The following is a 49,260-nucleotide window of genomic DNA, read 5'->3' on the forward strand; positions in this document are numbered from 1 at the left end:
GGCGGATTTGCCGCCGTGGTCAAGCGCGGTGCGACCGAGGCCGGGGCTGTGTTCATCCTGGCACGAGGCAGGCTGGGCGAAACCGCTCTCTACGGGCCGGCGCCGCAGACGAGCTACGATTCGGCCAAGCCGGAAGACCGGTTCTTCAGCCTTCTTGCCACCGAGGATAATGCAGCCGTGCTGGACGCCAGACTCGAGCGGGAGAAGAAATTCGATCCCGATATCTGGGTGGTCGAGATCGAGGCCGGGACCGTTCCGCTCGAAGAGCTTATTTCCGTGAAGACGCCCTGAGGCCAGGCGCCTCGGCTTCGTCGCTGTTGGAGGCCTTGCGGGCTTCGCTGTTTGCCGGCGACGCGTTGCGAACCACCCTGGACAGCGTTTCGGCCTTCCATCCCCTGACCTTGTCCAGGGCCACGTCGCGATGCAGGAGCCGGTAGCGGTCGAGATAGGTGCGGATGGCTTGCGGGTGCGGGAACAGGCCGGGATAGACGGCGACCGTGATCAGGAATGCCCGGTCCTCGCTGAAGTCGAGTGAACGCAGCGCCGCAAGCAGCGGCGCATAGTTCTGGTTGGCGGTCAGCGATTGCGCGATCGAGAATTCAATGTCGAGGGCGTCCGCCAGCGCGGTCTGGAAGAACGCGGCGTTTCCCGTCAGAGCCGTCTCGCGCAGTTTGACGTAGGTATCCGCACCCGGGAACGCATCGACCTTCGCCGCCGAGGCCTCGTCGCCGGTGCGCATCATGGAGCGCAGCCTGCGCCGCGCATTTTCCGCGGCGACGCCGGGCGTCTGCTGGCCGGGCGCCTGCGGGGTTTCCGCGCCGTCGGCCGTCGCGTGGGTTTGCGCGGCAAGGCTTCGTGCCGGGTAGGATTCCGTCTCCGGTTTCCGCACTCGCACCAGCGTTGGTCTTTCGAGCACCCTGATCAGATCGGCTATGGTCGGGTTCAGGTCCTTGCGCCGCGCTATGGCGCGCGCATGCGGCAGCCCATGCCGGCCGATCAGCGCGATCAGGTCGATATCGCCGACGGCGCGCGAGCGGATGAGCAGCGGCGCGGCGATGTCGACCGGTTCCTCGCAGAGGCGACGCACCAGGGCCGCGGGTGCATATTCGCATTCGGAAAGGGCGGCTGCCACGTAGCGTCGCGATTCAACGGACACATTGTCGAACAGCGGCAGCGTCAGGTCCTCGAGCTGGCCGATCTCGCGGCGCGACGGGCGGGTCAGCGAGCAGAACGCCGACACGGCGGCGCGGAACAACCTTTCGGCTTTTCCCGATTCCGTCCTTATCGCGATTTGCCTGAAATCCGAAGATGACACGAAGGATACGCCTGACACCAGATACACGAACTTGAACACGCTCCACCGGGACCGTGCCGGTTTTGCGATTGTCTCGGTCAGAACCTTCCGACCTCCAGACAAAGATCAAGTTAGCGGCGATCCGTTAGCGCTCCGTTAACCCTCTGCCTGCCTTAATGATATTTGGAGGCGTTGCGTTGTGCTCCGGGGAAACCGAGAGGAATGCGCGAACCATGGGCATGGTACTGTCTTTCGTGCCGCGTGCGGCACCGACCAATCGAGCCAAGCAAGCCACCGAAATACCGGCGGCCGTGATCATATTTCCCGGCATCCGCTATGAGCGGTCCAATACCGGCGAAGCGCGGCCTGCGGGCCCGGACAAGCCGGGATCGCCACGAACGCCGGTGCCGCATCACTAGATCGGCGATCTAGAAATCCTGCAGCTCGCAGGAACTCTGATCGAGGAAGCGCGACACGATCGGCTTCCAGCTCTCGTCCGGCACGAAGCTGCGGATGACGAAGATGCCCTCGCCGATGGGGGCCTCGACGAAGATCGCCCCCTGAAGGTCCTCGGGCAGGTCCTTGCGCACGTCGATCATCTGCGCCGGCGTCAGCACGACGGCATCAAGCTTGCCGCCCGTCGCCGTATGGTCGTTGAAGGAATAGATATTGTGGCCGCTGCGGTCATAGACCGAGACCGACCAGAACGGCACGTTTCCCGGCGCCTTGATGCGGACCATTCCTTCCTCGAGGTCGAAGCGGCAGGCCGTGGCGTAGAACAGCGGGTCGACCGATTTCACCACCGGCGCGCCGCCCGCTTCCGCATCGAGCCGGTTCATCCTGTAGAGATCCGAGGCCATGGACAAGCGCGACCAGGCGTCGCGTTCCGAAAACTCCGGCACCAGAAGCAGGACGACGATGTGGACGATGCCGGCGCCGACGAGGCCGAGCAGGACGGCATGCAGAAGCCTGCGCAGTGCGGCACGCAAACTACGCATCGCAGCCCGCCTTGACGATCCTGGGCAGCGAAACGTCCGACAGGCCGGTGCTGCTGGCGATGGGCGTGTCGTAGAAGGTCAGGACGAAATACATCCTTCCGGAGCCGTCGGTCAGGAGCCAGTTGCCCGGCATTGGCTGATGCCCGACGGAAATGGTCACGGAATTGTCGGACTGGCGCAGCACCTCGTAGGACTGAAGTGCTGCAAGCCGCGATTTGCCGGTCTCGACGACACCGAGCGATTGATCGGCGGCGTAGAGCGTCCAGAAGCGGGCCGTCGGAAATCCACCCTCGATCCTGTAGGTGCATTCCCGTTTGAGCTGGTCGCCGGCGGCATCATCTTCGGCGACGAATGACAGGCCTTCGGCGCGGCCGAGCGCCAGAACGCCCTCGCGTGCCACGCGCGCCTTGGAATAGGGGTCCGCGGCCGGTGTGCCGATGTCGGGAAAGGCGGTCCACTGACCGATCCGGATCGCGCCGACGCCGTCCTGAATTTTCAGCGCATACCAGACGCTGGCGCCGCCGCCGCCAACGGCTATGGCAAGCGAAAGCAGCATCAGGAAGGCGTTCTTAAGCATGAATGGCCGGTGCACGAAGGATTGCCATTCGGGGATATCGCGGCGCGGGGTCCCGTGGCAAGCCGGCGTGAAGGATTTGCCTGTCGGTCTTGTCTTTGCCGGGCGGTGTTACAGGGCCGAAAGCGTTTCGGGCGAAGCGGGCGCGTCGAGTTTGGGGGCTGTCTGGAACAGCTGGCTCATGTCCCGCAGCGTCTGCGTGGTTCGGCTGGATAACACCGGCGGCCGCTCTGCGGCGGCATCGGCCGCTGCCTGCTCATCGCTCTTCTTCTGCGCCTCGGCCGCCTTGGCCGCGATCTCCTCGTCGACAAACGGCTTGTCGATGCCGGGGATCGGCTTCAGGTCGATATTCTGGTGCGCGTAGACCATCAGCCGCTGCCACACCATCGCCGGCAGCGAGCCGCCGGTCATGTTCTTGGTCGGCGTGAAATCATCATTGCCCAGCCAAACGGCCGCCGTGTAGTTGCCGGTGAAGCCGACGAACCAGGCATCGCGGTAGGATTGCGTCGTGCCGGTCTTGCCGGCGACGACGATGTTGGGAATTTGCGCCCGCCGTGCCGTGCCCACCACCGGCACGGCCGTCAGCATGGTGTTCATGGATTTCAGCGCCTGCTCGGACAGCACGCGGTGCGGCGGCGGCGCATCCTTGGTCCAGTCATACACCACGTCGCCGGTGCGGGTGACGAGCTGGGTGATGCCATGCCGGGACCCGACGAAGCCGTTCTGCGCAAACACGCTGAAGCCGGTCGCCTGGTCCATCACGGTCATGCCAGAGGTGCCGAGCACCATCGTCTTGTGTCCCTCGAGCGGCGATTCCACCCCGAATGATTCCGCCATCGCCTTGATCGGGCCGATGCCGAGATGGTCCTTGGCCAACCGCACCGGCACGGTGTTGATCGATTTGGCCATCGCCATGAGCAGGGTGATGTTGCCCGCCGACTCGCCGCCGTAGTTATGCGGCGACCAGTTGCCCCAGCTGATCGGCCCGCCCGAGATGATCGAGTTCGGCGTGAAGCCGTGCTCCATCGCCGTGGCGTAGACATAGGGCTTGAACGACGAGCCGGTCTGGCGCAACGCCTTGGTGGCGCGGTTGAACTGGCTGGCGCCGTAGTCGCGGCCACCGACGATCGCCCTGACCGCGCCGTTGGTCTCGATGACCACCACCGCGCCCTCGGTGACGTTGTACTCCTTGCCGAACTGGCGCAGGTGGAACTCGACGGACTCCTCCGCCGCCTTTTGGATGTTGGCGTCGAAGGTGGTGTGGGCAACCAGCGAGTGCTGGCCGGGCTTGGCGATCTTCTTGACCTCGTCGAAGGCCCAGTCGAGGTAGTAGTCGGGGCTCTTCTGTTCGCCGCGGTCGACGACGTCGGCCGGATGAAGCCTGGCCTGCAGCACCTGGCCTTCGGTCATGAAGCCAGAATCCACGAGATTGGACAAAACCACATTGGCGCGTGCGCGCGCCGCCGGCAGGTTGATGTGCGGCGCGTATTTGGTCGGGGCTTTAAATAGGCCGGCCAGCATCGCCGCCTCGGCAAGGTTCAGGTCCTTGACGCTCTTGCCGAAATAGAAGTCCGCGGCCGCCTCGATGCCAAAGGTGCCGCCGCCCATATAGGCGCGGTCGAGATAGAGCTGCAGGATTTCCTTCTTTGAAAGATTGGCCTCCAGCCACAGCGACAGGAAGGCTTCCTTGATCTTGCGCTCGAAGGTGCGCTCATTGGTCAGGAACAGGTTCTTGGCCAGCTGCTGGGTGATGCTGGAGCCGCCCTGGACGACGGAGTTGGCGCGCACATTCTCGAAGATCGCCCTGGAAAGGCCGAGTACGTCGATGCCGTAATGCTCGAAGAAGCGACGGTCCTCGGTGGCGAGCACCGCCTTGATGACGTGGTCCGGCATCTCGTCGACCGGCACGGAATCGCGCTGGATGATGCCGCGCTGGCCGATCTCGTTGCCGTAGCGGTCGAGGAAGGTGACGGCGAAGTCGCCCTGGGCGCGCCAGTCGCCGGCCGTATCCTGGAAGGCCGGAATGGCCAGCGCCAGCATCACCACCATGCCGCCGGCGCCAAGCGTGAAACCTTCGCTCAAAAGTTCAATGAGGCCGCGGCGCCAACCCTTGAGGCGGAAGCGCCGCGAAAAGATCGTCGCGGCTTCCCAGAACTCGCGCGCCTTGAAACCGATCTCGTAGAGCGAGGAATCGAGCCACGCGTCCAGCGCCAGAAGGCGCGACGCGATCGGACCTCTTCTCTTGCGCGGTTCAGGGTTGACCATTCTAAAACCCGGCTCGGCTGTGGCGTGACCTGAAAACCGCAAGCCGGCAATTTCAGGGCAGCGCCCTGTTCCGACTATTCATCCATTTTGTGGACGCTCACAAGGGCGGCGAGGACACAGCCGCACGGTTTCTCGATGGAAGGGGAGAGCGAGCGGGGGCCGGTCTCCCCGTCCGCCGGATTGTCGATCCGCCGGACGAGGGTGGTTTTGCAGTCTCCCGGGCTATCAGGCCGCTTCGCGCTTCAGCGCCTGCGCCATGCAGTGGATGCCGCCGCCGGTCTTGGAGATTTCGCTCATGTCGACCGCCGCGACCTCGAAACCGCGCGCCTTGAGCTGGCCGATCAGCGCTTGGCTCGACGTCGGCGCGATCACCCGGTCCTTGCCGAGCGACATGAAGTTGCAGCCGAGCGCCATCGTATCCTGGAAGGGCACGTCGATGATCTCGTGGCCCTTGCCCTTCAGCCAGTCGACGATGCCGGGTTCGGTGCAGGCGAGGCAGACGGCGGTGAGCTTTTCGGCGATCGGCACCACCATCAGGTCGATATGGACGTAATATTCGTCGATGAAGGCAATGCGCGTCTCCCAGCCCTCCTTCTCGAACCAGGCCTGCACCTGGCGTGCGCCTTCCTCCTGCGTGCGGGCGCCGCCGCAGCCGATCAGCACCACGCCATCCTCGATGACGTTGAAGTCGCCGCCCTCGAAGGTGCCGGCCGTCACCATGTCGTAGATCGGGATGCCGAGCTTTTCATAGGTCCGGATGGCGGCGTAATTCTCGCCGCGCCGCCACCAGTTGGCCATGGCGGTGATGATGGCGCCATAAGGCGTCATGACGCTGGAATCACGGGAATAGACCTGCATCGGCAGCTCCGGCGTCGGCTCGTGCCAATGGATGTTGACGCCGAAATGCTCGTAGGCGGCGACCAGGTCCTTGTGCTGCGCCTGCGCGATCTGGACGTTGCAGGGCGCTTCGCGCAGATGTTTTCGCGACAGCGAGCTGGTCGAGAGGTGACGCAGGAAATTCGGCGATCCGAGCAGCACGTCGGTCAAGACGTCGGTCTCGTTGGCGAAGCCCCATGATGTCAGCGGCTTGGTGCCGCCGGCCGGGTTGCGGCGTTGCAGCGAAAACGGCTCGGCGATGATGCGGTCATGAACGGTCATGCGGTTCTCCTCGTGGCTTGTTCTCAAGAGTTGGTCGGTCGCGCATTGCTTGGTATCCACCAGTCGCGCCCGCGTGGCGTGGTGACATATTCCGGCCAGCGGAAGTTGATTGGCGGCTCGTAGTCGCAGAGCGGCGCGATCCAGTCAGAGCCGCCGACGCCGCCGCCGGTCCGGGTGGTGAACTCGCTCATCGCCTCGTCGCGGGCGGTCTTGTCCTCGAGCAGGCGCAGCGCCGCCAGCGCGACCGTCTTGGCCGCGCAGACAACCATCGGATCGATCGTCGCGGGAATGCCGCCCAGTGCATTCATCACCCATGCCGGAAAAGCGTGGGCGTTTGCCGAGCGCAGCGCTGGGCGGGCAACATAGAAGCGCGCGGTCGGCGCGTGCCAACTCATGTCGGTGTAGTCGTCGGAGGTGGAATTCACCTGCGAAGGCGGCAGGTCACGGCGCAGGATCGCCTCGGCCTCTTGCGGGGCAATCAGCCGCTCCAGTTCATCGATGAACGGGTTTTCGGTCGCGGTGCCTCCGGCATTGACCTGAATCTCGCGCGCGATCGTCCTGGCGGCCTCGTCCCAGCGTGGCGGCCCGACCGTCGACAGGGCTTCGTAGGTAATCCCGGCCATGGCGTGGTTGGCCAGCCCCGGCCGCGACTTCGACACCCAGTGCCGCTCATGGCGGCAGCCGCTGATCGCGGCGGCGGCCGCGGCGTTGCGGTCGAGCACCGCCGTCACCTGTTCGGCCATCCCAATGGTCGGCACGCGGATCATGTACTGGATCTCGGCGAGGCCGGCCGGCAGATTGTCGGCCGTGGCCTGGCCGGCCGTCAGGATCGCCTCGCTGATCGACCAGCCTCCCTGATGCGGCAGCATGGAATCGCGCAGTGCCTTGGAGGCCATGTACATGGTCATCAGCGCATCGTTGGCGCCCGGTGCCCTGACCGCCGAATGCGCCTGCGGGATCGGTGCGCCGTCGCCTGCGCGAACCCAGTTTTCAGGCTCGTCGCAGACGAAGCGATAGATCATCGCATAGGCCGCGCCGCAATGCGTGTCCCAGCGCGCCGTATTGCAGAGCGGCAGCATGTAGAACGGATGGAAGGAGATCATGCCGGCAAGGCCGTCATAATAGCCCTTGGCGGCGTGGATAGGTTTCGAGCCGCGCACCTTTTCGGCCGGCTCACCGGTGAAGCGCAGCGTGCCTTGAATGTCGTGGCGCTGCATGGCGGCCTTGGTCGCGAGCAGGCCACCGAGGCTTGCCATGCCAAGCCCCGAATGCGGATCGGTGTGGCCGCCGGCCTCTGCGCCAAGGCCAGGCCGAGGCTGCTTTACCGTCACCGCGTCCTGGCAATTGCCGGGCACGGCATCATATTCGGCATACATGCCGACGGTTGGTCCGGCGCCATTCGTCCAGTGGGCGCAGAAGGCGGTCGGCATGCCGCCCGAGCCTTCCTCGACGGAAAATCCCTCGCGCTTGAGCCGATCGACATACCAGGCGGCCGATTGGTATTCGCGCCACGCGGTCTCGCCGAAATCGAAGATGGTGCGTGTCCAGGCCGACAGCAGTGGCTGGATGCCGTCGAGGCAGGCGAGCGCCGTCTCTTGCGCCGATGTCGTCACCGGTTTGTCCATGCTCTAGAAGAAAGCAGTGAAGCGGCTCGCCAAAAAGTGATATGTTTTCCCGGTTCGTGCAAATTCGGTTCACCCCTTGAGAATTCCTTCGACACAGGCGCTGCGCGCTCTCGACAGTTTCGCCAGGCATGGCAGCGTCTGGCGCGCGGCCGACGAACTGCACCTGACCCGCAGCGCGGTGAGCCACCAATTGCGGCTGCTTGAGCGCGATCTCGGCTTCGATCTGCTGGAGCGCATCGGCAAGGGGGTGGCGCTCACCCCGCGTGGCCAGCGCTATGCCAGCGACGTGCGCAAGGCGCTGACCGTGCTGGGTGACGCGGTGACGCGTGATGCCGGCACCGGCGTCGGCGGCTCGTTCGCCGTCTCTTGTACACCGGGCTTCGCCTCGCTGTTCCTGTGCACCCATATAGGCGAGTTCCGGCAGATGTATCCCGATGTGGCGCTGCGCATCCTGACGCCCCGACGGCTCGACGATGTCAGCAATGCCGATGCCGACGCCTTCATCGCCTTCGGCGTCGGCAATTGGCCGAACCGCATGGCCGAGTTGTTGTGCGAAATCTCGTTCACCCCACTCTGCAGCCCGACACTGCTCAACAAGGTCGGCGGCTTTTCCCGGCCGGCGGACGTGTTGCGCGCCAATCTGCTCCATCTCGACGACACCGAGGATTGGGCGCGCTGGCTGGCGCTGTCCAAGGTCGAAAACCCGGACACCGAAGGTGGCATCTTCTTTTCCGACATGAACCTCGTCTTCTCGGCGGCGATTGCCGGGCAGGGAATCGCCATGGGTGATGAACTGACCAGCCGCCGTGCGCTGAGCGAAGGCCGTCTAGTCAGGCCGTTCGACATCGCGATCAAATCGCCGCGCTCCTATTTTCTGGTCTCCGAACACGCCAAGGTCTCGCACCCGGTCCTGGAAGCGTTCGCGGGATGGCTGAGGTCGACTCTCTCCGAGAACCGTATTCAGCCTTATTGAGAGGCAGGGTGGCGTCAGCCCTCCATAGATGAATCAAATTTGCCGATCAGGCGAAAACTATTCGGTTGCGGTGAGCTTCGGCCCTGCCTACGATTTGGCTGAACGGTAAGGATAGAGGCAGGATGCAGCAACCCGGCCGGGCCGCAGAGATCAAGGCAATCGGGATCGGCAAGAGCTTCGGCTCGTTCCGTGCGCTGGACAATCTGACGCTCGACATAGGTCGTGGCGAGTTCCTGACGCTGCTCGGCCCCTCCGGCTCGGGCAAGACCACCTTTCTGATGATCCTGGCCGGCTTCGTGCAGCCGACCGAGGGCAGGCTTTTCAGCGACGGCACCGATATCACCGACCGCCCGGCCGAACAGCGCGCCGCCGGCATGGTGTTCCAAGGCTATGCGCTGTTCCCGCATATGAGCGTCGAGGCCAACATCGCTTTCCCGCTCAAGGTCCGCAAGAAATCGGCCACCGAGATCAGGAAGCGCGTCGGCGAGATGATCGAGCGCGTCGGCCTGGTCGGCCACGAGAAGAAATTGCCCTCGCAGCTTTCCGGCGGCCAGCAGCAGCGCGTCGCACTTGCCCGCGCGCTGGTGTTCGAGCCGGGCGTGCTCCTGCTCGACGAGCCGTTTTCGGCGCTGGACAAGAGCCTGCGTGGCCAGATGCAGGCCGAGATGAAGCGCCTGCACCAGGAGACCGGCACCACCTTCGTCTTCGTGACCCACGACCAGAGCGAAGCGCTGGCGCTGTCGTCGCGCGTCGCCATCTTCAATCATGGCAAATTGCTGCAGGTCGGGGCACCGGACGACGTCTACGACCGGCCGGACAATCGCTTCGTCGCCGAGTTCCTCGGTGAAATCAACATGCTGCCGCTGAAGGGGGTCAAGCCCGCCGGTCACGGCTCGACCGGCCTGTGCGAGGACCGTGCGGTCAGCATGCACTGCAAGGCCGAGAAAGTCCGTGGTGACGCCATCCTGGCGATCCGGCCCGAACACATGTCGATCGCGCGCGAGGCCGCCTCCGGAGAGAACGGCATTGCCGCGACGGCAATCGCCTCGACCTATCTGGGGGCGGCGACCAAGCTCGACCTGACGACACGACAGGGTGCCAAAGTGACCGTCTCGGTGCCCAACGAGGTTGCGGCGGCCGCGCTGAGCAAAGGCAATTCCGTCTGGCTGACATGGCCGGCTGAAAAGGGTTTCCTCCTTCCGGAAGGAGGACAATGAGCACCGGTGCGGCCTGAGCCGCCGCACCGGCTTCCGGATTGAAATCAACGAAAACAAAGGGGAACTGACATGAACGACACCAAGAAACAGGCTATCGAAACGCTGTCCGAAAGGACGAGGCGCGGCGAGATCTCGCGCCGCCAGTTCACGCAACTCGCGGCACTCGTGCTTGCCGGCGCGCCGATGCTGCTGCGCTCGACCGGCGCCTTCGCGCAAGCCAAGGAACTGGTGCTGGTCAACTGGGGCGGCGATGCCATCACGGCTTACGACGCAGCCTATGGACAGGCTTTCACCAAGGACACCGGCATCACCGTCAAGATGGATGGCTCCGGTCCGACCGAAGGCGCCATCGCCGCGCAGTCCAAGAGCGGCGCTCCGACCTGGGACCTGGTCGACGTCGACCCGTTCTCGGCCATCACGCTCGGCGCGCAAGGCATGCTCGAGCCGATAGACTACACAATAGTCGACAAGAAGAAGATGCGGCCGGGCTTTGGCTGGGATTATGCCGCCTCGACCTATTTCTTCTCCTATGTCATCGCCTATGATTCCGAGAAATACGGCAAGGACGCGCCGACCGGCATGGCCGATTTCTTCGACGTGAAGAAGTTCCCTGGCAAGCGCTCGCTCTACAAATGGGGCGTGTCGAGCTGGGAAGCGGCCCTTCTGGCCGACGGCATCGCGCCGGCCTCGCTCTACCCGCTGGATCTTAAGCGCGCGCATGACAAGATCGCCGCCTTCAAGGAAAACGTCGTTGCCTATTGGGGCGGCGGTGCCGAGAGCCAGAGCGTGTTGCTCAACGGCGAAGCCTCGATGGCGATCGTCTGGTCGACGCGGGCCTCGCTGATCGAGCAGGATTCCGGCGGCAAGATCAAGTTTATCTGGGATCAGGGCCTGATCTCGCCCGGCGCGCTGGCCGTGCTCAAGAACAACCCGGGCGGCAAGGATGCGGCGATGAAGTTCATCGCCAGCGCCCAAGATCCGGAAAAGCAGCTCGTGATGTTCGACAAGCTCGGCCAGGGTCCGGCCAATCCGGCGGCCGATGCGCTGATCCCCGCCGACAAGAAGCGCATCAACCCCGTCGATCCCGAGAACATGAAGAAGCAGATCGCGCTCGACATGGACTGGTACGCCAAGAACTACGGGCCGGCGCTCGACGAATACACCAAGATCATCTCGGCCTGATCGGGTCGGGACAGTCGGACCGATATGAGAGGCACCCTCTCCGACAGGATGGGCGCGGCGCTGTTGATGGCGCCGCTGCTCCTGTTCCTCGTCCTGGCCTATGCCTGGCCGTTTCTCGGCGTGGTGAAGTGGAGCTTCACCTTGCCGACGCCCGGGCTTGGCCAATACCAGGCGCTGCTCACCGACGATCTGGTGCAGTCGGTGTTCATCCGTACCCTGCGCATAGCGGCCATCGTCACTGTCGTGTCGGTCGCCGCCGCCTATGCCATCACCGTCGTCTGGGTGCGCGGCAGCCCCGCACAGCGCCTCATCGCCGAATTCTGCATCCTGGTGCCGTTCTGGATCTCGGTGCTGACGCGCGCCTTCGGCTGGGTGGCGCTTTTGTCCAACCGCGGCCTGATCAACACCTGGCTGCAGTCCATCGGTTTCATTTCCGAACCGCTGGCGCTGGTGCGCAATGAATTCGGCGTCATCGTCGGCATGACGCATTTCCTCATTCCTTTCGCCGTCTTTCCGCTGGCGTCGGCCATGCGCAGCCTGGACGAGCGCGTGCTGCTCGCCGCGCGCGGCCTGGGCTCCAGCCGCATGCGCACCTTCTGGACGGTGTTCGTGCCGATGACGCGCTCCGGCATCATCGGTTCGGCGATGATCGTCTTCGTCTTCTCGCTCGGCTTCTTCGTCACGCCGGCGATTCTCGGCGGCGGCCGCAGCGTGATGATCGCCGAATTGATCTATCTCCGGATATTCCAGAGCCCGGACTGGGGGCTGGGGGCCGCGATCAGCGTCGTGCTGGTGGTCTTTGTCGGCGCCCTGATGGCGCTGCTCTTCCGTCACGTCAAACCGAAGCACCTGGTGTAGCGCGATGCCGACCTATCGCCCCGGTCCCGTCTCGCTGATCCTCGCCGTGCTGGTGGCGCTGTTCTTGCTGCTGCCGCTGCTGGCCGTCATTCCGGTCTCGCTGACGCCGAGCCGCATGCTGGCAATGCCGACGGGTGAATTGTCGCTGCGCCATTATCGTTCGCTGATCGAGGATCCGCGCTGGCTCCAGTCGATCCTGCTTTCGGTCCGGATCGGCGTCGTCAGCAGCGCCATTTCCACCGTGCTGGCGCTCTGCTTCAGCCTCGGCGTCTGGATGTTTCAGCCACGCTTCACCGCGACCCTTGTCGGCTTCGTGCTGTTGCCGATGGTGGTGCCTCCCGTGGTCTCGGCGGTGACGCTCTACTTCCTGCTCACCTCGATCTCGCGCGTCAGTTCCTTCTTTGGCTACGACACCTGGCTCGGCGTCGCCATGGCGCATTCGGTGATGACGGTGCCATTCGCGACCGTGCTGATCCTGGTCTCGCTCAGCCAGCTCGACCGGCGCATCGACCTTGCCGCGCGCGGGCTCGGCGCAAGCGTGTGGGAGCGGGCCACGCGCGTCATCATGCCCAACATCAAGTTCGGCATCGTCACCGCGGCACTGCTGTCCTTCGTGCTCTCCTGGGAAGAGATCGGCGTCACCCTGTTCATCACCTCGGTCAACGCCATCACATTGCCGCGCCTGATGTGGATGGGCCTGCGCGACAACATCGACCCGGCCATCGCGGCCCTGTCGGTTATCCTGATCATCATCACCGTGCTGGTTCTGGCGGTGAGGAGCTTCGTGGTCCGGCTACGCCGGGGGATTGAGCCGCTCTAAACAAACCGCACCGAGACGCGGCCAAACTTGCCCAAATCGCCGATCACTTCATCACCAGCCTCGACGCGTATCGGCGTCACGCAAGTACCTGTGATCACCACCTGTCCTGGCTGGGCGGCTATGCCAAGGCCCGACAGCTCATTGACGAGCCAAGTCAGCGCGATTCGAGGATCACCCAATACAGCCGCGCCGGTGCCCTCGTGTCGCGACTTGCCGGAAACGAAACCGGTTACCTTGTGTTCGGCGAGGTTCACGCCGCGCCAGTCTTCCGCCACGGGCTCGCCGATGACAAACAGATTGGCGCAGGCATTGTCGGCGATGAGCTGCGGGGCCCCGACAGCACAGAAATCATCATAGCGAGAGTCCGGTATTTCGATCGCCGGGTGCAAGGTCGCCACGGCGTCCATCACCTCGGCGATTTCATAAGGTGCCGGGCGAGGCGGGAGCTGGCTGCCGAACCGGAAAGCGAATTCGATCTCGGCGACACGCATCTTGCTCGTATCGAGTGAAACGGTCCCGCCGACCCCGACTGCCTTCTCGGCGAGCAGACGCCCGGCCATCGGGCCGTCGACATTGATATGTCTTTGTCCGGCCACGCTGGTTGCCGCGATCTTCCAGCCGAAGAGTGGCGCCGCCGAACGATCCATGACATGGGCCTGGATGGCATAGCCTTCGGTCCGTGTCTTCGGCCGCAACGCCTCGGGTATGGCGTCGAGATGGGTGCCATCATCCCAATGACCTACCAGCAGACGCGACGCGGCTTGAGCCTTTTCTGGATCGAGCATGATCAGCTCCGAAAATCGGCAACATGCCGCTGTCCGGCCAAGCCGGCAAGGAACATTCCATCGTATGGACCTGCCTATATGGGGCAGGATCACGTGACCAGGCAATCGGAGGCCGCGCCATGGTCCATTTGCCAGGCTCTACCGCGCCTGCCGACGAGATTGTCGGCAAGTCGTATTTTCGAGATCATCGGCATTCATCATTCCGATGACGAATCGCCATCGTCTTCGCGTGGCGAACCGCTATATCTGGGAAGGGATGCGGACATGGACAGGCTTTGGAAAGCACTGTCGGTGGCGCAACGACTTGAGGAAATGCACGATGACCGCGCCCGATGATTTGCAGCAGGCCCTGTTCCTCAGGTTGAAAAGCGATGCGTCGCTGTCGGCGCTGCTTGGTGGCGCGGGGCTGCTCGAGCGGGCAACTGGCAACGTCGCCTTTCCCTATGTGACTTCCGGCCAGACCTCCGCCTTCGACTGGGACACCGGCGCCGAGAACAATGACGACCAACTGATCACGCTGCATGTCTGGTCGAAGGCGCATGGCGAGGCCGAGACGCGGGCGATCATGGACGCCATCAAGGCGCGGCTTGCCGGAGCGGTCCTGGTCGTCGGCCCACGCGGCCAGACACGGCTGTCGCTGGAGTTCACCGAGGCGCGCTACGATGAGGAACTGCTTGTCCATCATGGTCTGCTACGATTCCGTGCGTTGACGCAGGAAAACGCCTGACGCGCTTTCAATATCGTCGAAACGGAGTCTAGACTGGGTTTCGCGGGTTTCACCGGTGGGGCGGTGAAATCCAGATTGTCTGTCTTGCGTTGCAGGGGTGTGGCGAGCATGGTTTCAGGGCCGTTCACTGTTCATTTCACGTTCAGCACCGATGCGTTACAACGCCGGACATGAAAACGCTTCGCTCTCATTTCCGAACCGCGACCCTGGCGCTTAGTGCCGCCGGGCTGTTTGCGTCGCAGGCAATGGCGATGCCGGTCATCGCGCCCGACCAGCCCAGCCCGATCATCCTGGCCGCATCCGACTGCTATGCGATCGGTCAGCAGGTGGCAGAGCAGAATGGCGGAACGCTCGCCAAGGCCTCGGCATCGACGCGCGGCGGCCAGCCGGTCTGCGTCATCGTCGTGCTGGTGCCCGGCAAGGACGGACAGCGTCCGCGCCGCTCCGAAATCGTCGTTCCGCAAAACTGACGCGGCCTTCCCCTCAGTTTCCCAGGCCGGCGGAATCGGCCTATATCTGAAACCTCGGTCAACAGGCATTGGTCCCCGCATGCGCGTACTCGTCGTCGAGGATGACAAGGATCTCAACCGGCAGATTTCGGATGCGCTGGTCGATGCCGGCTATGTCGTCGACCGTGCCTTCGATGGTGAGGAGGGGCATTTCCTCGGCGACACCGAGCCTTACGATGCCGTGGTGCTCGACATCGGCCTGCCGCAGATGGATGGGATCAGCGTGGTCGAGCGCTGGCGTCGCGGCGGCCGCAAGATGCCGGTGCTGATCCTGACGGCGCGCGACCGCTGGAGCGACAAGGTCTCCGGCATCGATGCCGGCGCCGACGACTACGTCACCAAGCCGTTCCACATCGAGGAGGTGCTGGCGCGGCTCAGGGCGCTGATCCGCCGCGCCGCCGGCCACGCTTCGTCGGAACTGACCTGCGGGCCGCTGCGCCTCGACACCAAGGCTTCGAAGGCCGATGTCGACGGCGTGCCGCTGAAATTGACCTCGCACGAATTCCGCCTGCTTGCCTATCTGATGCACCATATGGGCGAGGTCGTCTCCCGCACCGAGCTGGTCGAGCATCTCTACGATCAGGATTTCGACCGCGATTCCAATACCATCGAGGTGTTTGTCGGGCGGTTGCGCAAGAAGATGGGCATCGACATGATCGAAACCGTGCGCGGCATGGGCTACCGCATGCGTGAGCCGGAGGCGTAAGGCGGAACCGCTCCCTACCAACCCAACCTTGGGCGGACGGCTTTCGCTGCGCGCGTGGCCGCGCTCGCTGACGTTCCGCGTCATCGCCTTTTCCACGGTTTGGGCGATCCTGACGCTGGTCGTCATCTTCACCCTGATCACCACGCTGTACCGCCAGGCCAGCGAGCGGGGTTTCGACAGCCTGCTGTCGGCGCATCTGTTCAACCTGATCGGCTCGATCGGCGTTTCCGACGGCGGTGCGCTGACCGGCTCGCCCGACCTTGGCGACCTGCGTTTCTCCGAGCCGAATTCGGGCTGGTACTGGTCCGTCGAGCCCGCCTCGGAAGGCGTGCATGGCGATCTTCACTCGTCGTCCATGACCCGGACCATCCCGTCGCCCGATGTGGCGGACGTTCCCTTCAACGCCAATTTCCAGCGCAGCTATGCCGCGCAAGGCATCAATGGCGAAGAGCTGGTCGTGTTCGAGAGCGAATTCGTTCTCGATGCCAAGAACCGCGCCGCGCGCTTCCGCGTCATGGGCAACAAGACAGAGCTGGAGCAGGAAATAGGAACGTTCCAGCGCCGCTTGCTGACCTATCTCAGCCTGTTCGGTATCGGCATGATCGCCATCAACGCCATCGCTATCCTGCTCGGGCTGCAGCCGTTGCGCAGGGTCCGGAACGCCCTCGCCATGGTGCGCGAGGGCACCGCGCAGAGGCTCGACGGCCGCTTCCCGGCCGAGATCGAACCGTTGGCCAATGAAACCAACGCGCTGATTGAAAACAACAAACGCATTGTCGAACGCTCGCGGACCCAGGTCGGCAACCTCGCCCATTCGCTGAAGACGCCGCTCGCCGTTCTGCTCAACGAGGGCCGGGCGCTTGGCGGCGCCAAGGGGCAGTTGATCGCCGAGCAGGCCGCATCCATGCAAAAGCAGATCGAGCACTATTTGCAGCGCGCCCGCGTCGCGGCGCAGCGCGACAGCGTCGTCTATCGCACGCCGGTGGCACCGCTGGTGCAGCGCATGGTGCGGGTCTTGCAGAAGCTCAACCCTCGGACCAGCCTGTCGCTGTCGCTGCCGGCCACCGAGATCGTCTTTGCCGGCGAACGCGAGGACCTCGAGGAACTGCTTGGCAATCTTCTCGAGAATGCGATGAAATGGGCAAAGAGTGCGGTCGCGGTCTCGGTCGTGCCCTTGGCCAGCAAGGATGAGAGCCTGTTCGAGATCAGCATCGAGGACGATGGCCCGGGGATTCCCGAGGACAAGGCGCGCGAAGCCATGAAGCGCGGACGGCGCCTGGACGAGACAAAACCGGGAACGGGGCTGGGCCTTGCCATTGTCGCCGACCTCGTCAACGAGTATGGAGGCGGCCTGGTGCTGGAACGGTCCGGCATGGGCGGATTGAGGGCAGTGGTGCGATTGCGGAGCCTTCAGTGACGTGTTCCCAGGCCAATCGACAGCGATGGCCGCGCATGCTATGGCGGCATATCGATTGACCACGCACTGGCCGGCGGCGGCCAAATTTCCGACAAATATCAATACTATGGCCACGCTGAGATGACGCGGCCCCCGGCGCATCCATGGCAGGCTCCAACTCAAGAATACCGGTTGTTGGCATGAAGATTCGCGTCGCGCTTTTTTCCGCATTGCTGGCCGTGTCGGGCTGCACCACCTTGAGCGGCAAGGGGCCGACCGTGGCGGCTACCCCGGCCTCGACGCCGCCGGCGGGCGGCAAGGTCGTCACCAAGTCGATCATTTCCGCCATGGGGGGCGGCCTCATCGGCGGGTCGATCGGCAACGGCCTGAGCGAGACCGAGAAGCGCAGCGCGCTCGAGGCCGAATACAAGGCGCTCGAATACAACACCAGCGGCCAGAAGGTGACGTGGAAGGGCGATCAAGCTTCGCGCTATGGCGAGGTCGTTCCAGCCCAGCCCTACCGCGTCGGTTCGCAGGACTGCCGCCAGTATACGCAGACGGTGTTCAGCGGCGGCGCCAGTTCCACGGCACACGGAACAGCCTGCCGCAATGCCGACGGCAGTTGGACGCCATTGACCTGAGGCTGGTCCGGTGGCCGGTGCCAGTCGGCGACATTCGGCCTCCTGCCGTCAAAGCGTCGCAGGATGGATATGTTGGCAGGGCAGGGCTCTGCCTTTATTGGAAGAACCATGCTGTTCTGGGTCATAGCCGCAATTCTCACGCTGGGCGCCAGCCTGGCGGTGCTTTTGCCGCTGGCCGGGGGCTCCAAGGGTGCGTCATCGAGCAGCGATCACGATCTGGAAGTCTATCGCGACCAACTGGCCGAACTCGACCGCGATGCCGCGCGCGGCATGATCCGGCCCGCTGAGGCGGCCGAGGCGCGCGCCGAGATCGCCCGCCGCATCCTTCGCCTTGGCAATGCGGATATGGCCGGCAAGACGTCCGGCAGGGCGGCGCCGGTCACGGCAAGGCTTGTGGCGACCGTGGCCGTGCTGGCGGTCCCGTTGGTCAGTTGGGGGCTCTACAGCCAGATCGGCTCGCCTGACTTGCCGTCGCAGCCGCTCGGCGAGCGACTGGCCAAGAACCCCGCCGACAGTTCGGTCGACGAATTGGTGGCGCGCGCCGAAGCCCATCTCGCCGCCAATCCTTCTGATGGAAGGGGCTGGGACGTGCTGGCACCGGTCTATCTGCGCATGCAGCGCTTCGCCGACGCCGTCGCGGCCTACCGCAACGCCATTCGCCTCGACGGCGACAGTGCTGCCCGCCGGGCCGGTCTCGGCGAGGCGATCGCCGGTGCCGCGGGCGGTATTGTTTCGGCCGATGCCCAGGATGCCTTCGAGGCGGCCTTGAAGCTTGACCCCGCCAATGCGAAAGCCAGCTTCTATCTGGCCATGGCCTTGGCGCAGGAGGGCCGTGGCCAGGAAGCGACCGCGGCCTGGCAGGCGACGCTTGCTAAGCTGCCGCCGGATTCGCCGTGGCGCGGCGCCATCGAACAGGCATTGGCCAAATCCGGCGGCCCCGAAGTCGCTTCCGACGCGGCCACGAAGGGCCCCGATGCCGCCGATGTCGACGCGGCTTCCTCCATGTCGCCGCAGGACAGGGAAGCCATGATCAACACCATGGTCGCCGGGCTCGACGACAAACTTCGCCAGAATCCACGCGACGCGGAAGGATGGATGCGGCTCGTTCGTTCCTATGTCGTGCTGGGCAAGGCTGACCAGGCGCGCGATGCGCTGGGTCGCGCCATTGCGGTCTTTGGCCCCGGCAGCGAAGAAGCCAAGAAATTCACCGCCTTTGCCGCCTCGATCGGCCTGACGGCGACGGAGTAGGCCTGATATGACGCGCAAGCAGAAACGATTGTCGGTGATTGTGGGCGGCCTGGCTTTCCTCGCCGCCGCCACCGGCCTGACCTTCTACGCGCTCGGTCAGAAAGCGTCCTATTTCTACATGCCGGCCGATCTGACCACCGCCAGTGTGCAGCCCGGCCAGCGCATCAGGCTCGGCGGTTTGGTCGAGAAAGGCACCATCCAGCGCGGCCAGGGTGCGACAGTCGCCTTTTCGGTTACCGATACGCATAAATCGGTCAAGGTCACCTATACCGGCATCCTGCCCGATCTCTTCCGCGAAGAGCAGGGCGTCATCACCGAGGGCACTTTCGGCCCCGACGGCGTTTTTGTCGCCGACAGCGTGCTGGCCAAGCACGACGAGCGTTACATGCCCAAGGAAGTTGCCGCCGGTCTGAAGGCCAAGGGCGTCTGGCAGGAGAGCAAGAGTGAATAGCCATGGTTGAAACCGGACATTTCGCCCTGGTCCTGGCGTTCGCGCTCTCGCTGGTCCAGACCATCGTGCCGCTGTTTGGCGCGCGGCTGAGCAACCAGCGCCTGATGGCGGTCGGCGGCCCCGTCGCGGTGACCGGTTTTGCCTTGACGGCCCTGTCCTTCGCGGCACTTGCCAGCGCCTATGCGAGCTCCGATTTTTCGCTGGCCAATGTCTGGGAGAACTCGCATTCGCTGCAGCCGCTGATCTACAAGATCACCGGAACCTGGGGCAACCATGAAGGTTCGATGCTGCTCTGGGTGCTGATCCTGACTTTCTTCGGCGCGCTTGTCGCCGCTTTCGGCTCCAACCTGCCGGCGACGCTGCGCGCCAACGTGCTCGCCGTGCAAGGCGCCATCGGTGCTGCCTTCTTCCTGTTCATCCTGGCGACGTCCAATCCCTTCATCCGGCTCAATCCGGCACCCATCGAAGGCCGCGATCTCAACCCGATCCTGCAGGATCTCGGCCTAGCCATTCATCCGCCGCTGCTCTATCTCGGCTATGTCGGCTTCTCGATCTGCTTTTCGTTCTCGGTCGCCGCCCTCATCGAGGGGCGCATCGATGCCTCCTGGGCACGCTGGGTGCGGCCATGGACGCTGGTCGCCTGGATGTTCCTGACCGGCGGCATCGCGATGGGATCGTACTGGGCCTATTACGAGCTCGGCTGGGGCGGTTTCTGGTTCTGGGATCCGGTTGAAAACGCGTCCTTCATGCCGTGGCTGGCGGGCACCGCGCTTTTGCATTCGGCCATCGTCATGGAAAAACGCTCGGCCTTGAAGATCTGGACGCTGCTGCTCGCCATTTTAACCTTCTCGTTGTCGCTGCTCGGTACCTTCCTGGTGCGTTCGGGCGTGCTGACATCCGTCCACGCCTTTGCCACCGATCCGACGCGCGGCGTCTTCATCCTGTGCATCCTGACGCTGTTCATCGGCGGCTCGCTGGCATTGTTTGCCCTGCGCGCCTCGAGGCTGACGGCAGGCGGCCTGTTCCATCCGGTTTCGCGCGAAGGCGCGCTCGTCCTCAACAATCTGTTCCTCACCACGGCGACCGCCACCGTGCTGGTCGGCACGCTCTATCCGCTGGCGGTCGAGGCTTTTTCGGCCGACAAGATCTCGGTCGGAGCGCCGTTCTTCAACCTCACCTTCGCCCCGCTGATGGCGCCGCTGCTGGTGGTGGTTCCTTTCGGACCGCTGCTGGCCTGGAAGCGCGGCGATGTCCTTGGCGTCGCGCAGCGCCTGATGGTGGCGTTCGGGGCCGCTCTTCTGGCGACGCTGGTCACGGCCTTGTTCATCGATGGCGCTTCGGTGCTTGCCGCGCTTGGCGTCGGCCTTGCCGTCTGGCTGATCCTTGGCGCGCTGACCGACCTCGCCGTCAAGGCCGGTGTAGGCAATGTCGCCGTGCCGGTCATGGTCAGGCGCCTGGTTGGTCTGCCTCGCTCGGTCTTCGGGACCGCCTTCGCCCATCTTGGCCTCGGCCTGACGGTGCTCGGCATTGTCGGCACGCTCTGCTTCGGCACGGAGAAGATCCTCTCCATGCATGCCGGTGAAACTGTCGAAATCTCTGGCCACACGGTGCGTTTCGTCGGGCTCTATCCCGCGCAGGGACCGAACTACAGCGAGGATCGCGGCCGTTTCGAGCTGATCGGCGTCAGCGGCAGCCCTGTCGGCGAAATCAGTTCGGCCAAACGCTTCTATCCGGTGCGGCAGATGACGACGACGGAGTCCGGCATCAGGACCATCTTCCTCTCCCAGCTCTACATTTCCCTCGGCGACGAGGGCAAGGACGGCTCGGTGGTGGTGCGACTTTGGTGGAAGCCGCTGGTGACGCTGATCTGGGGCGGCGGTCTGGTGATGATGGCGGGCGCGGCCATGTCGTTGATGGACCGGCGGCTGCGGGTCGGTGCACCTTCGCGCCGCCGCAAGCAGACCGTGGCAGACGCGAGCCAGCCATGAAGGCAAGGCTGTCCGCCTCGTTGCTCGCCCTGATGCTGATGCTCGGTGTGGCCGGCACGGCGCTGGCCGTCAAGCCTGACGAGATGCTGGCGGATCCGGCGCTGGAGGCGCGGGCGCGGGCGCTGTCGGAGGGCTTGCGCTGCATGGTCTGCCAGAACCAGTCGATCGACGAATCCGACGCCGACCTCGCCCGCGACCTGCGCATCCTGGTGCGCCAGCGCCTCGTTGCCGGCGATACCGACAAGCAGGTGATGGACTATGTGGTCTCCCGCTACGGCGAGTTCGTGCTGCTGAAGCCGCGTTTCGATCTGCGCAACGCTTTGCTGTGGGGCACGCCGGTTCTCCTGCTTTTGGCCGGTGGCGTGTTCATAGTGCTCAGCACCCGATCGCGCCGGCTTCCGGCAACGGCAGCGCTTTCGGCCGAAGAGCAGGCCGCTCTGGACAAGATGCTCGGCGATCAATCCGGCCATTCGTCCGGTGGCCAGTCCCGCGACGTGTGAGTGACATGCAAGACAACGACGCTCTCACGGCCTGAGATCGACTTCAATTCATAGACAATGATTTAGGGCAGGCGGCTGATCGGCTTTTCATAGGTGCCGGTTACCCTACCGGAACGGCCAGTCGCCATGTCACCAAGACCCCGACCCGTGGCGCGAATGCGATCCGCCAGGCGTCGTGCCGCGGCCGGGTTGTCCTGCGCGATAAACGCGACCTGCCTTTTGATATCGTCGAGTGCGTCCCGCGACCAGGTGACGATCCGCTTCACGCGCTGGCCGCGCGTCTGGCTTCCACTACGTCGATGATGGCGTCGATTTCCGCCATGGCTTTTTCATGGGCGACGAGATGGCCAGCCTCCGCGTCAGCCATGCCACGCTTGACACCTTCGATGATCTCAAGCTCGCGATCGACATAGGCCGACACTGCCTCGGCCGCGAGGAAGGACCTACTGCGACGGGTGTCGGCGGCGATCCGCTCCAGATTCACCTTGGTTTCTGGCGAAACGCGAATTGTCATCGTAGTGCTTGCCGTCATGATGAAAGCCTTGTGCTGATTTGTGTACAACATGATGCAATCGCCGGCTGCGACCAAGGATTCGTGCGACCTCGCTGCTACGACAAACATTACCAAAGTTTCATGCACCGGAAATGGCGGTGTAATGTGCGCCGCTCTAATTCTCGTTCCCTGAGGATGCCGATCAAGGCGCGTCCCTTCGAAAGAGGATACGAACCCATGAATATCGCCCCCAATTCATATTCCCGCACCCGCAAGCGTCTTCTGGCGGCCGTCGCGTCCGTCGCCGTCGCCGGCGCGATCGGCGTTGGCGCGCTGACCAGCGGAACCAGCCCCGTTCTGGCCGATGCCGTACGCGTCGAGGCGCCGCAGGTTCCGGGCTTCGCCGATGTCGTCGAGCGCGTTTCGCCCGCCGTGGTCAGCGTCAAGGTTAAGGCCAAGATCCAGCCGACCGCCGATGACGGCTCCGATGATCAGGACGGCCTCGACAATCTTCCCAACAATCCGCAGTTGCGCCGCTTCTTCAAGGAGTTCCGTGGCTTTGGCGACCAGGGTGGCCAGAATGATGAAGGTCACCGCCGCTTCGGTCACCGCGACCGCAACAACGACCAGCCGCGTCCGGTGGCGCAAGGCTCCGGCTTCTTCATTTCCGAGGACGGTTATCTCGTTACCAACAACCACGTCGTCGAAGAAGGCACCGCCTTCACCGTGGTGACCAATGACGGCAAGGAACTCGACGCCAAGCTGGTCGGCACCGATCCGCGCACCGACCTCGCCGTGCTCAAGGTCGACGGTGGCGGCAAGTTCACCTATGTCGACTTCGCCGACGATTCCAAGGTTCGTGTCGGCGACTGGGTCGTGGCTGTCGGCAATCCGTTCGGTCTCGGCGGCACCGTCACCGCCGGCATCGTCTCGGCGCGCGGCCGCGACATCGGCGCCGGCCCCTATGACGATTTCTTGCAGATCGACGCCTCGGTCAACCGCGGCAATTCGGGTGGCCCGACCTTCAACCTCAACGGCCAGGTGGTCGGCATCAACACCGCCATTTTCTCGCCTTCCGGTGGCAGTGTCGGCATCGCCTTCGACATTCCGGCATCCACGGCCAAGCAGGTCGTCGGGGACCTGATGAAGAGTGGTGCCGTGCAGCGCGGCTGGCTCGGTGTCGAAATCCAGCCGGTCACCTCGGACATCGCCGAATCGCTCGGTCTGAAGTCCAACAACGGAGCATTGGTGTCCAGCGCCCAGGATGAAGGCCCCGGCAAGAAGGCCGGCATAGCAGCCGGCGACGTGATCACCCAGGTCGACGGCAAGGACGTTGCCTCGCCGAAGGAACTCGCCCGCCTCATCGGGGCCTATTCGCCCGGCAAGTCGGTCGATGTCACCGTGTGGCGCGACGGCAAGAGCCAGACCATCAAGGTCGATCTCGGCAAGCTGCCCGCCAGCGACAAGCAGGCGTCGGGCGACCAGCAGCAGCAACCCGCCGCCCCGGCAAAGCCGGACACGCTGGCCGATCTCGGCCTCACCGTCACCAAGTCCGAAAACGGCAAGGGACTGGTGGTCACCGACGTCGACCCCGACAGCGCCGCCGCCGATCGCGGCATTCAGCCGGGCGATGTCATCACATCGGTCAACTCGGCCGAGGTCAACGGCACCGAAGACGTCACCAAGGCCATGGCCGATGCCGTCAAATCCGGGCGCAAGGCCGTGCTGATGCAGATTACCCGTGACGACAACAACCGTTTCGTCGCGCTGCCGGTCGCCAAGGGCTGAGACGACTTTTCCAATGCGGCGGTTTCAACACCCCCGAGTCGCCGCATGGGAAAGCAAGAAGGAGCGCGCGTTAGTCAGTCATCGCGCACTTCTTCAGCGGCAGCGGGCTTTCCATCGCCCGCTGCCGCGCACCGGATATGGCTGCCACATCACGCCCTCGGGCCCGAATGCCGGTAGGCACGGCGATTGCCGGGTAACGAGATGACGGTGACCTGGAATTTTCGGCGTAACGACGCCACGCAACAAAGATTTTATCACGCACGCCCTCGATCATCTTGATCGAGAAGCGCTTTGGCAAAGGCTAAAATGCAGATGCCGGCTACTCAACCTTCCAGCGAAATCGCGTATAACGGCCATATGAAGATTCTCGTCATGGAAGACGATCGCGAGGCCGCGGATTATCTGCAGAAAGCCTTCACCGAAGCCGGTCATACCGCGCATGTCGCGGGTGATGGCGAGACCGGCTTCGCGCTTGCCGACGCGGGTGACTATGACGTGATGGTTATCGACCGGATGATGCCGCGCCGCGACGGCCTGTCGGTCATTGTCGCCCTGCGCTCCAGGGGCAACACGACGCCGGTGCTCATTCTCTCGGCGCTGGGCGAGGTCGATGACAGGGTCACCGGTCTGCGCGCCGGCGGCGACGATTATCTGACCAAGCCCTATGCTTTTTCCGAGCTCCTGGCTCGCGTCGAAGTGCTGAACCGGCGCGCCAGTGCCAAGGAGGCAGAAACCGTCTACCGGGTCGGCGACCTCGAACTCGACAGGTTGTCGCATTCTGTCCGCCGTGCGGCGCGTGAGATCACGCTGCAGCCGCGCGAATTCCGCCTGCTGGAATATCTCATGCGCCATGCCGGCCAGGTGGTGACGCGCACCATGCTGCTCGAAAATGTCTGGGATTATCATTTCGATCCGCAGACAAATGTCATCGATGTCCACGTCTCGCGGCTCCGCGGCAAGATCGAAAAGGGCTTCGACAAGCCGATCCTGCATACGATTCGCGGCGCCGGCTACATGCTGAAGGGCGGCTAGGCGACAGCATGGCGCTTTCCGTGCCCGCCATCATGAGGACGACGGCCGCGCGGCTTTCGGCGCTTTATCTCCTGCTCTTCGCGCTTTGCGCGGTGCTGCTTGTCCTCTACATGACCTCGCTCTCGGCGCGTATGCTGACCGGGCAGACGCAGGAAACCATCAATGACGAGGTGCTCGGTCTTGCCCGTGCCTATCAACGCGGTGGCCTGCCGGTATTGGTCCGCGTGGTTGAGGCCCGCTCACGCCAGCCCGGCGCCAACCTCTATCTGATCGCCGATGCCAACGGCCAGATCCTGACCGGTAACGTGCAGAGCCTGGAGCCGGGCGTTCTCGACAACGAAGGCTGGACCACCAGCCCTTTTTCCTACCAGCGCTTTGGCGAGGGGGAACTCGATCGTCTGCGCAACTTGCCCGCCGACAAGGGGACCGCGCAATCCGACCAGAGCGAAACGCAGGCGCAGGGCGAGAAGGGTCACAACGCCATTGCCCTCGTGCTGCGCCTGCCAAACCAGATGATCATGCTGGTCGGCCGCGATCTCGGCGAACCGGAGCGGTTCCGCGCCGTCATCCGCCGTTCGCTGATGCTGGCGCTCGGCATGATGGGACTGGGCGGCCTTCTGATCTGGTTCTTTGTCGGCCGTGCGGCGCTGAAGCGTATCGACAGCGTGTCGGAGGCGAGCCGCCGTATCATGGGCGGCGATCTCTCCGGCCGGCTGCCGGTGACCGGCGCCGGCGACGAGTTCGACCGGCTCTCGGAAAACCTCAATGCCATGCTGGCCAGGATCGCGACGCTCAACGAGGGCCTGAAGCAGGTTTCCGACAATATCGCGCATGATTTGAAGACGCCGCTGACCCGGCTGCGCAATCGGGCCGAGGCGACCCTTTCGGGCAAGCAGAAGACATCGGACTATCGGCAGGCGCTGGAAGGCACCATCACGGAGTCCGACCAGCTTATAAAGACCTTCAACGCCATCCTGATGATCTCCCGGCTGGAGGCCGGGTATTCTTCCGAGCATACCAATCGCGTCGATCTGGCGGCCGCCGTGCGAGACGTCGTCGAACTCTACGAGCCGGTGGCCGAGGAGGCCGGCGTGTCGCTGGATGCCGAGGTGAACGGCGCTTTTGTCGTGAACGGCAACCGCGAGCTGATCGGCCAGGCGCTCTCCAACATCGTCGACAATGCGATCAAATACTCGACCGATTCCACGTCCAAGCCGGCGGTCCGCGTGGCGATCGAACGCACGCGTGGCGAGATCAGGCTTTCCGTCATGGACAATGGCCAGGGCATCCCCGACGATGCCGATCGCGCCCGGGCGACGGAACGGTTCGTGCGGCTGGAAAAGAGCCGTTCGCAACCCGGTTCCGGCCTTGGCCTAAGCCTCGCCAAGGCGGTCATGACATTCCATTATGGCCGGCTTGACCTGTTGCCCGGCAATCCCGGACTATCCGTGGTCATGAGTTTCCCCGCACGGGAGGACCACTGATGGCGGCCGTTGCCAGGGTGAGCAAGAAGGACTGGTTGCTGAGCCTGGAAACCCAGCTTGCTCCACTCGACCAGGCCCGGGCACGACAGGAACTGTCCGAAATCGCGGCTGTGACGCGCGAAGAGGGGCTGACGCGGGCGGCCAAATTCCTGGCCGGCAAGGGGGCGGCGCAGGATTTCCTGGCCGCCGTCTTTGACCTTTCGCCGTTCCTGCGCGATACGGCGCGCCGCCGGCCGCAACTCCTCGACGGGCTGTTCGACCTGCCGATCGAGGCCCGCCTGGAGGCGATCACCGCCGCGATCGACCAGGCGCCGCTGGCCGAAACGGTTTCGGAATCCAGCCTGATGATGGAGCTGCGCAACCATAAGGCCGAGGCGCATTTCCTGATGGCGCTCGCCGACCTCTCGGGCGAGGCCGAAACCTCGCTGACCGTCAGGCGGTTGAGCGACCTCGCCGACGCCTGCACCCGCGCGGCCGTCGATTTCCTGCTGCGCGACGCGCACGGCCAGGGCAAGCTCAAATTGCCGGACCTCGACCACCCGTCGCATCGATCGGGCTGGGTCCTGCTCGGCATGGGCAAGCTCGGCGCGCATGAGCTGAATTTCTCTTCCGACATCGACCTCGTCGTGTTCTTCGACCCGGAAGCGCCCGCCGTGGTCGATCCTCTCGATGCCACCGACCTGTTCTCACGCCTGACGCGCCGGCTGGTTCGCATCCTGCAGGATCGCACCGAGCACGGCTATGTCTTCCGCACCGATCTGAGGTTGCGTCCCGATCCCGGCTCGACGCCGCTGGCGATTCCGGTTGAAGCCGCGCTGCGCTACTACGAGGCGCGCGGCCAGAACTGGGAACGCGCCGCGATGATCAAGGCGCGCCCTGTGGCGGGCGATCTCGCCGCTGGCGACGCCTTTCTCAGGGAGCTCCAGCCCTATATCTGGCGCAAATACATGGACTACGCCGCGATTGCCGACGTCCATTCGATCAAGCGCCAGATCCACGCCCATAAGGGCCATGGCGAGATCGCGGTGAAGGGTCACAACGTCAAGCTTGGGCGCGGCGGCATCCGCGAGATCGAGTTCTTCGTCCAGACCCAGCAACTGATCGCCGGCGGCCGCTTCCCGGAGCTGCGCGGCCGCGAGACAGTGCCGATGCTCGGTCAACTCGCGGCCCGAGGCTGGATCACATCGGACGCGCGTGACGCGCTCGCCGACCAGTATTGGTTCCTGCGCCGGGTCGAGCACGCCATCCAGATGGTGGCCGACGAGCAGACGCACACGCTGCCGGAAGACGATGAAGGGCTGGAGCGCATCGCCCGCATGCTGGGCTTTGCCGACGCGCCCGCTTTTGCCAGCGCGTTCCGTGCTTCGCTGCAGCAGGTCGAGCGCCACTATGCCGCGCTGTTCGAAACCGCGCCGGAGCTTTCGGCCGGGATCGGCAATCTGGTCTTCACCGGCGACGTTGACGACCCGGACACGCTGCAGACCCTGCACGGTCTCGGCTTTCAGCGGCCAAGCGATATCTGCCGTGTCATCCGCGGCTGGCATTTCGGCCGCTATCGCGTCACCCAGTCTGCCGAGGCGCGCGAGCGTTTGACGGAACTGACCCCCGCTCTGCTCAAGGCCTTTGGCCAGACGCGTCGGGCCGACGAGGCGCTGGTCCGTTTCGACGAGTTCCTCGCCGGCTTGCCGGCCGGCATCCAGCTGTTTTCGCTGCTGCAGTCGAACCCCGCACTGCTTAAGCTTTTGGCGACGATCATGGGTGCGGCGCCCCGGCTGGCGGCGATCATCACCCGCCGGCCGCATGTCTTCGATGGCCTGCTCGACCCGGCATTGCTGACCGAGCTCCCCGATCGCGCCTATCTCGCGGCGCGGCTTTCCGCCTTCCTCGAAGGCGACAGGGCTTATGAGGACGTGCTCGACCGGCTGCGCATATTTGCATCCGAGCAGAAATTCCTGATCGGTGTGCGCCTTCTCGCGGGCTCGATCGATCCGGCTCGCGCCGGCCGCGCTTTCTCCGATCTGGCGGACCTGACCATCGCGGCGGCGCTGCAAGCGGTGACTGCTGAATTCGCCGTGCGCCACGGCACGATCGCCGGGGGGGTGGTTTCGCTGCTCGGCATGGGCAAGCTCGGCAGTCGCGAATTGACCGCCGGGTCGGATGTCGATCTCATCCTGCTCTACGACCACGATTCGGACGCCGAGGATTCCGATGGCGACAAACCGCTGGCGCCGTCGCACTATTACACCCGCATGACGCAGCGGCTGATATCGGCGGTATCGGCGCCGACGGCGGAAGGGGTGCTTTACGAACTCGACCTGCGTCTGCGGCCGTCCGGCAACAAGGGACCGGTCGCCACCCATATCGATGCCTTCAAGAAATACCAGCGCCAGGAGGCATGGACGTGGGAACACATGGCCCTGTCGCGGGCGCGGCCGATTGCCGGTGACGCCGGCCTGTGCGGCGAGGTCGAGGCGGAAGTTGCCGCGGTGCTCGGCCAGCCGCGCGATGCGGCGAAGGTAAGGGCCGAGGCCTCGGAAATGCGGGCCATGATCGAGCAGGAAAAGCCGCCCCGCGATCTGTGGGACATAAAGCTGATCCCGGGCGGTCTGATCGATCTCGAATTCATCGCCCAGGTGGCTGTCATCACCGGGCAGGTCGAAGCCGGATCGCGCGCCACCGGTACGGCCGAGATTCTGTCTCGCCTGACGCCACGTTTCGCCAATGCCGCGATCAGGCAGAACCTGGGCGATGCTTTCGCCCTTTATCTGGCGCTGACCCAGATGACGCGGCTTTGCCTCACCGGACCTTTCGAACGCGACGACGTCCCCCCCGGGCTTTCGGATCTGCTTCTGGCGGTCACCGACCTGCCGGATTTCGGGGTGCTGGAAGCACACCTCAAGGAGACGTCGCGGACGGTCAGGAAGGATTTCGATCTTTTGCTGCGTGCCGGAGGATCGTGATCGGCGGTCGGTCCGACTAGAGCTAAGCCGCAGCCTTCACCGACGCCGGCGCTTTCCTCACCGGAATGCGCACCGACACGATCGTGCCGACACCTTCGGTCGAACGGATTTTCAGCGCGCCGCCCTGCAACTCGGCCAGCGAGCGCGAAATGGCAAGGCCGAGACCGGAGCCGGCATGGTTCTTGGAGAACTGGTTCTGTACCTGTTCGAACGGCCGTCCGAGCTTGCCGAGCGCTTCCTTCGGGATGCCGCAGCCATTGTCCTCGATCGTCAGCACCAGCGCGCCCGACGTGTTGCGGGCCCGGACCGATATATGCCCCCCCTGGCCGGTGAACTTCACCGCGTTGGACAGGAGGTTGATGACGATCTGCTTGATCGCGCGGCGATCGGCGAACAAGGTCAGCGCATCGGCGATGCGCGTTTCCACGGTGATCGCCTTCTGTGCCGCCTGCAGCGAGACGACCCGCACCGTCTCGCTGATCAGCGGACCGAGGTCGATCTGTTCCTGGTCGAGCGAAAACTGGCCGGCCTCGATCTTCGACATGTCGAGGATGTCGTTGATGACGCCGAGGAGATATTTGCCGCTGCTGTTGATGTCGGTGGCGTACTCCTCGTAGCGCTCCGAGCCCAGCGGGCCGAACAGCCCTTGCTCCATCAGTTCCGAGAAACCGATGATGGCATTCAGCGGTGTGCGCAATTCATGCGACATGTTGGCCAGGAATTCGGATTTGGCCCGGTTGGCCGCTTCGGCGCGTTCGGTTTCCTTCATGTATTTGCGGTTGAGGTCGACCAGTTCACTGGAGCGCTCTTCTTCGGAGCGCCTGGCGAGGCTGAGATCGTGGATCGTCGCCATCAGCCGGCGCTCGCTGTCGACCAGCTTCTCCTGGTGCAGCTTGATCTGGGTGATGTCGGAGCCAACCGAGACGATGCCTCCATCCCTGGTCCGGAGTTCGTTGACCTGCAGCCAGCGACCATCGGCGAGCTGCCGCTCGAACGTGGCGCCGCCCTGCGGACCATTGGTGTTGGCAAGCCGCCGCTCCGAGGCAAAGGCCAGCATCCGCTCTTCCAGGGAGGCGCGCGTCACCCCTGGCATCACATCGCGATCCGACAGCCCGTTGTCGTGCTGGTATTTGGAATTGCACATGATCAGGCGCTGAGCCGAATCCCACAGCACGAAGGATTCATTGATGTTCTCGATCGCGGTTCGGAGGCGAAGATCGGCGGCTTCCGAACGCAGCGCCAGATGGCGCTGCTCGGTGACGTCGACGGCGATGCCGATCAGCTGGATCTCGGGGGCTTCCGGGTCCATGACCTGCGCCCGGGCGCGCATCCAGACCCATTGGCCATCGGCATGCCGCATCCGGAACACCTGGTCGATGTGGTCGATTTCTCGCGCGACGATCCTGTTGGCGAGTTCGAACAGGTCGCCATCCTCGGGATGGATGATCTCGTCGACCTCGCCGAAGGACAGCATCGTCTCGCACGGCTCGTAGCCGAGCATGTCGTACATCGAGCGCGACCAGTACATCTTGCCGCGCACCATGTCCCAATCCCACAGGCCGCAACGGCCACGCACCAGCGCCATGTCTATACGCTGATGCGCCTCGAGATAGATGCGGTCGGCTGCCTGCGCGCGCGCCGCCTGCCCGAAATAGGCATAGAGGATGATGATCAGAACGCCCGCCGTCAGCACGAACAGGGTGACGTTGAGCGAGACTGTCTTGCGCCAAGTGTCGAAGACCGCCTCTTGCGGCACAAGCGCCGCGGCGGCTCCCTTCCTGTCCTTGGAGAGGCTGACCGCCGCGTACCAGTCCTGCCCGCCGATGTTGACCTCCATGACACCGGCGCGGTCGCCGAACATGAACAGAGGCTGGCCGCCCTGGACCAGGCCGTCGAGCGAATGGCCTTGCCAGGGCACCGAGCGCGGCGTCACGGCGGTGATCTTGAAGGCGCTGTCGGTGATGACCAGCACATGGCTGCGGCCCATCGCGCCCTGGCGGCTGGTGGTCTCCAGCAGGTCCTGGGTGGCGCCCGGCAGCGTGTCCGATGTGGTGGCGAGCGAACTGGCGAGCTGCGCGGCGGCCAATGTCAGGATTGCCTTGGCGTCGCGCTCGACATCGTCGCGTTCGTTCATCAGCGAGAGCACACGCAGCCCCGCGATGACGATCAGGAAGATGACGATGAGGGCCGGTATCGACCGGCGCAGCAACGGTTCGGCGGCCAGAAGCCGCTTGTAGGCCGGTTCGGCGATGAGCCGCGTGTTCCCGGCAAGGCCGTCGCTGCGCGTCTCGCGACGCGCAAAAGCCATCCCACCGGGCGCGCCCCACGCGTCCGCCTTCGCCATAAATGGCACTCCCCGATTTCAGTATGCCGCATTTCTATGTGCTGGTGATCCGGCAACACCGCACTTCCGAATCGCCATTAAAGAATCAAAGGTGATTCGCCTTGTCCAGTGGTCGGGCGAAAAAAGATTAAAAATCGAATAAAATAATGCGCTTTCCGGCGCCGCCGGTGTCGCTCGGCGCCGCTCTGCTTTCTAGCCGATGGGAGACGGGGAGGGGCGACTAAGCCAGCGTACGCTCGACGATATCGCGCAAATCCGCCGACAGGTTCTGGCCATTGGCGATCGCCAGCAGCGCTTCCCTGGCCTTGGCCTGCCTTCCAGGCTCCAGCGAGCGCCATGACCTCAGCGCCGTCGCCAGCCTTGCCGCCACTTGCGGGTTGCGCTTTTCGACTTCGAGCACGGTCTGTGCGAAGAAACGGTAGCCTTCGCCGTCAGCGCGGTGAAAGCCGGTCTGGTTGGCGCTGGAGAACGTGCCGATCAGCGAGCGCACCCGGTTCGGGTTGCCCATCGAGAAGCTCGGATGAGCGGTCAGGGAGCGAACCGTATCGACAGCCTGCGGCCCCGGCACGCTGGCCTGGATCTGGAACCATTTGTCCATGACCAGCGGATCGGATGCATAGGTCTTCTCGAAAGCCGCCAGCGCCTTTTTCGCCTCCGGCGATCCATGGTGACGATGCGCCAGAACGCCCAACGCGGCCGCGCGGTCGGTCATGTTGGTCGCGGACTGGAAATGCCTGGCGGCCAACGTTGCTCCACCCGGCAGCAGCGAGAGATAATCCATGAGAATGTTGCGCAGGGCGCGTCGTCCCGCGCTCGCCGCGTCGGGGCTGAAGGCGGTCTTGCCGGCAAGATCGTCGTAGAGGCCGGAAAATACCTCGCCATTGACCGTGCCGATCGCCAGCGCAAGCGCCTGGCGCGCCGCGTGGATGGCGTCCGGATCGATGTTCTTGCCTATGTCACGCGCGATGTCGGCGTCGCCAGGCAGCGACAGCGCCAGCGCCCGATAGGCTGGCTCGAGCATCTCGTTGCTGGCGATGTTGCCGGCTAGTTCCGTCAGCTGTGAGGCGAAGTCCGGCTGTTTGCCGCCAAGGATCTGGCGGAAGGCAGCGATCAGCGCATCGGTGAGCAGCGTGTTGAAGGCCTGCCAGCGCGAGAAGGCGTCGCTGTCATGGCGGGCGAGGAAGAACTGGTCGGCCGCCTTCTGCTCGACCGACAGCGTCACCGGCGCCGAAAAGCCGCGGTTGAGCGACACCGCCGGTCGTTCGTCAACGCCGGAAAAGCGCACGATGTGACGGCGCTTGCGGATATGGATGACACCGTCCTCGACGCTGGCGCCCTCGACGCCGCTAAAGCGGACAGGTTTGCCGCCGGCGCCGATCAGGCCGAAGGCGAGGGGTATATGCATCAGCCGCTTGCGGCTTTCCGACGGTGTCGGCGGCACCGACTGCTCGATCTCCAGCGTGAATTCCCGCGCGGCAGGATTGTGCGTCGAACTCACGGTCAGGTTGGGCGTGCCCGCCTGGTGATACCAGAGCGCGAATTGTGAAAGATCGCGGCCGGATGCGTCCTCGAACACCTTGATGAAGTCCTCGATGGTCGCGGCTTCGCCGTCATGGCGTTCGAAATAGAGGTCCATGCCGGCGCGAAAGGCCTCGGCCCCGAGAATGGTGCGGATCATGCGCACCACTTCGGAGCCCTTTTCGTAGACCGTCGCCGTATAGAAATTGTTGATCTCGCGGTAGCGGCGCGGCCGTACCGGATGCGCCAGCGGACCCTGGTCCTCGGGAAACTGGTGCGCGCGCAGCGTGCGCACTTCGGCAATGCGCTTGACTGCGCGCGAGCGTTGGTCGGCGGAGAATTCATGGTCGCGGAAGACCGTCAGTCCTTCCTTCAGGCAAAGCTGGAACCAGTCGCGGCAAGTGATTCTGTTGCCTGTCCAATTGTGGAAATATTCATGCGCGATGATCGCCTCGATATTGGCGAAATCGGCATCCGTCGCCGTCTCCTGGTCGGCCAGGACGTATTTGTCGTTGAAGATGTTGAGGCCCTTGTTCTCCATAGCGCCCATGTTGAAGTCCGACACGGCGACGATGTTGAAGACGTCGAGGTCGTACTCGCGTCCGAATGCTTCCTCGTCCCATTGCATCGACCGCTTCAGAGCGTCCATCGCGTAGCCGGCGAGCGCCTCCTTGCCGGGCTCGACATAGATGCCGAGTTCGACCTTGCGGCCGGATAGGGTGACGAAACTGTCGGCGACCTGGCCGAGATTGCCGGCCACCAGCGCAAACAGATAGGACGGCTTGGGGAAGGGGTCGTGCCAGCTGGCATAGTGCCAGCCATCGGCGAGATCGCCGGCCTCGACCGGATTGCCGTTGGACAGCAGCAGCGGCGCCTCGTCGCGCCGCGCCTCGATCCGCACCGTGTAGACGGACAGGATGTCGGGGCGGTCGAGGAAGTAGGTGATGCGGCGAAAGCCCTCGGCCTCGCACTGCGTGCAATAGACGTTGTTCGAGCGGTAGAGGCCCATGAGAGCCTCATTGCCGGCCGGCGCCAGTTCTGTCTCGATCAGCAGTTGGAAACGGCGTGCGGCCGGCGGCTTGAGCAGCGTCAATTGGTCGGGGCTCGCCAGCAGATCCGCCGGTTTCACCGTCTTGCCGTCGATCTCGACGCGCTTGAGCGTCAGCCCATCGCCGTCGAGCACCAGCGGAGCCGATTTCGATACGCCCTCGCGGCGCTCGACGGTCAGTATCGCGGTGACGATCGTAGCCTTCGGCGAAAGACGGAAGTCAAGGTTGGTTTCCGGAATGTGGTAGTCGCTGGGGCGATAGTCCTCGAGCTTGAAGACCTGGCCTGTGTCAGTGCGCATTCCCTGGCTTTTCCTGTCTTTTCCGGGGACCGGACATGATCTGACTGGTCCAAAAAATTCAAAGTCCGCGCTCTTTACACGAAACACTCCCTCGACAAAACTGCGGCAGAGCCTAATTCAGGCTATCCTTTCATCGTCGCGAGGCCGTCATGACCGCCGTCACACCGAAATTCGGGATGGGCGCTTTCGTTCGTGCCGACGATTTCCCGTTCTGCCATTTCGAGACCCGCAACGTGCTTTCGATCGCGGACAGAGACGCATCGCCAAAGTGACATCAGGGTTGGGCGCGCAACCAGAGACGACGGGCGGTCACGGCACGCTGAGAGGCATCGCGCTGAAGATCGTCTCCGTGGCGGTTTTTGTCGGCATGCAGACCTGTATCAAGGCGGCAGGCGACGTGCCCGCCGGCCAGATCGTGTTCTTCCGTTCCTTTTTCGCCATCTTCCCGATCATTGCCTTCCTGGCGTTGAAGGGACATCTGGCCACCGCGTTCGCCACGAAACGCCCCTTCAACCACATCGCGCGTGGCATAGTCGGCGTCGCTGCCATGGGGCTCGGCTTCTTCGCGCTGACCAGGCTGCCGCTGCCGGAGGCGATCACCCTCAACTATGCACAGCCGCTGCTGGTCGTGGTGTTCTCCTCGGTCTTCCTTGGCGAGACGATCCGCGTCTATCGCTGGAGCGCTGTCGCGATCGGCCTCGTTGGCGTGCTCATCATTTCCTGGCCGGAGCTGACCCTGCTCAATTCGGACGAGGGGCTCGACGACCAGGAGGTCCTGGGCGTCATGGCGGCGCTGATTGCCGCGGCAATCTCGGCTGTCGCCATGCTGCTCGTGCGCAATCTCGTGCAGACGGAGAAGACGGCGACCATCGTGTTGTGGTTCTCGTCCACGGCGAGCGTGCTTTCGCTGCTGACGCTGCCTTTCGGCTGGCAAGCGCTGACGCCAGCGCAAGCCGCGCTTCTTATCCTGGCCGGCTTCTGCGGCGGCCTCGGCCAGATCCTGATGACCGCGGCCTATCGCCATGCGGAGGCCTCGGTGGTGGCGCCGTTCGAATACACCTCGATGATCCTCGGTGTCGTCGTCGGCTATCTCGTTTTCGGCGACGTGACCTCAGCCAGTACGCTGGTCGGCGGTGTGATCGTGGTGGCCGCCGGCATCTTCATCATCTGGCGCGAACGGCAACTGGGTCTGGAACGGACCCGCAAGGCGGCCTTGCCGCAGGGCTGATCAGGATCGCTCGGCTCGTTCCTTTGCCAGTCTCGTCAACACCGCTCGCGTCTGCTCGTCCGCCGGGAAGAAAGACTCAATGGCCAGCTCCGACAACGTGACATCCAGCGGTGTGCCGAAGACCGTGATGGTGCTGATGAACGACAGCACCTGATCGCCATGGGCAAGCCTCAGCGGATGGACGATCGCATTCGGCTCCACCGGCGCCGGCCGGCTGCCCTTGAGGCCTGAAGGATAGCCGCGCAATTCGCGCTCCAGCTCGACCAGCACCGGGTCGCCGGCGGCATCGTTCTGATGCTTCAGCCGTTCGAGCAGGTGGGTGCGCCATTCCTGCAGGTTCACGATGCGCGGCGCAACGCCACCTGGGTGCAGGCTGAGCCGCAGCACGTTGACGGGTGGCTGGAGCAGCGAGGGCTCGGAAACATCGGCCAGGAATGGCCCGATCGCGGCGTTCGCCGCGACCAGGTTCCAGTGCCGGTCCACCGCGAGCGCCGGAAACGGCTCGTGCCCCTTGAGCACGATCTCGACCGCCGCCATTGCCGGCGCCAGCGTCGTATCGGTGAGCGGCCGCTCGCTGAAGCTCGGCGCGAATCCGGCGGCCAGCAGCAACTGGTTGCGCTGCCTGAGCGGGATCGCAAGCTGTTCGGCCAGATGCAGCACCATGTCGCGCGAGGGTGCTGCGCGACCGCTTTCGACGAAGGAGAGATGCCGCTGCGAGATCTCGGCTTCCATGGCGAGGTCGAGCTGGCTCATGCGGCGGCGCGTGCGCCATTCGCGGATGAGACTGCCTGCGGAGGTTTGGGCTGATGTCATGCGAGGATGACTAGGCTGACACTGAAGGCATTTCAATTACCTGCGAGGTCATCGCTAGCCGAGCGCCCGCAGCTTCGCCTTCACCTCGAGAAAATCCCGCCACGCCAGCTTCTTGTGCGCGGGCGTGCGCAAGAGATAGGCCGGATGCAATGTCGGCATGGCCGGAATGGCAATGCCGGACGCCGTGGTGTGGACGCGCCAATTGCCGCGCAGCCGCAGGATTCCTTCCGAGGTGTTGAGCAAGGTCTTGGCCGACGGACCGCCGAGATTGATCAGCACCTTGGGATTGACCAGCTCGATCTGACGCTCGATGAACGGCCGGCAGATTTCGGTCTCGTGCGGCGTCGGCGTGCGGTTGCCGGGCGGCCGCCAGGGGATGACATTGGCGATGTAGACCGAGTTGCGGTCGAGGCCGATCGCAGCCAGCATGCGGTCGAGCAGGCGGCCGGAGCGACCGACAAAGGGCAGCCCCTCAATGTCCTCGTCACGGCCGGGGGCTTCGCCGACCAGCATGACGGCGGCTTGCGGGTTGCCGTCGGCGAACACCAGGTTCTTGGCGGTCGCCTTGAGATTGCAGCCCTCGAAAGCGGCCATGTGCTGGCGTAGCTCTTCCAGGGTCACCGACGCGGTCGCCAATTGGCGCGCCAGCGCCGCCTGCGCCTCGTCGGGCACGGCCGAGGTTGGCGGGCGCGCGGCCGGAGCATCCGGCAGGGCGCGCGCATCGAGGCGCGGCGGAGCCGTGGGCGGTTCCGCTGCCCTGCTTTCACGTGGCGTCGCCGGCATGCGTTCCGCCGGCTTCGGCGCGGCCTCCGCGAACCGGTTTACCGGCGCATCCTCCAAAGCCTCGTCCGCACCCGCGCTGGCATAGAAGGCGAGCAGATCGGCGAAATCGACCGGATTGTTGGGAGAGGCGGCAGTCATGGCCGCACCATCGTCCGGGCGGCGCCAATTTGCAACCTCGGCGAAGGCGGCGGCGACAGCCGATCTCTCTCGCCTGGGGCGAGGTCGCGGTCTAGCCGGTGGGTATGCGTGGGTCCTGCACGAGATAGAAGGTCCAGCGCGGTGTGTAGTCGGTCATCAGGAACTCGAAACTGGCGGTCTTGAGTGGGTCGACCTTGCCGTTCTTGAACAGCAGCCGGTCATAGGGTTCGAAGTCGCGGTCGAAATCGGCGAAATTGCTCGACCAGATATTGTCGGGCGTCTTGTTGCGCTGGTCAAACGAAAGTCCGTCTCCGAACACGCTCGGCTGGTCCAGTATTTCCTGCAACTCGAACTGGAACTCGATCCAGGCCTGGCCGCTGTTGTTGAGCACGTTTAAGCGCATATACATAATGCCATTGGCGAACTCACCGGCCTTGCCGAATGTCTGGATCGGCTTCGTCGTGCGGATGGTCAGCGTCACCGGTGTGGCCGAATTCAGCTCTTCGGTGATGACGAGCGGATCATCCTTGGTCCCGATGCCGGAGGCCCCTGTGATGCGGAAGCCGCCAAGCTCGTCGGAGAACGAATACGCGCCTGTCGCCCAGACCTTTGCCTCATCCGCGACGGCATGATCCGGCGCCGACGCCAGAAGGGCAAAAATGACCGCCCGGCAGGCCCGGCCGGGCGTTGATGGAAAGCGCGTCGAAGAAAAGCCGCCTGGCCCGGGAATGCGCATGGCGGGAAGTATGGCCGATAAGCAAGTCGTCAAACAATCAAAAACGCGAGCGCGGCCTATTTCCCGGCGCAAACGGCTGCCCTGATGCATGGTGCGCGACTTTTTGGCCGAATCCGCATTGTCACGTATGCGCCGGTTTCCTGTCGCCAATTGATGCGCTATGCAGCGCAGGAGCCAGCAAGATACGCCAACAGCGGCAAGCCAGTGCGGAGGGGTTGATGAGCGATATCGAACGCGAAAGCATGGAATTCGACGTGGTCATCGTCGGTGCCGGACCGGCTGGCCTTGCCGCGGCCATCCGCCTCAAACAGGTCAATCCCGAGCTTTCCGTCGTCGTGCTGGAAAAGGGCGGCGAAGTCGGCGCCCATATCCTGTCGGGTGCCGTCGTCGACCCGATCGGCATCGACAGGCTGCTGCCTGGCTGGCGCGAAGAGGATGGTCATCCTTTCAAGACACCCGTCACGGCGGACCATTTCCTGGTGCTCGGCCCCGCCGGCTCCTTCCGCCTGCCCAACGTCCTGATGCCGCCGCTGATGAACAACCACGGCAACTACATCGTCTCGCTCGGCAATGTCTGCCGCTGGCTGGCTGGCAAGGCGGAGGCGCTGGGCGTCGAGATCTATCCGGGCTTTGCCGCTGCCAGCCTCGTCTACAACGATGCCGGCGCCGTCACTGGCGTCATCACCGGCGACATGGGCGTCGAGAAGGACGGCACGCATGGTCCGGGCTTTGCGCCGGGCATGGCGCTGATGGGCAAATATGTGCTGATCGGCGAGGGCGCGCGCGGTTCGCTCGCCAAGCAGTTGATCGCCAAATACAAGCTTTCAGACGGGCGCGAGCCCGGCAAATACGGCATCGGACTGAAGGAGCTCTGGCAGGTCAAGCCGGAGAACCATCGGCCGGGCCTGGTGCAGCATTCCTTCGGCTGGCCGCTGGACCTGAAGACCGGCGGCGGTTCGTTCCTCTATCATCTCGAGGACAACCAGGTGGCGGTCGGCTTCGTCCTCCATCTCAACTACAAGAACCCCTATCTGTCGCCCTTCGAGGAATTCCAGCGCTTCAAGACCCATCCGGCGATCGCAGGTACGTTCGAAGGCGCCAAGCGGCTCGGCTATGGCGCCCGCGCGATCACCGAGGGTGGCTGGCAGTCGGTGCCGAAATTGTCGTTCCCGGGCGGCGCGCTGATGGGATGCGCGGCGGGCTTCGTCAACGTGCCGCGCATCAAGGGCTCCCACAATGCGGTGCTGTCGGGGATGCTGGCGGCCGAGCATGTCGCCGAGGCGATCGGCGCCGGCCGCGCCAATGACGAGCTTTCCGCCTACGAGGACGCCTGGCGGGCGACCGACATCGGCAAGGATCTGAAGAAGGTGCGCAACGTCAAGCCGCTATGGTCGCGTTTCGGCACCATCATCGGCGTCGGCCTCGGCGGCCTCGACATGTGGCTGAACACGCTGTTCGGCGTTTCGCCCTTCGGCACGCTGAAGCATGGCAAGGCCGACTATGCCACGCTCGAGCCGGCAGCCCGGCACAAGAAGATCACCTATCCGAAGCCGGATGGCGTGCTGACGTTCGACCGTTTGTCCTCGGTGTTCCTGTCCAACACCAATCACGAGGAAAACGAGCCGGTGCACCTCATCGTCGGCGACATGGCGCTGCAGCAACGCTCCGAGCACGACGTCTTCGCCGGACCCTCCACGCGCTATTGCCCGGCGGGTGTCTATGAGTGGGTGGACAAGGATGGCAACGCCGCCCCCGATCCCCAGGCCAAGGACGTGCGCTTCGTCATCAACGCGCAGAACTGCGTGCACTGCAAGACCTGCGATATCAAGGATCCGAACCAGAACATCAACTGGGTGCCGCCGCAGGGCGGCGAGGGCCCTGTGTACCAGAATATGTGAGCGATGGCCTGGGGTCGGGCACAGCGGCAAATTCCCGCGACGGCATGCCGTACATTAGAACCGTTGAAACCACCGCCAGCTTATGGTTCCCTTCTCCAGGGATAAGGAGAAAGGCAGATGCGCCGGATCGTTCTGACATGCCTCGCCGTCATCGGGGCGCTGTGTGTGACGGAAGCGCTGGCCGGCACCAGGGCGGTGGTCCAGACGCGGACCTACGATATCAAGGGAAGTTCGGGCACGACCCTCATCGACGCGATGGACAGCAAAGGCCCCAAGCACGGCTTCATGACGCATGCCATCGCCACCACGGCCTATACCGTCGACTGGGATCTCGGCGGAGGTCAGGATAAGGGCTTCTGCCGGCTGGGGCGGGTCAACGGCACGCTCAATCTGTTCTACACCTTCCCTCGCGTTGCCTCGCCGATGACACCGGCGCTGAAAAGGCGCTGGAACAGGTTTTTCGCCGGTGTTCGCAGTCATGAGGAAACACATGGGCGTATCGCCAGGGAGATGATGCGCGCCACGGAGAGGTCGATAACCGGTCTGCGGGTCGCCAACGACCCGTCCTGCTACAAGACGCGGAGCGAGGCCCGGCTTCGCATCAAGGCCGTCTATGCCGAATATGAGGCCAAACAAATCGCCTTCGACCGGCGCGAGCATGCCAATGGCGGCCATGTCGAACATCTGATCGCTGCCTTGATCGGAAAACCATGAACGAGCGATCCATTCGCCATCTCGACGCGTCGCGGCGTCTCGGCCTTGTACATCAGCCCCGAGGCCTGGCTGACAAGTCGCTCGCCGCGAGTGCGCTGGCGCGCCCGTCCTCGGGTGGTTTCTGATCCGATCGAACCAAGAATTCGACCAGCACCGGCAGATGGTCCGAGCCGGTATCTTCCAGCCGCTTTGACGACAGGATCGTCACGCCGCCCTTGCTGAACACCTGGTCGATCGGCAAGCCCGCATAGCGGCGCAGGAAGTCGGGCAGTGTCCGGTGGATCCAGGTCGGGCCGGCGGAAGGCATGAGTGTCAGCCCGCCGAGAGCAGCGACCCGCCGCACCGCCGCGCTCCACGGCACGGCGTTGCAATCGCCGGCCACGATCGCGGTCTGGCCGAGCGCGGCCAGCGGCCCCGCCAGTTCGCCGATCTGCCAATATTGCTCCTTCGGCCAGGGCCAGCTCAAATGGATCGCGGCGACATCGACATCGCTCCCGCTGAAGTCGATGGTGGCGGTCGCCATGGCGCCGCGCGGCTCGCAACGCGGCGCGGTGCCGGCGGCAAATGGCCGGCGCGACAGCAGCGCCACGCCGAACATGCCGTTCGGGTAGGGACAGAGGATCCGGTAGGGGTAGGCGCTGGCGATATAGCCAAGCTCGGTCGTCCACATCTGCGACACCTCGTCGAGCGTGATCACGTCCGGATTGGTGCGGCCGATCAGCGAGAGCACCTTCTTCGGTGTCGGGTTGTTGAAGCGCAGGTTCATCTGCAGCAGGCTGTAGACGATCTGGTCCGTGGGCTCGGCAACCGCGGGCCGAGGCCACAGCCTTGGCAATGCGCTAGCCGTCGTGGCCAGGCAGGCGATGGCGAAGAGCATCGCCACGGCCGCCTGCAGCCGGTAGGAACTCGCAAGCAGCGGCAACGCCAGAAGCGCCATCAGCACGCTGAAGTGAATGCGAAAATGCGCGAAGGAATCGAAAGCCGGGTGCAGCGCGCCGAAGAACCCGGCCAACAAAGCGGCCGATAATGCCGTCATCGCCAGGAATGCCAGCCCAGCCGTCATGTTCAAGCGCGCGCCTGTTGTCATTGAGGTCGTGTCCGCCGAATGCCGCCTGACGATCCGTCGATTTGCTTATCGGCCAAAATGCGGCCCGAGCAAGACGACGAATTGCCTCGCCGAGGCTTCGCGCGGCGTTCTATTGGAACGCTGTCTCCGAAAAGCTCCGGAGCTTGCGAGAATGCAGCCGCTCCATCGGCATCTCGGCCAGCTTTTCCATCGCCCTGATGCCGATGGTCAGGTGCTGCGCCACCTGGCGTTTGTAGAACTCGGTCGCCATCCCCGGCAATTTTAGCTCGCCGTGCAGCGGCTTGTCGGAAACGCACAGCAGCGTGCCGTAGGGGACGCGGAAGCGGAAGCCATTGGCCGCGATCGTCGCCGATTCCATGTCGAGTGCGATCGCGCGCGACTGCGACAGGCGCTGCACCGGTCCGCGCTGGTCGCGCAGTTCCCAGTTGCGGTTGTCGATGGTGGCGACGGTGCCGGTGCGCATGATGCGCTTCAGGTCGTAGCCCGACAGGCCGGTGACTTCGGCGACCGCCTCCTGCAACGCGACCTGGATCTCGGCCAGTGGTGGGATCGGCACCCAGACCGGCAGATCGTCGTCCAGCACATGGTCCTCGCGCACATAGGCATGCGCCAGCACATAGTCGCCAAGCGCCTGGGTGTTGCGCAGCCCGGCGCAGTGGCCGAGCATCACCCAAGCATGCGGCCGAAGCACGGCGATATGGTCGGTGATGGTCTTGGCGTTGGAAGGCCCCACGCCGATATTGACCATGGTGATGCCGCCATGGTTCGGCTTCTTCAGATGATAGGCCGGCATCTGCGGCAGGCGCTGTGGCGCCACGCCTTCGCTGGGTGCACTCTGCCCGGCCCGGGTGATGACGTTGCCAGGTTCGACAAATTCCGTGTAGCCGTCACCGCCCTTTTCCATCAGGTCGCGGGCGCGGGCGACGAACTCGTCGATATAGAACTGATAGTTGGTGAACAGGACGAAATTCTGGAAATGCTGCGGGCTGGTCGCGGTGTAGTGCGTCATGCGGTGCAGGGAATAATCGATGCGCTGCGCCGTGAACGGCGCCAGCGGCCGGGGCTCGCCAAAGGCGACCTCGAAAGTACCGTTGGCGATCTGGTCGTCGGTGCCGTCCAGATCCGGCACGTCGAACAGGTCGCGGATCGGCCGCTTGATGCGCTCGGCGGCGGCGCCGTCGACGTAAGTTCCCTCCAGGAAAGCGAAATGCAGCGGAATGGGTGTGGTCGATTCCGAAACCGTGACCGCGACGCCGTGGTTGCGCATGATCAGGCGAAGTTGCTCGATGAGGTAGGTCTCGAACAGCTGCGGCTGTGTGATCGTGGTCGAGAAATGTCCCGGCGTCGGCATGTGGCCATAGGCCTGGCGCGAGTCGACCTGGGTGAAGGAACTCGTGGTGACGCCGATCTCGGGATAGAAGGCCCGGTAGCGCTTGCTGCTGTCGCCGCCGGCGGCAAGGGCCGCGAAGGAGTCGCGCAGGAACTTGGTGTTTCTGTTGTAAAGCACCTGCAGTGCGGCAACGGCCTTTTCGGCGTTGTCGAAGCTTTGCCGGCCAAAAGGCTCGGGCATGACGACAGATTCGATGGCTTGGGGATAGATTCGCTTTTCCATGGCTCAATATAGAGACTTGGACGGGCGGTTGGGAGGGGTGTCGCCGCCGAAGGCGCTCAAAGCGCCATTTTTCTTCAACCCCTCTGCAGGCTGACCAGCAGCACGAAGCCGACGCCGGACTTTCTGAGTGCCGGCGCCTCGATTGTCGAGCCGGCATCGGCGCGCATCATCGGCACCGCCAGAACCGGAGCGGCCAGAAGCATCAGGATAAGCGCCGCCCGCGGCAGGAGCCGGAGGGTCTTGGTGAGGTTGGCGGCGATGCGGTTCATGATGTCTTGCGCTTTTCTTTTCGAGGTCCGGGTTCTCTGTTTCAGTGGCGAAGCGTGGTCGGGCAGCCGAGGTGGCACATTCTGGTGGCTTCGTCCCAGGAGCGGGGCGAACGGCCCGCTTCGGCGACGAGGATGGCGAAGAACATTCCAAACAGGCTCATCAGCAGGCAGACGATGGTGAAGCGGCGAGCAAGCATTGGGTCCGTGTCTCCTTCAACACGCAGGAGAATGTCCTGATGCCTCTGAACCGGCTCTGATGCCGGTGTTCATCTGCGGTTCAAATTGATTGACGGGATATCGGCCGGGTTGCCGGAGACCCGAATGGCGCATCGAGCGCGACTGCTAACGTGTCGATGAAACGAAAACGGGACCCGCAGGGCCCCGTTTTGAAATGACTAGGAAATGGACGATCAGAGCTTGTGCCAGGTCTGGCTCTTGCAGATCAGTCCGCCGAGCACGCAACCGCTCATCTTGAGCGAGGTGCCCGACAATGTCGCCTTGCCGGAATAGGTCTTGTCGTTTGCCGGATCGGTGATGTTGCCGGTATACTTGTTGTCGCCGGCCGCCTTGAGCGAGCCGATGGTCTTGCCGGCATATTTGCCGGACTTCAGCGTAATGGAAAACGAGCCGGAGCCACCGATGGCAGCGGTGTCACCGGCTTGCGTCTTCCAGTTGCCCTCGATAGGATCGGCAAAAGCCGCGCCGCTCATCATCAAAGTGGCCGCCAAGGCCAGGCTCACTTTTCGAAACATGTCTTCCTCCGTTTGGATAGCCGGCCGGATGCTCCGCCTCGCCGGTCTGCCGCTTACGCAAACGTAAGCTAATCCAGCTTCCAGCAAAACAAAAGCGGTGCCGCTACGGAAGACTTTGGCATTTTGAAGCCGCCTGAATTCGCGCTGTCGGCGAGGAAATGAAAACGATCGCCGTCTCCTGTTTGTTTCCTAGGGTTAGCGGAGTGTTGATCGAGGCCTGCAAGATTTTCGTCAAATTTGACGAAAATCGGCTGAATTGCTGGCTTCGTATCCTTAACGAATTTCCGTGTTTACCTCTTGTTTTAGCTTTGTTTTCCTCAAATTAAGCACGCCATTTAACGACGGATTCAAGCCTGCGCGGCATTCTCGAAAGCATCGAAAGAGCGGCCCGGACAAGACAAACGGAGGCAGCTCTCGGGAGCCAGACAGGGGACTAAAATGGCACGTTTTGAAATGCTTGAAGCAGGTTTCGGCGCCATGGGGGCAACTGCCCAGGCCGACATTCTTTTCGAACTGGGCATGATGTATGCGACCGGCCGCGATTGCGAGACCGACGTCGTTGCCGCCCACAAATGGTTCAACATCGCCGCCATCAAGGGATCGGCCCGCGCCGCCGAACTGCGCTCGGAACTCTCGGCCGCGATGTCGAAGATCGAGATCGCCAAGGCGCTGCGCGAAGCCCGCGAATGGATGACCATGCACTGAGTTCCGCCGGACGGGGACGCTTCGGCCAAGACCGCTAAAGACGGTCGGGCTAAAACAGGGAAAAGGCTGCGCAGACAGCCAAGCTACAGGCCAACAATGACAGAATGCGGCAGGCCGACAGGTTCAAGCCGCGCGAATGATGGTCAGCAGGAAGACAGGGAAGATCAAGTTGGGTTCGTGGCGCGGGGGCGCTGGGGAAACAGCCCGACAGGCAAAAAAGCCACGACCAGCCGGAACAAGGCTGGCGTGGCTTTTTTGCGTGAGTGGGACATCTCAGGCCCAATCGAGCGGCGCCAATGCGCCTAGACAGGCGCAATGAAGGATGAAATTGTCCCGCCTCTCTGGAAGAAGCGTGGCCGGGGCGGCCGCGCGTGAGTGGAGGAGTTCTATTGTCATGAAAAAAATGAGTATTTTGAGCGCGGCCATTTTCGGCCTGATGATGAGCGCGCCGGTCGCGTTCGCCGACGACATCACCATTTCGGTGGTCGGCCCGATGACCGGACAGCTCGCCACCATCGGCGACCAGTTCAAGCAGGGCGCACAGGCCGCCGCCGACGCCATCAACGCCGCTGGCGGTGTCAATGGTTCGCAGATCAAGCTCGACATCGAGGACGACCAGTGCGATCCCAAGCAGGCCGTGTCGGTCGCCAATCGCATCGTCGCCAACGGCGTCAAGTTCATCGACGGCCATGCCTGCTCGGGTTCGAGCATTCCGGCCTCGGCCGTCTATGCGGAGGCCGGTGCGTTGATGATGAGCCCGGCTTCGTCGAACCCGGTGCTGACCGACGCCGCGGCCAAGGCCGGCTGGCCGACGATCATGCGTCTCTATACCCGTGACGACGCACAGGGCGCCTTCATCGGCCCGTGGATCGCCAAGAAATATGCCGGCAAGAACGTCGTCGTCCTGCACGACAAGAGCGCCTACGGTCAGGGCGTGGCCGATGCCGTCAGGTCAACCATGAATGCCGGTGGCCTCAAGGAAGTCTATTATGACGCCATCAATCCGGGCGAGAAGGACTATTCGGCGCTTGTCACCAAGCTCAAGGATCTCAAGGCCGATGTCGTCTATTTCGGCGGCTACCATCCTGAGGCTGGCCTGATCCTGCGTCAGTCGGCCGAACAGAACCTGAAGTTCCAGCTGATCATGCCGGACTCCATCGCCTCGCCGGAATTCTGGCAGGTTGCCGGCCCGGCCGGCGAGGGCACCATGTTCGTGTTCCCGTCGGATCCCCAGGCAAAGCCGGAAGCCAAGGCGGCGGTCGAGAAGATCAAGGCCGGCGGCTTCGTGCCGGAAGGCTTCACGCTGTTCTCCTACGCCGTGGTCCAGGCTTTCGCCGAAGGCATCAAGCGCGCCGGCAGCGACGATCCGGCCAAGGTTGCCGAGGCGCTGAAGAACGGCACGCCGATCAGCACCGTTGTCGGCGATGTCACCTTCGACGAGAAGGGCGACCTCAAGAACGCCAGCTACGACATCAACCAGTGGCATGACGGCAAATACGCGCCGATCGCGCAGTAATCGCTGCGCCGCTTCGGCAGTCAGGGAACTTGAACAAATGGCCGGGTTCGTCCCGGCCATTTTTGTCGGAAACACTGTAGTTGAGCGCCCGGCATTTCACGTCCGGAAAGAAATAAATATCACTCTGTAATTGCGCTATTAGGGAAGGCTTTTTTAGGTCAAAAAATGAATGTAGGGGTGATTCTTTCTGCCGCTTCGCGTTTTGAGACAGGCAGATTTGCTCGCCGACTTGCCCCATTCGCATAATCAGATCCGGATCTGGCGCCATATGAATTCAACCACAAACCTGGCCGGTGAGAATTTCTTGACCCGCCGCGTGTACATCATGATCGGCTGCCTCGTCGTGTTGACCGTCTTGGCGGCATTGTGGCCGATTTATCGGGCGTTCCTCGACATCGAGATTGATACCAATGAGGGATGGAATGCCTACTATGCCGATGCGGCGATGGGGCGGATGCCGCTCTATCCCGCTGCCCATCAGCTGATTGCCAACAATTATCCGCCGCTTTCCTTTTACATTGTCGGGGGTCTGGGGCGGTTGATCGGTGATGTCGTGCTGGCCGGACGGTTGCTGTCGCTCGCAGCAATTCTGGTGATCGCCTGGGGTGTTTTCCGCGCCATCCGCCTGCTGGGTGGGGATGCGACCTCCGCGGTGATCGGCGCGCTATTTTTCGGCGCCACCATGTGCCGCTTTTTTACCGGCTATGTCGGGATGGATGACCCCCATTTGCTGGCCCAGGCAGCCATGACGGTTGGCTTTGTCGCCTTCCTTAAGGCCCGTGCGCAGGATCGCGGCTACGCCCTGCCCATTCTTCTGATGGTGGCCGCCGGGTTCATCAAACACAACATCGTAGTGATGCCGCTGACAGCAATGATATGGGTGGGTATTAACAAGCCGCGGCAAATGGTGAAATCCGCGATCCTGGCGGCTTTCGCCATCGTTCTGGGTTTTGCCCTCTGTTACGTCGCCTTCGGCCCCGATTTTTTCAGCAATCTGAGGTCGCCGCGCGCCTATTCGCTGAAACACGCCTTCGGCGCCATCGGCCATCTGCAATGGATTGCCGTTGGACTGGCCGCCTGGGTTTACGTCGGCATTACGCGCAGGACCGATCCCAATATCCGCTTGTGCAATCTCCTAAACATCCTTGGCCTCGTGATGTTCTTTGTCCAGAAAACCGGCGATGGCGTGGCCTACAACGCGCAATTCGAACTGGTCTTCGGGGTATCGATTGCCACCGGCCTCGCTTTCGCGCATGCGCCGGTTTTGCCGCTCGCTCGGCGCTGGTCGCCGGAGGCGCTGCGGTTCTTTCTTTTGCTCGCCATTTGTCTTCGCCTGGTGGCGTCGTCACGCATTGAACCGGTGAGATTGTTGATCGATCCGAGTTTTCATGAGGAAATAGCCGCGCGCGAAGCGGCTATGTCCACGACGGCCGCGCGCTTAAAAAGCGTCCCTGGAGATGCGACCTGTTTCTGTACGCTCGCCAGCTACCGTTCAGGAAAAACGTTCATTGTTGATCCCTTCTACGTCCACCAGCAGGTTCTCGCCGGCCTCCTTCCTCCCGATGCCATCGACAAACTCGTCGCTGCCGGAAAGTTGACTGTCGTGGAAGCGGATCCCCTTCTGCATTGGTAAGTTTTTGTTCCACAGGATTGCTACTGTGCCAAGCTCAGATAACCCAAGGATGATTTTGAACATCGATGTCAAAGACAGTCAAAATGCGACGTCGCATTTTGCCCCATCGGTTTCAGTGATCATCCCGACATTCAATGAATTTGCGAATGTGTCCAAGGTCGCCGCGGCTATCGGGAATGCGCTCGAGGGCAAAGAACATGAGATCGTTTTTGTTGACGACGACTCCTCTGACGGAACCAGAGCTGAAGTCGCAAAATTGGCTGCCGTTCTCCCCGGAGTTCGGCTCATCCATCGGATCGGCCGGCGCGGGCTGTCCACTGCCGTCACCGAAGGAATGCTCAGCACGACCACGCCGTTCATGGTCGTGATGGATGCCGATCTTCAGCATGACGAGGCCATCATACCGAAAATGCTTTCCTTCCTCGAAGCCAACACCGCTGATCTTGTGGTTGGCTCCAGGTACATCGAAGGGGGTGGGTTGGGCTCCTGGGACA

45 protein-coding genes and 1 pseudogene (1 of these 46 cut by a window edge) are annotated in these 49,260 nt (G+C 63.5%); 27 read left to right on the forward strand and 19 right to left on the reverse strand.

Features of this window, described 5'->3' with window-relative positions:
* Positions 1–291: the 3' portion of a DUF1491 family protein gene (locus FJ948_RS26860; RefSeq protein ID WP_140709814.1), read on the forward strand. Its footprint begins 57 nt before the window's first position; the window shows 291 of its 348 coding nt (coding positions 58–348); its start codon lies off the left edge, out of view; it ends in the stop codon at positions 289–291.
* Here the strand turns inward: FJ948_RS26860 and FJ948_RS26865 are convergent.
* The 6 genes from FJ948_RS26865 to FJ948_RS26895 all read right to left on the reverse strand — a co-directional run bounded on the left by FJ948_RS26865 (position 269) and on the right by FJ948_RS26895 (position 7,914).
* On the reverse strand, positions 269–1,315 hold the full coding sequence (locus tag FJ948_RS26865; protein ID WP_140709815.1) for a hypothetical protein: 1,047 nt from the start codon (positions 1,313–1,315) through the stop codon (positions 269–271). The two genes, FJ948_RS26860 and FJ948_RS26865, sit on opposite strands and share 23 nt — an antisense overlap.
* Before the next feature lie 407 nt (positions 1,316–1,722).
* A complete protein-coding gene (locus tag FJ948_RS26875) occupies positions 1,723–2,292 on the reverse strand; it encodes a DUF1254 domain-containing protein (RefSeq protein WP_140709817.1) in 570 nt (189 codons plus the stop codon).
* Positions 2,285–2,869: a DUF1214 domain-containing protein gene (locus tag FJ948_RS26880; protein WP_140709818.1), complete on the reverse strand. Its 585-nt coding sequence runs from the start codon at positions 2,867–2,869 to the stop codon at positions 2,285–2,287. The genes FJ948_RS26875 and FJ948_RS26880 overlap by 8 nt, the downstream gene beginning before the upstream one ends.
* A gap of 108 nt (positions 2,870–2,977) precedes the next feature.
* Positions 2,978–5,131, reverse strand: a complete 2,154-nt coding sequence (locus FJ948_RS26885) for a penicillin-binding protein 1A (protein WP_140709819.1) — start codon at positions 5,129–5,131, stop codon at positions 2,978–2,980.
* Positions 5,132–5,356: 225 nt separating this feature from the next.
* Entirely contained in the window at positions 5,357–6,289 is a 933-nt protein-coding gene (locus FJ948_RS26890) for a dimethylarginine dimethylaminohydrolase family protein (protein ID WP_140709820.1), read from the reverse strand.
* A 23-nt stretch (positions 6,290–6,312) separates the two neighbouring features.
* Positions 6,313–7,914, reverse strand: a complete 1,602-nt coding sequence (locus tag FJ948_RS26895) for an amidohydrolase (protein ID WP_181173854.1) — start codon at positions 7,912–7,914, stop codon at positions 6,313–6,315.
* Positions 7,915–7,990: 76 nt separating this feature from the next.
* Between FJ948_RS26895 and FJ948_RS26900 the strand changes: the two genes are divergently transcribed.
* The 5 genes from FJ948_RS26900 to FJ948_RS26920 all read left to right on the forward strand — a co-directional run bounded on the left by FJ948_RS26900 (position 7,991) and on the right by FJ948_RS26920 (position 12,964).
* Positions 7,991–8,887, forward strand: coding sequence for a LysR substrate-binding domain-containing protein (locus FJ948_RS26900; RefSeq protein WP_140709822.1), 897 nt, complete (start codon positions 7,991–7,993; stop codon positions 8,885–8,887).
* Between the two features lie 122 nt (positions 8,888–9,009).
* Positions 9,010–10,104, forward strand: coding sequence for an ABC transporter ATP-binding protein (locus tag FJ948_RS26905; RefSeq protein ID WP_140709823.1), 1,095 nt, complete (start codon positions 9,010–9,012; stop codon positions 10,102–10,104).
* A gap of 69 nt (positions 10,105–10,173) precedes the next feature.
* Entirely contained in the window at positions 10,174–11,286 is a 1,113-nt protein-coding gene (locus FJ948_RS26910; protein ID WP_140709824.1) for an ABC transporter substrate-binding protein, read from the forward strand.
* A gap of 24 nt (positions 11,287–11,310) precedes the next feature.
* Positions 11,311–12,144: an ABC transporter permease gene (locus tag FJ948_RS26915; protein ID WP_140709825.1), complete on the forward strand. Its 834-nt coding sequence runs from the start codon at positions 11,311–11,313 to the stop codon at positions 12,142–12,144.
* A 4-nt stretch (positions 12,145–12,148) separates the two neighbouring features.
* Positions 12,149–12,964 (forward strand): ABC transporter permease, encoded by an 816-nt coding sequence (locus FJ948_RS26920; RefSeq protein WP_140709827.1) that lies wholly within the window; start codon positions 12,149–12,151, stop codon positions 12,962–12,964.
* On the opposite strand, the gene FJ948_RS26925 is transcribed toward FJ948_RS26920, so the two are convergent.
* Positions 12,961–13,749, reverse strand: a complete 789-nt coding sequence (locus FJ948_RS26925) for a fumarylacetoacetate hydrolase family protein (protein ID WP_140709829.1) — start codon at positions 13,747–13,749, stop codon at positions 12,961–12,963. The genes FJ948_RS26920 and FJ948_RS26925 overlap by 4 nt on opposite strands.
* 319 nt (positions 13,750–14,068) lie before the next feature.
* Here FJ948_RS26925 and FJ948_RS26930 point away from each other — a divergent pair, with 319 nt between their 5' ends.
* The 9 genes from FJ948_RS26930 to FJ948_RS26970 all read left to right on the forward strand — a co-directional run bounded on the left by FJ948_RS26930 (position 14,069) and on the right by FJ948_RS26970 (position 21,915).
* Positions 14,069–14,476 (forward strand): DUF3168 domain-containing protein, encoded by a 408-nt coding sequence (locus FJ948_RS26930; protein ID WP_140709830.1) that lies wholly within the window; start codon positions 14,069–14,071, stop codon positions 14,474–14,476.
* 170 nt (positions 14,477–14,646) lie between these two features.
* The gene (locus tag FJ948_RS26935; protein WP_140709831.1) at positions 14,647–14,946 is read left to right on the forward strand and encodes a hypothetical protein; all 300 of its coding nucleotides are present in this window, start codon (positions 14,647–14,649) and stop codon (positions 14,944–14,946) included.
* 79 nt (positions 14,947–15,025) lie between these two features.
* A complete protein-coding gene (locus tag FJ948_RS26940) occupies positions 15,026–15,691 on the forward strand; it encodes a response regulator transcription factor (RefSeq protein ID WP_023812809.1) in 666 nt (221 codons plus the stop codon).
* 28 nt (positions 15,692–15,719) lie between these two features.
* Entirely contained in the window at positions 15,720–17,108 is a 1,389-nt protein-coding gene (locus tag FJ948_RS26945) for an ATP-binding protein (protein ID WP_246677637.1), read from the forward strand.
* A 179-nt stretch (positions 17,109–17,287) separates the two neighbouring features.
* Positions 17,288–17,728: a hypothetical protein gene (locus tag FJ948_RS26950; protein ID WP_140709835.1), complete on the forward strand. Its 441-nt coding sequence runs from the start codon at positions 17,288–17,290 to the stop codon at positions 17,726–17,728.
* A 108-nt stretch (positions 17,729–17,836) separates the two neighbouring features.
* On the forward strand, positions 17,837–18,976 hold the full coding sequence (gene ccmI / locus FJ948_RS26955; protein WP_140709837.1) for a c-type cytochrome biogenesis protein CcmI: 1,140 nt from the start codon (positions 17,837–17,839) through the stop codon (positions 18,974–18,976).
* 7 nt (positions 18,977–18,983) lie between these two features.
* The gene (gene ccmE, locus FJ948_RS26960; RefSeq protein ID WP_135883386.1) at positions 18,984–19,427 is read left to right on the forward strand and encodes a cytochrome c maturation protein CcmE; all 444 of its coding nucleotides are present in this window, start codon (positions 18,984–18,986) and stop codon (positions 19,425–19,427) included.
* A 2-nt stretch (positions 19,428–19,429) separates the two neighbouring features.
* Positions 19,430–21,415 (forward strand): heme lyase CcmF/NrfE family subunit, encoded by a 1,986-nt coding sequence (locus FJ948_RS26965; protein WP_140709838.1) that lies wholly within the window; start codon positions 19,430–19,432, stop codon positions 21,413–21,415.
* On the forward strand, positions 21,412–21,915 hold the full coding sequence (locus FJ948_RS26970) for a cytochrome c-type biogenesis protein (protein ID WP_140709840.1): 504 nt from the start codon (positions 21,412–21,414) through the stop codon (positions 21,913–21,915). The genes FJ948_RS26965 and FJ948_RS26970 overlap by 4 nt, the downstream gene beginning before the upstream one ends.
* On the opposite strand, the pseudogene FJ948_RS26975 reads toward FJ948_RS26970, so the two are convergent.
* Together FJ948_RS26975 and FJ948_RS26980 are read right to left on the reverse strand one after the other, a co-directional pair.
* Positions 21,873–22,181: pseudogene (locus FJ948_RS26975) on the reverse strand (type II toxin-antitoxin system RelE/ParE family toxin). The gene FJ948_RS26970 and the pseudogene FJ948_RS26975 overlap by 43 nt on opposite strands.
* Entirely contained in the window at positions 22,178–22,447 is a 270-nt protein-coding gene (locus tag FJ948_RS26980) for a CopG family ribbon-helix-helix protein (protein ID WP_140709841.1), read from the reverse strand. The pseudogene FJ948_RS26975 and the gene FJ948_RS26980 overlap by 4 nt, the downstream one beginning before the upstream one ends.
* A 198-nt stretch (positions 22,448–22,645) precedes the next feature.
* Between FJ948_RS26980 and FJ948_RS26985 the strand changes: the two genes are divergently transcribed.
* The 4 genes from FJ948_RS26985 (at position 22,646) to FJ948_RS27000 (ending at position 29,672) form a co-directional block, all read left to right on the forward strand.
* A complete protein-coding gene (locus FJ948_RS26985) occupies positions 22,646–24,196 on the forward strand; it encodes a Do family serine endopeptidase (protein ID WP_140709842.1) in 1,551 nt (516 codons plus the stop codon).
* A 357-nt stretch (positions 24,197–24,553) separates the two neighbouring features.
* On the forward strand, positions 24,554–25,228 hold the full coding sequence (locus FJ948_RS26990) for a response regulator transcription factor (protein WP_181173855.1): 675 nt from the start codon (positions 24,554–24,556) through the stop codon (positions 25,226–25,228).
* A gap of 8 nt (positions 25,229–25,236) precedes the next feature.
* Positions 25,237–26,712: an ATP-binding protein gene (locus FJ948_RS26995; protein WP_140709845.1), complete on the forward strand. Its 1,476-nt coding sequence runs from the start codon at positions 25,237–25,239 to the stop codon at positions 26,710–26,712.
* Positions 26,712–29,672, forward strand: coding sequence for a bifunctional [glutamine synthetase] adenylyltransferase/[glutamine synthetase]-adenylyl-L-tyrosine phosphorylase (locus tag FJ948_RS27000; RefSeq protein ID WP_140709847.1), 2,961 nt, complete (start codon positions 26,712–26,714; stop codon positions 29,670–29,672). Before FJ948_RS26995 ends, FJ948_RS27000 begins: the two co-directional genes overlap by 1 nt.
* Positions 29,673–29,694: 22 nt before the next feature.
* Here the strand turns inward: FJ948_RS27000 and FJ948_RS27005 are convergent, their stop codons facing one another.
* Together FJ948_RS27005 and pepN are read right to left on the reverse strand one after the other, a co-directional pair.
* Entirely contained in the window at positions 29,695–32,016 is a 2,322-nt protein-coding gene (locus FJ948_RS27005; RefSeq protein ID WP_140709849.1) for a PAS domain-containing sensor histidine kinase, read from the reverse strand.
* 220 nt (positions 32,017–32,236) lie between these two features.
* Positions 32,237–34,882: an aminopeptidase N gene (pepN, locus tag FJ948_RS27010; protein ID WP_140709850.1), complete on the reverse strand. Its 2,646-nt coding sequence runs from the start codon at positions 34,880–34,882 to the stop codon at positions 32,237–32,239.
* 149 nt (positions 34,883–35,031) lie between these two features.
* On the opposite strand from pepN, the gene FJ948_RS30965 reads away from it, so the two are divergent.
* Both FJ948_RS30965 and FJ948_RS27015 read left to right on the forward strand, forming a co-directional pair.
* The gene (locus FJ948_RS30965; protein WP_263491480.1) at positions 35,032–35,154 is read left to right on the forward strand and encodes a hypothetical protein; all 123 of its coding nucleotides are present in this window, start codon (positions 35,032–35,034) and stop codon (positions 35,152–35,154) included.
* Positions 35,151–36,110: a DMT family transporter gene (locus tag FJ948_RS27015; protein WP_140709851.1), complete on the forward strand. Its 960-nt coding sequence runs from the start codon at positions 35,151–35,153 to the stop codon at positions 36,108–36,110. The genes FJ948_RS30965 and FJ948_RS27015 overlap by 4 nt, the downstream gene beginning before the upstream one ends.
* Here the strand turns inward: FJ948_RS27015 and FJ948_RS27020 are convergent, their stop codons facing one another.
* The 3 genes from FJ948_RS27020 to FJ948_RS27030 all read right to left on the reverse strand — a co-directional run bounded on the left by FJ948_RS27020 (position 36,111) and on the right by FJ948_RS27030 (position 38,580).
* Complete coding sequence (locus FJ948_RS27020; RefSeq protein WP_140709852.1) at positions 36,111–36,923, reverse strand: helix-turn-helix transcriptional regulator; 813 nt, start codon at positions 36,921–36,923, stop codon at positions 36,111–36,113.
* A gap of 54 nt (positions 36,924–36,977) precedes the next feature.
* Positions 36,978–37,844, reverse strand: coding sequence for a uracil-DNA glycosylase family protein (locus tag FJ948_RS27025; protein WP_140709854.1), 867 nt, complete (start codon positions 37,842–37,844; stop codon positions 36,978–36,980).
* 91 nt (positions 37,845–37,935) lie between these two features.
* A complete protein-coding gene (locus FJ948_RS27030; protein ID WP_140709855.1) occupies positions 37,936–38,580 on the reverse strand; it encodes a hypothetical protein in 645 nt (214 codons plus the stop codon).
* 218 nt (positions 38,581–38,798) lie between these two features.
* Between FJ948_RS27030 and FJ948_RS27035 the strand changes: the two genes are divergently transcribed.
* Together FJ948_RS27035 and FJ948_RS27040 are read left to right on the forward strand one after the other, a co-directional pair.
* Positions 38,799–40,478 carry an electron transfer flavoprotein-ubiquinone oxidoreductase gene (locus tag FJ948_RS27035; RefSeq protein WP_140709856.1) on the forward strand — a complete coding sequence of 560 codons (1,680 nt, stop codon included), beginning with the start codon at positions 38,799–38,801 and terminating at the stop codon, positions 40,476–40,478.
* A 117-nt stretch (positions 40,479–40,595) separates the two neighbouring features.
* On the forward strand, positions 40,596–41,192 hold the full coding sequence (locus tag FJ948_RS27040; RefSeq protein WP_140709857.1) for a DUF922 domain-containing protein: 597 nt from the start codon (positions 40,596–40,598) through the stop codon (positions 41,190–41,192).
* A 52-nt stretch (positions 41,193–41,244) separates the two neighbouring features.
* On the opposite strand, the gene FJ948_RS27045 is transcribed toward FJ948_RS27040, so the two are convergent.
* From FJ948_RS27045 to FJ948_RS27060, 5 genes are all read right to left on the reverse strand, one after another.
* Positions 41,245–42,255: an endonuclease/exonuclease/phosphatase family protein gene (locus FJ948_RS27045; protein WP_181173857.1), complete on the reverse strand. Its 1,011-nt coding sequence runs from the start codon at positions 42,253–42,255 to the stop codon at positions 41,245–41,247.
* 133 nt (positions 42,256–42,388) lie between these two features.
* Positions 42,389–43,849 (reverse strand): AMP nucleosidase, encoded by a 1,461-nt coding sequence (locus FJ948_RS27050; protein ID WP_246677638.1) that lies wholly within the window; start codon positions 43,847–43,849, stop codon positions 42,389–42,391.
* Positions 43,850–43,965: 116 nt separating this feature from the next.
* The gene (locus FJ948_RS27055) at positions 43,966–44,160 is read right to left on the reverse strand and encodes a hypothetical protein (protein WP_140709861.1); all 195 of its coding nucleotides are present in this window, start codon (positions 44,158–44,160) and stop codon (positions 43,966–43,968) included.
* A 41-nt stretch (positions 44,161–44,201) separates the two neighbouring features.
* On the reverse strand, positions 44,202–44,357 hold the full coding sequence (locus FJ948_RS30415; protein ID WP_181173856.1) for a hypothetical protein: 156 nt from the start codon (positions 44,355–44,357) through the stop codon (positions 44,202–44,204).
* 213 nt (positions 44,358–44,570) lie between these two features.
* Positions 44,571–44,912 carry a DUF2147 domain-containing protein gene (locus tag FJ948_RS27060; RefSeq protein WP_140709862.1) on the reverse strand — a complete coding sequence of 114 codons (342 nt, stop codon included), beginning with the start codon at positions 44,910–44,912 and terminating at the stop codon, positions 44,571–44,573.
* 438 nt (positions 44,913–45,350) lie between these two features.
* Between FJ948_RS27060 and FJ948_RS27065 the strand changes: the two genes are divergently transcribed.
* The 4 genes from FJ948_RS27065 to FJ948_RS27080 form a co-directional block, all read left to right on the forward strand.
* The gene (locus tag FJ948_RS27065) at positions 45,351–45,617 is read left to right on the forward strand and encodes a sel1 repeat family protein (protein ID WP_027026420.1); all 267 of its coding nucleotides are present in this window, start codon (positions 45,351–45,353) and stop codon (positions 45,615–45,617) included.
* 394 nt (positions 45,618–46,011) lie between these two features.
* Positions 46,012–47,133, forward strand: coding sequence for a branched-chain amino acid ABC transporter substrate-binding protein (locus tag FJ948_RS27070; protein WP_140709864.1), 1,122 nt, complete (start codon positions 46,012–46,014; stop codon positions 47,131–47,133).
* 268 nt (positions 47,134–47,401) lie between these two features.
* Complete coding sequence (locus FJ948_RS27075) at positions 47,402–48,766, forward strand: glycosyltransferase family 39 protein (protein WP_140709865.1); 1,365 nt, start codon at positions 47,402–47,404, stop codon at positions 48,764–48,766.
* A gap of 49 nt (positions 48,767–48,815) precedes the next feature.
* Positions 48,816–49,260: glycosyltransferase (locus FJ948_RS27080; protein ID WP_140709866.1), on the forward strand; the 445-nt coding region annotated here is incomplete at its 3' end.

It is taken from the genome of Mesorhizobium sp. B2-3-12, from assembly GCF_006442205.1.
In the GTDB taxonomy this organism is placed as follows: Bacteria; Pseudomonadota; Alphaproteobacteria; order Rhizobiales; family Rhizobiaceae; genus Mesorhizobium.

Bases quoted from the DNA above. Each gene is read 5' to 3' on its own strand.
- FJ948_RS27045 (WP_181173857.1), bottom strand. From the start codon at position 42,255: ATGACGGCTGGGCTGGCATTCCTGGCGATGACGGCATTATCGGCCGCT.
- FJ948_RS27035 (WP_140709856.1), top strand. From the start codon at position 38,799: ATGAGCGATATCGAACGCGAAAGCATGGAATTCGACGTGGTCATCGTC.
- FJ948_RS30415 (WP_181173856.1), bottom strand. From the start codon at position 44,357: ATGCTTGCTCGCCGCTTCACCATCGTCTGCCTGCTGATGAGCCTGTTT.
- FJ948_RS26910 (WP_140709824.1), top strand. From the start codon at position 10,174: ATGAACGACACCAAGAAACAGGCTATCGAAACGCTGTCCGAAAGGACG.
- FJ948_RS27030 (WP_140709855.1), bottom strand. From the start codon at position 38,580: ATGCGCATTCCCGGGCCAGGCGGCTTTTCTTCGACGCGCTTTCCATCA.
- FJ948_RS27065 (WP_027026420.1), top strand. From the start codon at position 45,351: ATGGCACGTTTTGAAATGCTTGAAGCAGGTTTCGGCGCCATGGGGGCA.
- FJ948_RS26990 (WP_181173855.1), top strand. From the start codon at position 24,554: ATGAAGATTCTCGTCATGGAAGACGATCGCGAGGCCGCGGATTATCTG.
- FJ948_RS26935 (WP_140709831.1), top strand. From the start codon at position 14,647: ATGAAAACGCTTCGCTCTCATTTCCGAACCGCGACCCTGGCGCTTAGT.
- FJ948_RS26970 (WP_140709840.1), top strand. From the start codon at position 21,412: ATGAAGGCAAGGCTGTCCGCCTCGTTGCTCGCCCTGATGCTGATGCTC.
- FJ948_RS26920 (WP_140709827.1), top strand. From the start codon at position 12,149: ATGCCGACCTATCGCCCCGGTCCCGTCTCGCTGATCCTCGCCGTGCTG.
- FJ948_RS27070 (WP_140709864.1), top strand. From the start codon at position 46,012: ATGAAAAAAATGAGTATTTTGAGCGCGGCCATTTTCGGCCTGATGATG.
- FJ948_RS26950 (WP_140709835.1), top strand. From the start codon at position 17,288: ATGAAGATTCGCGTCGCGCTTTTTTCCGCATTGCTGGCCGTGTCGGGC.
- FJ948_RS27005 (WP_140709849.1), bottom strand. From the start codon at position 32,016: ATGGCGAAGGCGGACGCGTGGGGCGCGCCCGGTGGGATGGCTTTTGCG.
- FJ948_RS26875 (WP_140709817.1), bottom strand. From the start codon at position 2,292: ATGCGTAGTTTGCGTGCCGCACTGCGCAGGCTTCTGCATGCCGTCCTG.
- FJ948_RS27020 (WP_140709852.1), bottom strand. From the start codon at position 36,923: ATGACATCAGCCCAAACCTCCGCAGGCAGTCTCATCCGCGAATGGCGC.
- FJ948_RS27075 (WP_140709865.1), top strand. From the start codon at position 47,402: ATGAATTCAACCACAAACCTGGCCGGTGAGAATTTCTTGACCCGCCGC.
- FJ948_RS27040 (WP_140709857.1), top strand. From the start codon at position 40,596: ATGCGCCGGATCGTTCTGACATGCCTCGCCGTCATCGGGGCGCTGTGT.
- FJ948_RS26880 (WP_140709818.1), bottom strand. From the start codon at position 2,869: ATGCTTAAGAACGCCTTCCTGATGCTGCTTTCGCTTGCCATAGCCGTT.
- FJ948_RS27000 (WP_140709847.1), top strand. From the start codon at position 26,712: ATGGCGGCCGTTGCCAGGGTGAGCAAGAAGGACTGGTTGCTGAGCCTG.
- FJ948_RS27050 (WP_246677638.1), bottom strand. From the start codon at position 43,849: ATGCCCGAGCCTTTTGGCCGGCAAAGCTTCGACAACGCCGAAAAGGCC.
- FJ948_RS26985 (WP_140709842.1), top strand. From the start codon at position 22,646: ATGAATATCGCCCCCAATTCATATTCCCGCACCCGCAAGCGTCTTCTG.
- FJ948_RS26905 (WP_140709823.1), top strand. From the start codon at position 9,010: ATGCAGCAACCCGGCCGGGCCGCAGAGATCAAGGCAATCGGGATCGGC.
- FJ948_RS26915 (WP_140709825.1), top strand. From the start codon at position 11,311: ATGAGAGGCACCCTCTCCGACAGGATGGGCGCGGCGCTGTTGATGGCG.
- FJ948_RS26925 (WP_140709829.1), bottom strand. From the start codon at position 13,749: ATGCTCGATCCAGAAAAGGCTCAAGCCGCGTCGCGTCTGCTGGTAGGT.
- FJ948_RS26885 (WP_140709819.1), bottom strand. From the start codon at position 5,131: ATGGTCAACCCTGAACCGCGCAAGAGAAGAGGTCCGATCGCGTCGCGC.
- pepN (WP_140709850.1), bottom strand. From the start codon at position 34,882: ATGCGCACTGACACAGGCCAGGTCTTCAAGCTCGAGGACTATCGCCCC.
- FJ948_RS26930 (WP_140709830.1), top strand. From the start codon at position 14,069: ATGACCGCGCCCGATGATTTGCAGCAGGCCCTGTTCCTCAGGTTGAAA.
- FJ948_RS26980 (WP_140709841.1), bottom strand. From the start codon at position 22,447: ATGACGGCAAGCACTACGATGACAATTCGCGTTTCGCCAGAAACCAAG.
- FJ948_RS26995 (WP_140709845.1), top strand. From the start codon at position 25,237: ATGGCGCTTTCCGTGCCCGCCATCATGAGGACGACGGCCGCGCGGCTT.
- FJ948_RS26895 (WP_181173854.1), bottom strand. From the start codon at position 7,914: ATGGACAAACCGGTGACGACATCGGCGCAAGAGACGGCGCTCGCCTGC.
- ccmE (WP_135883386.1), top strand. From the start codon at position 18,984: ATGACGCGCAAGCAGAAACGATTGTCGGTGATTGTGGGCGGCCTGGCT.
- FJ948_RS26940 (WP_023812809.1), top strand. From the start codon at position 15,026: ATGCGCGTACTCGTCGTCGAGGATGACAAGGATCTCAACCGGCAGATT.
- FJ948_RS27025 (WP_140709854.1), bottom strand. From the start codon at position 37,844: ATGACTGCCGCCTCTCCCAACAATCCGGTCGATTTCGCCGATCTGCTC.
- FJ948_RS26965 (WP_140709838.1), top strand. From the start codon at position 19,430: ATGGTTGAAACCGGACATTTCGCCCTGGTCCTGGCGTTCGCGCTCTCG.
- ccmI (WP_140709837.1), top strand. From the start codon at position 17,837: ATGCTGTTCTGGGTCATAGCCGCAATTCTCACGCTGGGCGCCAGCCTG.
- FJ948_RS27060 (WP_140709862.1), bottom strand. From the start codon at position 44,912: ATGTTTCGAAAAGTGAGCCTGGCCTTGGCGGCCACTTTGATGATGAGC.
- FJ948_RS30965 (WP_263491480.1), top strand. From the start codon at position 35,032: ATGACCGCCGTCACACCGAAATTCGGGATGGGCGCTTTCGTTCGTGCC.
- FJ948_RS26890 (WP_140709820.1), bottom strand. From the start codon at position 6,289: ATGACCGTTCATGACCGCATCATCGCCGAGCCGTTTTCGCTGCAACGC.
- FJ948_RS27055 (WP_140709861.1), bottom strand. From the start codon at position 44,160: ATGAACCGCATCGCCGCCAACCTCACCAAGACCCTCCGGCTCCTGCCG.